This window comes from Pseudoalteromonas sp. Z1A8, from assembly GCF_011378855.1.
Taxonomy (GTDB): domain Bacteria; phylum Pseudomonadota; class Gammaproteobacteria; order Enterobacterales; family Alteromonadaceae; genus Pseudoalteromonas.
On sequence record NZ_WTLB01000001.1, the window covers coordinates 115344 to 173014 of the forward strand.

52 protein-coding genes, 1 tRNA gene and 1 pseudogene (2 of these 54 cut by a window edge) are annotated in these 57671 nt (G+C 38.9%); 11 read left to right on the forward strand and 43 right to left on the reverse strand.

Annotated features, from left to right (window positions below; genetic code table 11):
• From GQR55_RS00440 to GQR55_RS00455, 5 genes and pseudogenes are all read right to left on the reverse strand, one after another.
• Positions 1 to 103, reverse strand: partial view of a mandelate racemase/muconate lactonizing enzyme family protein gene (locus GQR55_RS00440; RefSeq protein ID WP_165727455.1) — the beginning only. It extends 1007 nt beyond the left edge of the window; only the first 103 of its 1110 coding nucleotides appear in the window; the start codon lies at positions 101 to 103; the stop codon falls past the left edge of the window.
• Between the two features lie 316 nt (positions 104 to 419).
• A pseudogene (locus GQR55_RS20130) lies at positions 420 to 635 on the reverse strand (SMP-30/gluconolactonase/LRE family protein); the annotation flags it as partial.
• Positions 636 to 715: 80 nt separating this feature from the next.
• On the reverse strand, positions 716 to 1990 hold the full coding sequence (locus tag GQR55_RS00445; RefSeq protein WP_346774244.1) for a transposase: 1275 nt from the start codon (positions 1988 to 1990) through the stop codon (positions 716 to 718).
• 44 nt (positions 1991 to 2034) lie between these two features.
• Positions 2035 to 2808, reverse strand: coding sequence for an SMP-30/gluconolactonase/LRE family protein (locus GQR55_RS00450; protein ID WP_240916817.1), 774 nt, complete (start codon positions 2806 to 2808; stop codon positions 2035 to 2037).
• Entirely contained in the window at positions 2795 to 5122 is a 2328-nt protein-coding gene (locus GQR55_RS00455; RefSeq protein ID WP_166419044.1) for a beta-galactosidase, read from the reverse strand. Before GQR55_RS00455 ends, GQR55_RS00450 begins: the two co-directional genes overlap by 14 nt.
• A 440-nt stretch (positions 5123 to 5562) precedes the next feature.
• Here GQR55_RS00455 and GQR55_RS00460 point away from each other — a divergent pair, with 440 nt between their 5' ends.
• Positions 5563 to 7932 (forward strand): TonB-dependent receptor, encoded by a 2370-nt coding sequence (locus GQR55_RS00460; RefSeq protein ID WP_166419045.1) that lies wholly within the window; start codon positions 5563 to 5565, stop codon positions 7930 to 7932.
• Between the two features lie 368 nt (positions 7933 to 8300).
• On the opposite strand, the gene GQR55_RS00465 is transcribed toward GQR55_RS00460, so the two are convergent.
• The 7 genes from GQR55_RS00465 to GQR55_RS00495 all read right to left on the reverse strand — a co-directional run bounded on the left by GQR55_RS00465 (position 8301) and on the right by GQR55_RS00495 (position 13676).
• Positions 8301 to 8921: an FKBP-type peptidyl-prolyl cis-trans isomerase gene (locus GQR55_RS00465; protein ID WP_165727452.1), complete on the reverse strand. Its 621-nt coding sequence runs from the start codon at positions 8919 to 8921 to the stop codon at positions 8301 to 8303.
• 69 nt (positions 8922 to 8990) lie between these two features.
• Positions 8991 to 9377 carry a hypothetical protein gene (locus GQR55_RS00470; protein ID WP_024590139.1) on the reverse strand — a complete coding sequence of 129 codons (387 nt, stop codon included), beginning with the start codon at positions 9375 to 9377 and terminating at the stop codon, positions 8991 to 8993.
• A gap of 53 nt (positions 9378 to 9430) precedes the next feature.
• A tRNA-Ser gene (locus GQR55_RS00475) sits at positions 9431 to 9521 on the reverse strand.
• Positions 9522 to 9679: 158 nt separating this feature from the next.
• Positions 9680 to 10057 (reverse strand): hypothetical protein, encoded by a 378-nt coding sequence (locus GQR55_RS00480; protein ID WP_007582705.1) that lies wholly within the window; start codon positions 10055 to 10057, stop codon positions 9680 to 9682.
• Positions 10058 to 10260: 203 nt separating this feature from the next.
• Entirely contained in the window at positions 10261 to 10809 is a 549-nt protein-coding gene (locus GQR55_RS00485; protein ID WP_166419046.1) for an NAD(P)H nitroreductase, read from the reverse strand.
• A 128-nt stretch (positions 10810 to 10937) separates the two neighbouring features.
• Entirely contained in the window at positions 10938 to 11621 is a 684-nt protein-coding gene (locus GQR55_RS00490) for a DoxX family protein (RefSeq protein ID WP_166419047.1), read from the reverse strand.
• A 93-nt stretch (positions 11622 to 11714) separates the two neighbouring features.
• On the reverse strand, positions 11715 to 13676 hold the full coding sequence (locus tag GQR55_RS00495) for an NADPH-dependent 2,4-dienoyl-CoA reductase (protein ID WP_166419048.1): 1962 nt from the start codon (positions 13674 to 13676) through the stop codon (positions 11715 to 11717).
• Between the two features lie 219 nt (positions 13677 to 13895).
• Between GQR55_RS00495 and sppA the strand changes: the two genes are divergently transcribed.
• Positions 13896 to 15761, forward strand: coding sequence for a signal peptide peptidase SppA (gene sppA / locus GQR55_RS00500; protein WP_166419049.1), 1866 nt, complete (start codon positions 13896 to 13898; stop codon positions 15759 to 15761).
• An 82-nt stretch (positions 15762 to 15843) separates the two neighbouring features.
• Positions 15844 to 16854, forward strand: coding sequence for an asparaginase (gene ansA / locus GQR55_RS00505; RefSeq protein ID WP_166419050.1), 1011 nt, complete (start codon positions 15844 to 15846; stop codon positions 16852 to 16854).
• Between the two features lie 69 nt (positions 16855 to 16923).
• On the opposite strand, the gene gndA is transcribed toward ansA, so the two are convergent.
• Positions 16924 to 18297 (reverse strand): NADP-dependent phosphogluconate dehydrogenase, encoded by a 1374-nt coding sequence (gene gndA / locus GQR55_RS00510; protein WP_166419051.1) that lies wholly within the window; start codon positions 18295 to 18297, stop codon positions 16924 to 16926.
• A gap of 379 nt (positions 18298 to 18676) precedes the next feature.
• On the opposite strand from gndA, the gene pyk reads away from it, so the two are divergent.
• Entirely contained in the window at positions 18677 to 20113 is a 1437-nt protein-coding gene (pyk, locus tag GQR55_RS00515; RefSeq protein WP_166419052.1) for a pyruvate kinase, read from the forward strand.
• Between the two features lie 68 nt (positions 20114 to 20181).
• Here the strand turns inward: pyk and GQR55_RS00520 are convergent, their stop codons facing one another.
• The 10 genes from GQR55_RS00520 to thrS form a co-directional block, all read right to left on the reverse strand.
• Positions 20182 to 21006 (reverse strand): LytTR family DNA-binding domain-containing protein, encoded by an 825-nt coding sequence (locus GQR55_RS00520; RefSeq protein ID WP_166419053.1) that lies wholly within the window; start codon positions 21004 to 21006, stop codon positions 20182 to 20184.
• Positions 21003 to 22076, reverse strand: coding sequence for a histidine kinase (locus tag GQR55_RS00525; RefSeq protein ID WP_166419054.1), 1074 nt, complete (start codon positions 22074 to 22076; stop codon positions 21003 to 21005). Before GQR55_RS00525 ends, GQR55_RS00520 begins: the two co-directional genes overlap by 4 nt.
• 252 nt (positions 22077 to 22328) lie before the next feature.
• Complete coding sequence (locus GQR55_RS00530; protein ID WP_166419055.1) at positions 22329 to 23885, reverse strand: SulP family inorganic anion transporter; 1557 nt, start codon at positions 23883 to 23885, stop codon at positions 22329 to 22331.
• A 127-nt stretch (positions 23886 to 24012) separates the two neighbouring features.
• Entirely contained in the window at positions 24013 to 24471 is a 459-nt protein-coding gene (locus GQR55_RS00535) for an Lrp/AsnC family transcriptional regulator (RefSeq protein WP_007375323.1), read from the reverse strand.
• Between the two features lie 106 nt (positions 24472 to 24577).
• On the reverse strand, positions 24578 to 25219 hold the full coding sequence (locus GQR55_RS00540; protein ID WP_166419056.1) for an MBL fold metallo-hydrolase: 642 nt from the start codon (positions 25217 to 25219) through the stop codon (positions 24578 to 24580).
• Between the two features lies 1 nt (position 25220).
• Positions 25221 to 27038, reverse strand: coding sequence for a M14 family metallopeptidase (locus tag GQR55_RS00545; protein WP_166419057.1), 1818 nt, complete (start codon positions 27036 to 27038; stop codon positions 25221 to 25223).
• A 301-nt stretch (positions 27039 to 27339) separates the two neighbouring features.
• Entirely contained in the window at positions 27340 to 27699 is a 360-nt protein-coding gene (rplT, locus tag GQR55_RS00550) for a 50S ribosomal protein L20 (RefSeq protein WP_002960711.1), read from the reverse strand.
• 15 nt (positions 27700 to 27714) lie between these two features.
• Entirely contained in the window at positions 27715 to 27915 is a 201-nt protein-coding gene (gene rpmI, locus GQR55_RS00555; protein WP_002960713.1) for a 50S ribosomal protein L35, read from the reverse strand.
• Positions 27916 to 28127: 212 nt separating this feature from the next.
• Complete coding sequence (gene infC / locus GQR55_RS00560; protein ID WP_002960714.1) at positions 28128 to 28688, reverse strand: translation initiation factor IF-3; 561 nt, start codon at positions 28686 to 28688, stop codon at positions 28128 to 28130.
• A gap of 59 nt (positions 28689 to 28747) precedes the next feature.
• On the reverse strand, positions 28748 to 30658 hold the full coding sequence (thrS, locus tag GQR55_RS00565; protein WP_166419058.1) for a threonine--tRNA ligase: 1911 nt from the start codon (positions 30656 to 30658) through the stop codon (positions 28748 to 28750).
• 355 nt (positions 30659 to 31013) lie between these two features.
• Between thrS and GQR55_RS00570 the strand changes: the two genes are divergently transcribed.
• Both GQR55_RS00570 and GQR55_RS00575 read left to right on the forward strand, forming a co-directional pair.
• Positions 31014 to 31460: a DUF3010 family protein gene (locus GQR55_RS00570; protein ID WP_007582681.1), complete on the forward strand. Its 447-nt coding sequence runs from the start codon at positions 31014 to 31016 to the stop codon at positions 31458 to 31460.
• Positions 31461 to 31645: 185 nt separating this feature from the next.
• Positions 31646 to 33379, forward strand: coding sequence for an AMP-binding protein (locus tag GQR55_RS00575; RefSeq protein WP_166419059.1), 1734 nt, complete (start codon positions 31646 to 31648; stop codon positions 33377 to 33379).
• Between the two features lie 99 nt (positions 33380 to 33478).
• Here GQR55_RS00575 and hflX read toward each other — a convergent pair whose 3' ends face one another.
• The 7 genes from hflX to GQR55_RS00610 form a co-directional block, all read right to left on the reverse strand.
• Entirely contained in the window at positions 33479 to 34831 is a 1353-nt protein-coding gene (gene hflX / locus GQR55_RS00580; protein ID WP_166419060.1) for a GTPase HflX, read from the reverse strand.
• Positions 34832 to 35064: 233 nt separating this feature from the next.
• The gene (gene gdhA / locus GQR55_RS00585; RefSeq protein WP_166419061.1) at positions 35065 to 36417 is read right to left on the reverse strand and encodes an NADP-specific glutamate dehydrogenase; all 1353 of its coding nucleotides are present in this window, start codon (positions 36415 to 36417) and stop codon (positions 35065 to 35067) included.
• Between the two features lie 374 nt (positions 36418 to 36791).
• A complete protein-coding gene (locus tag GQR55_RS00590) occupies positions 36792 to 37265 on the reverse strand; it encodes a DUF1456 family protein (protein WP_002960721.1) in 474 nt (157 codons plus the stop codon).
• A 117-nt stretch (positions 37266 to 37382) separates the two neighbouring features.
• Positions 37383 to 38627: a lipoprotein-releasing ABC transporter permease subunit gene (locus GQR55_RS00595; protein ID WP_166419062.1), complete on the reverse strand. Its 1245-nt coding sequence runs from the start codon at positions 38625 to 38627 to the stop codon at positions 37383 to 37385.
• Positions 38617 to 39315 carry a lipoprotein-releasing ABC transporter ATP-binding protein LolD gene (lolD, locus tag GQR55_RS00600; RefSeq protein WP_166419063.1) on the reverse strand — a complete coding sequence of 233 codons (699 nt, stop codon included), beginning with the start codon at positions 39313 to 39315 and terminating at the stop codon, positions 38617 to 38619. The genes GQR55_RS00595 and lolD overlap by 11 nt, the downstream gene beginning before the upstream one ends.
• On the reverse strand, positions 39308 to 40525 hold the full coding sequence (locus GQR55_RS00605) for a lipoprotein-releasing ABC transporter permease subunit (RefSeq protein WP_166419064.1): 1218 nt from the start codon (positions 40523 to 40525) through the stop codon (positions 39308 to 39310). The genes lolD and GQR55_RS00605 overlap by 8 nt, the downstream gene beginning before the upstream one ends.
• Before the next feature lie 147 nt (positions 40526 to 40672).
• Complete coding sequence (locus tag GQR55_RS00610) at positions 40673 to 41545, reverse strand: LysR family transcriptional regulator (RefSeq protein ID WP_197238219.1); 873 nt, start codon at positions 41543 to 41545, stop codon at positions 40673 to 40675.
• A 129-nt stretch (positions 41546 to 41674) separates the two neighbouring features.
• Here GQR55_RS00610 and GQR55_RS00615 point away from each other — a divergent pair, with 129 nt between their 5' ends.
• Positions 41675 to 42796 (forward strand): S-(hydroxymethyl)glutathione dehydrogenase/class III alcohol dehydrogenase, encoded by a 1122-nt coding sequence (locus tag GQR55_RS00615; protein ID WP_166419066.1) that lies wholly within the window; start codon positions 41675 to 41677, stop codon positions 42794 to 42796.
• Between the two features lie 81 nt (positions 42797 to 42877).
• Positions 42878 to 43720: an S-formylglutathione hydrolase gene (gene fghA / locus GQR55_RS00620; RefSeq protein WP_166419067.1), complete on the forward strand. Its 843-nt coding sequence runs from the start codon at positions 42878 to 42880 to the stop codon at positions 43718 to 43720.
• Here fghA and GQR55_RS00625 read toward each other — a convergent pair.
• Positions 43674 to 44054, reverse strand: a complete 381-nt coding sequence (locus GQR55_RS00625; RefSeq protein WP_166419068.1) for a hypothetical protein — start codon at positions 44052 to 44054, stop codon at positions 43674 to 43676. The genes fghA and GQR55_RS00625 overlap by 47 nt on opposite strands.
• A 76-nt stretch (positions 44055 to 44130) precedes the next feature.
• The gene (locus GQR55_RS00630) at positions 44131 to 45645 is read right to left on the reverse strand and encodes a BCCT family transporter (RefSeq protein ID WP_346774245.1); all 1515 of its coding nucleotides are present in this window, start codon (positions 45643 to 45645) and stop codon (positions 44131 to 44133) included.
• 213 nt (positions 45646 to 45858) lie between these two features.
• Between GQR55_RS00630 and GQR55_RS00635 the strand changes: the two genes are divergently transcribed.
• Positions 45859 to 46275: an MgtC/SapB family protein gene (locus GQR55_RS00635; RefSeq protein ID WP_024590122.1), complete on the forward strand. Its 417-nt coding sequence runs from the start codon at positions 45859 to 45861 to the stop codon at positions 46273 to 46275.
• 107 nt (positions 46276 to 46382) lie between these two features.
• On the opposite strand, the gene GQR55_RS00640 is transcribed toward GQR55_RS00635, so the two are convergent.
• Both GQR55_RS00640 and GQR55_RS00645 read right to left on the reverse strand, forming a co-directional pair.
• Positions 46383 to 47408 carry an energy transducer TonB gene (locus tag GQR55_RS00640; RefSeq protein ID WP_166419069.1) on the reverse strand — a complete coding sequence of 342 codons (1026 nt, stop codon included), beginning with the start codon at positions 47406 to 47408 and terminating at the stop codon, positions 46383 to 46385.
• A gap of 186 nt (positions 47409 to 47594) precedes the next feature.
• On the reverse strand, positions 47595 to 49502 hold the full coding sequence (locus GQR55_RS00645) for a beta-ketoacyl synthase (RefSeq protein ID WP_166419070.1): 1908 nt from the start codon (positions 49500 to 49502) through the stop codon (positions 47595 to 47597).
• 126 nt (positions 49503 to 49628) lie between these two features.
• On the opposite strand from GQR55_RS00645, the gene GQR55_RS00650 reads away from it, so the two are divergent.
• Positions 49629 to 50639, forward strand: a complete 1011-nt coding sequence (locus GQR55_RS00650) for a helix-turn-helix domain-containing protein (RefSeq protein ID WP_166419071.1) — start codon at positions 49629 to 49631, stop codon at positions 50637 to 50639.
• A 62-nt stretch (positions 50640 to 50701) separates the two neighbouring features.
• Here GQR55_RS00650 and GQR55_RS00655 read toward each other — a convergent pair whose 3' ends face one another.
• Genes GQR55_RS00655 through GQR55_RS00665 form a run of 3 tightly spaced genes read right to left on the reverse strand, consistent with a single transcriptional unit; the run spans position 50702 to position 53734 of the window.
• Entirely contained in the window at positions 50702 to 51214 is a 513-nt protein-coding gene (locus GQR55_RS00655; RefSeq protein WP_002960746.1) for an MgtC/SapB family protein, read from the reverse strand.
• A gap of 8 nt (positions 51215 to 51222) precedes the next feature.
• Positions 51223 to 52335, reverse strand: a complete 1113-nt coding sequence (locus GQR55_RS00660) for a GNAT family N-acetyltransferase/peptidase C39 family protein (protein ID WP_166419072.1) — start codon at positions 52333 to 52335, stop codon at positions 51223 to 51225.
• Between the two features lie 4 nt (positions 52336 to 52339).
• Entirely contained in the window at positions 52340 to 53734 is a 1395-nt protein-coding gene (locus GQR55_RS00665; RefSeq protein ID WP_166419073.1) for a RimK family protein, read from the reverse strand.
• A 295-nt stretch (positions 53735 to 54029) separates the two neighbouring features.
• On the opposite strand from GQR55_RS00665, the gene GQR55_RS00670 reads away from it, so the two are divergent.
• Positions 54030 to 54368 carry a zinc ribbon domain-containing protein YjdM gene (locus GQR55_RS00670; protein ID WP_166419074.1) on the forward strand — a complete coding sequence of 113 codons (339 nt, stop codon included), beginning with the start codon at positions 54030 to 54032 and terminating at the stop codon, positions 54366 to 54368.
• 262 nt (positions 54369 to 54630) lie between these two features.
• Here the strand turns inward: GQR55_RS00670 and GQR55_RS00675 are convergent, their stop codons facing one another.
• The 6 genes from GQR55_RS00675 to secD form a co-directional block, all read right to left on the reverse strand.
• Positions 54631 to 54840, reverse strand: coding sequence for a zinc ribbon domain-containing protein (locus tag GQR55_RS00675; protein WP_076916369.1), 210 nt, complete (start codon positions 54838 to 54840; stop codon positions 54631 to 54633).
• Between the two features lie 198 nt (positions 54841 to 55038).
• On the reverse strand, positions 55039 to 55356 hold the full coding sequence (locus GQR55_RS00680) for a type II toxin-antitoxin system RelE/ParE family toxin (protein ID WP_024592928.1): 318 nt from the start codon (positions 55354 to 55356) through the stop codon (positions 55039 to 55041).
• Positions 55344 to 55601 carry a type II toxin-antitoxin system Phd/YefM family antitoxin gene (locus GQR55_RS00685; RefSeq protein WP_010555056.1) on the reverse strand — a complete coding sequence of 86 codons (258 nt, stop codon included), beginning with the start codon at positions 55599 to 55601 and terminating at the stop codon, positions 55344 to 55346. Before GQR55_RS00685 ends, GQR55_RS00680 begins: the two co-directional genes overlap by 13 nt.
• A gap of 323 nt (positions 55602 to 55924) precedes the next feature.
• The gene (locus GQR55_RS00690) at positions 55925 to 56401 is read right to left on the reverse strand and encodes a GreA/GreB family elongation factor (protein WP_166419075.1); all 477 of its coding nucleotides are present in this window, start codon (positions 56399 to 56401) and stop codon (positions 55925 to 55927) included.
• Positions 56402 to 56587: 186 nt separating this feature from the next.
• Positions 56588 to 57523 carry a protein translocase subunit SecF gene (gene secF, locus GQR55_RS00695; RefSeq protein WP_166419076.1) on the reverse strand — a complete coding sequence of 312 codons (936 nt, stop codon included), beginning with the start codon at positions 57521 to 57523 and terminating at the stop codon, positions 56588 to 56590.
• Positions 57516 to 57671, reverse strand: partial view of a protein translocase subunit SecD gene (gene secD / locus GQR55_RS00700; RefSeq protein WP_166419077.1) — the 3' portion only. Its footprint extends 1683 nt past the window's final position; 156 of the gene's 1839 nt are visible here — the last part of the coding sequence; its start codon lies beyond the right edge, outside the window — the gene reads right to left on this strand; the stop codon is at positions 57516 to 57518. Before secD ends, secF begins: the two co-directional genes overlap by 8 nt.

The window sequence follows — 57671 nt, forward strand, 5'->3', positions numbered from 1 at the left end:
AGTGAGTGTGATCGCCATGCTTTGCATCACTTAACACTTCTGCTAGCGGAATTTGGTAATACTCAACTTTTACACTTTTGATTGTTTGTGATGATACTTTCATTAAGCCACCGAATTAGTTTACATGACACTGTTCATTGTTAACAATTTACAACAGGTGTTTGTTGTTGTAAAGGTTATCTGTTTAATTAAGCGAAATTATCCGAAGGTCTGTTGATCTTTGAGAATTAAAATTTGTTCAAACTCGAGGCTATTTAATCGCAGCGTGAGATTTGTAACCTAGTGGCCTAAGTGAAAACCGAGCAAAGCTTCCGCGTCCTGCTCACGCCCCTTACCTTCATTCATGTAGGCAACAAAGAGTAAATAACCCCTATCAAGCGTGCTTATAGGGGCTTTAATTTAACAATAGAATAACAAGACTATTTTAAATCAAGTGCCAATAGCTCTGTATGCGATGTTATATAAACGCGGTTTTGTGATTGGTTAAACGTTAGATTAGCACTAATATTTGGCATTTCAATTTGAGCTAGTAGCTCAGCATTTTTATTAAATAACCATAACCCATTGGGACCTGTAGCAAATATAATCCCACTTTTATGTACCTTTAAACCATCTGGTAAGCCTTGGTCATGCTTAATTGCTGGTGGTAATTCTTGACATCCTCCCCCACCTCGCTAAGCGCCTGAACAAGTTCAGGAAAGGAGGGGGATTCCGATTAGTTTAAAACCATCGGGGCTTTGTGATCACTCACAATGCAAGTTCCTGCTTCAACAAGCTGACTAATGTCAATCTCTCCACAGGCTAGAACGCGATGACCTCGCGCTAAAATATTTAATGCGCCAACATGATCCGCATTATTTTGATAACAGCACTTCACACACTCAAACTTAGACTGCGTTAATCGGTTATCTTTTGATTGATGATCACACGCCGGACACGTTTGACTGGTATGTTTCGGATCAACAAAAATAACCTGACCGCCGAGCCAATCCTGCTTATATTTCAGCATCTCTTTAAACATTCCCCATCCTTGATTGAGAATGACGCGGTTTAAGCCAGATTTTTGTTTTACCATTTTTCCATACTGCTCACTGTTGCCTTTGCTGTTTTTCGTCATATTTCTAATTTTAAGATCTTCTAGCACGATGATTGCGTGGCTTTTGCTCAACTGTGTTGAGATCTTATGTAATTTGTCATGACGAATATTGGCAACTTTCGTATGAAATGTTGTGATCTTTGCTTTTAATTTTTTCCAGTTACTTGAAAATTTCACTTTTCTAGCAAGTTTCTTCTGTAATCGTTTGATCCTGATTGTCTGTTTACTGGTATCTATCGGCTCCACAAAACTGCCATCAGAAAGGGTAATTAGGCGTTTCACGCCTAAATCTCCGCCAATCATGGCGTTTGATGGGTGCTTAGGTGGTGCGACTTCTTGTTCAACTTGGATTGAAACAAACCAGTGCTTACCTTTTTGTGAAACAGTGACGTTTTTAGCTTTACCTAAAATAGCTTGGCTTTTTCTAACATTAACCCAACCGATTTTAGGTAAAAAAATACGTTTCCCATTCTTGTCGATTTTAAAGCCTTGAGGAAAACTAAAGCTATTCACCTCTCCTTTTTTCTTAAAAGTAGGCATCCGTTTGAGTGGTTGGTTTTTATCGAATGCGTCTTTAAAGGCGCGTTCAAGCTGTTTTAATGTTTGTTGGATAGTTTGTGCGGGCGATAGTATTAAAAAGCCATACTCCTCGCTTTTCTTCCAAAGTTTGGAAAAGAAATCCAACTCTTGGTAGTAGCAAATCTTTTGCTTATTCTGTAACTTAAATAAGTTAATCGCTAAGGCTTTATTCCACAAGAATCGACAATTTCCCGCATATTGCGCCATTTTAGCGTTAATATCGGGTGTTGTTTTTAAGCGGAATTTATAAGCTTTGCGAATAATCACACTGTTATTATATACAGTCAATAAAAAAGGAACAACCCATTTAGTCACTTCGCGACTATCGCCTTATATCACCGACCTAAAGGAACGGTGTTTTACGGCAAAAGTTGTTGAAGTACTCCTAGATAAAATAAAGATTTACTTATCACTGCACCGCTGTCATTTAAATCATACTGATACCACGCAGGTTTATTAGCATTAGATGCCGCCACATATAAGGTTTTATTATCAGCTGATAATGCGACCCCATTAGGATAAATAAGATCACGATCTAGCAAGGTAAGTTCCCCTGTATTTTTAAGTGAATATACCCCCTGAAACTTAAGCTCTTTGCCTTCATCATCTAATTGATTAGGTAAACCATAGGGTGGATCACTAAAATAAAGCATGCCTTGGTCGTTAAAAACGCCATCGTTTGGGCTGTTAAACTTTTGTCCATTATAATGACTTACAATTTGTAGGTATTGTGGTTTAGGCGTGCTTAATGGCGTCTTCATTTTTGATATAACACGTGAGCGCGATTGCAAAAGCACAAGCTCATTTTGTTTATTTACAATTAAACCATTTGAATAGCCACTATGCGCTAAGTACAAACTTGCACCTTTACCTGGTGTATATTTATAAACCTGATGATTAGGTATATCAGAATATAATAAATATCCTCCTTGATTAACCCAAACCGGCCCCTCTAGCCAGTCATAACCCGAAGCGAGGGTTTTAACATGGCTATTTAAGTTAAGCACTTCAAGCGCTTGCTCATTAAATATTTTGTAGGGGCCTTGCTCGAATAAAAGTGTGTTACTTTGCTTAGCAGATACACCCAAACAGAAAACACACACAGCGCTTAGTATATATTTAATTTTTTGCATTATTATACCTGCGTTCATACAACGATTTATTCACGCTTTTAGCTGCATCTACAAGCGGTTTGTAAGGAATGTCCGTTACATTTACAAAGCCTACATTGTAGTTTTCACCATCGTATGCTCGCCCAGTTAGTGGAGAGTCTATGTATTGAAACCAATGCGCACCAACAAAATATGGGTTATCTATAACGCTATTCATATATTTTTTGTATTTAGTACCACGCTCTTGCTGAGATTGAGTGTGTATAAGGCCTGGGTTTAATAGCCCAGAATCAAGCGCACCATTATGAAATTCACCTATAATGCTTGGCATGTCTATATCAGATAAAAATGCCCAAAAATCTTCATTTAATCCCTCTCGGTAATAGTTGTAGCTCATCACATCTACATGCGCGGCAGCGGCGGCTCTTATTTCAGGCGTCATACCCCAGTCAGCAAAACGTGCTCCCATATTCAGCTGGTTGGGAAGATGTTTAGCTATAGCCGCGTCAACCACTGCAAAATACTGATTAGCATAATGAAATAACATCGCTGATAAATCGATATTAGTTTGCTCGTTAAACTGCGTGAGTGTCACGCCTGAAGCAAACTCATCCCATGAGGCAATACGTGTATTCCATGCTTTATTAAGTTTGCTAATTTGGCTGTACTTATTTTTCATTAAGGTAACAAATTGCGCTTTTGTCGGGCTATTTTGAGCATTATTTTTAAGTGTATTAATTGCAATGCCGTAACGTGCGGCGTCAGAATTCATCATCCCCCAGCTTTTTTCATTATCAATAAATACACCAACACACCAAGGGCTGTTTTTAACTTGCTGGGCTACTTTTGCAAGCGTTACATCTGCGCGCTCAACGAATAATGGATCAAATGGGTCAGGTAATGGGCTCCAGTAGTCGTTACCACTGCTTACCGTTTTGAAATTACCAATGATCCACGCATTAGCAAAGTAAGGTAATTGGTTAGTATGGTAATAGTCTTCTTCTATCCAATTGCCAAAAGAAGTAAAGCCCCATGAAAGCATGCGTTTCACTGTGGTGTTTTGCCACTGTTTCATTAAGTCATTGTTGTTATGGGTTTGATATTTTCGCTCTAAATTAGCGCGATAAAAGCTAAACGTTTCACCTTTTTTAATTGCACCACTGTGAACTTCGCGTCTGTAGCCGTAGTTATCAGCTAAAGGGTTATTTTGCTCGGGTAACCAATTAAACATATCAGCTCTAAGTGCTGAGCTTTTATAGCGTGTTGGCCACGCTGCCTCTGGGGCTGGGTTTAACCCTAGAGAATCCTCTGGTGTTAAATCATTAGCTTCGCGCTGTTTGATATAGCTTTGGTCAAAATCGTAACCGGTTATAGTTGAAGAATTTGCCATACGAACGTTATCAATGCCGGTTGAAAAAAACAGATAACCTTCTGGGTCGACTAAACTCCATTTCCCTTTGTATTTTTCGGTTCTAAAATATCCCGTTGCCTTTAATTGTGGGCCGTTTTTCCAGCCACTATATTTAGAACGTCCTTTCATTGGTGAGTTTTGTAAGTTAATTTGCTCTTTTTGAGAAATAACTTGTAGCTGCTCTGTTGAAGATACTTTATTGGTAAAGTCTAATTTTGCATTTTGCCCAAATTTATCAACTAACCCTTTAAGATAGTGAGTATCAAAATTAGTTGGCTTTATAAGGCGTAAGTTGTCTATTAAAATTCGTTTATCGTCAAGTAGCCCTTTTACTCCAAATGATATTTTTACAATGCTGCTAACGTCGATATTTTTTTGTCCGCCTCTATAGATTATTGGCGTATAACTGCTTTTCCAACTTGGTGGGTTTGAGCGAATACCTGAATTAACATTTAAATTTGCGCCTTTTAATTCTATGTAATACGTATTTTGAGACTTTGCTGGCACAACAACACTTCGAGATTGAAATTGTCCCGACTTGTCTATTGTCTTTATGTATAGGTGAGTAGAAGCCTCATCAGGGTTTTGTATATCAAGTGCAAGGGCAAAGTTTCCTGTTGCTTGCCAATCCCATCCTTTTGGATTAATGAATTCAAAGTCACTTTCTACATTAGATTTAGATTTTAATGTCACCGCTAATTTATGGTTTCCACCTTCCTTTATTAATGTACTAAAGCCATTAATTGTATTTATATATTGGCTGTAATTATCCTGTTCAAAATCAAAAATTATATGCTCTTTTTTTAATGGAGTGGCTCCTTTAGTTGAATCTTGATCTGAAGCTTTCGCATTGTGACACCCTGCAAGTACCGATAAACAAAAAAACGAGGATGCTAATTTTACACTATAAGGATTGAGAAACATGTTGGCCTACTATTGTGCGTGTTTAAATGTGTACTTTTGAGCAATAATTGATAGCTAAAAAGCGTTAAAACTACACAAGATAATTACACACACGGCGATATAAAACAATTAACTGTTAACAATGTAGTGTGTTTTAGAAGCGCTATATAATAGAGGGAGCTATTAAAAAAATATAAATTATAGGTAAAAAACATAAAATTCAATACCTTAAACACTACTCTCCATAATCATTAGCAGATATTCTTTGAGGGTACTACGAGTAGATTTGTTACAGTAAAGTAGAGTTAATGCCAGATTAACTTCTATACTAAAGCAAACAGTTTATCGGCACTTTTAGTGGTTTGAACGCAAAATACAAAGTTATACTATAACATTGTTGATTCGTTAATTTTACGGTGTTATATTATATCACAACATAATAACCGCGAACCAATATATCCATGACAAAGTTAACATTAATCTCCTCTGCTATTTTTTCTGTTTTATGTTCTCAATCAGCTTTGGCTGCAACCGTTACTGGTAAAGTAATGGATGATAAAAATCAACCAATTAAAAATGCCTCTATCCATGTCCATGGCAAAAACCAAAGCGTTAAAAGTAATGATTTAGGCGAGTTTGCTATCGATATAGATGCAAACAGCCAATTACATATTAGTAAAGACAACTACATAGACTCTCGTATTGCTGTTACCGAATCTTCAAATAATCTGTCTGTGTCACTTAAACCAACATCGGTTGAAACAGTGGTTGTTTATGCCTCTGCACTTCATAAGAACAGCCTAGAAATGATTTCACCTGTAAGTGTGCTTTCAGGTGATGAATTAAGAAATAAATCTAAACCAACACTTGGCGAAACTCTTAAAGGTTTACCAGGCGTAAATGCTAGTTACTTTGGCCCTGTATCATCAAGCCCAATTATTCGTGGTTTAGATGGCCCTCGCGTTAAAATTATGCAAAACGGTTTAGATGCCAGCGATGCATCACGCATTGGCCCTGATCATGCAACATCAAGCGATAGTTTAGCTGCAGAGCAAATTGAAGTATTACGTGGTCCAAGCACCCTACTTTATGGCTCTGGTGCAATTGGTGGCGTTGTAAACGTGGTTGATAACCGTATTCCTACTAGCAATATCGACGAGCTTACAGGCGCTGCTGAATACAGCCACGATACGGTGTCAAATTCAAACACCGTAGCTGCAAAACTTGAAACAGGTAATGAAGGCTTTAACTTTCATTTTGATGGTACTAAGCGCAGCGGCGATGATTACCAAACACCGACCTTTACTATTGCCGACGATGATGGCGATGTTGAAACCGAAAGCTCGGTAGAAAATACTTTTATTGATAGCGAAACACTCAACTTTGGTACCAGCTATGTTGGAGAGCACCTAACGGTTGGTTTTTCTTACGGTAGCATTGATACTGATTACGGTATTCCTGGGCATGAGCATCATCACGATCACGAAGGTGAAACTGAAGAAGAGCATGCAGAACATGAAGATGAAGCTGCTGAAGAGCCAGTTTACGCACATTTAGAGCAAGACCGCTGGCAAGGGCTTGTAAGTTACGCTCTTCATAATAACTGGATTGAAACCATCAACCTACGTGTTGGCTATACAGATTATTCACACAGCGAAATTGAAGATGGCGAAATTGGTACTACTTTTAAAAATAAAACGACTGAAGCACGTTTAAATGTAGAGCATAAGTTTGCTGATTGGCACGGAATGATGGGCTATCACTACAGCGATTCTGACTACGATGCAATTGGTGAAGAAGCATTTACACCCGCGAGTGTAACTACAACTAACGCATTATATTTACTAGAAGAGCGTGAATTTGGCGACGTGACAATAGAGCTTGGTGCACGTGTAGAAGATTACAAAATTGAAAGCCAAATCACGGCACACGAACATAGCCACGATGAAGTAGAAATAGATCATAGCGACGAAGAAGCTATTGGATACAATAAAAGCTTTACCAATTTAAGCGCCTCTGCCGGTGCCATTTGGCAGTACAAGCCGGGTCATAGTATTGCGACAAGTATTTCTCACTCAGAAAGAGCTCCGCTTTCTGCAGAGCTTTTATCAAATGGTTTACACATTGCAACAGGTACGTATGAGCTTGGCCTTGGTTATAACATTGAGGGTAATGAAGCACATTTTGAGCCAGAGAATATCAAGCAAGAAACCTCAACAAACCTAGATTTAAGCTTTAGACGTTTTAGCGGTGATTTTGGTTACACCGTTAACTTTTTCTATAACGATATTAAGAACTTTTATTTCCAAGAAAATACAGGTTTAGTTTACGATGAAGAAGATGGTTTAGAATCAGCTATTGGTGCACATGACGATGCTGTTGCGGTTTATCAGTTTACAAGTAAAGACGCAGAGCTTTATGGAATTGAGTTTGACGCACATTACCAAGTAACCCCAAGCGCTATGGTTAAAGTATTTGGTGACTCAACTCGTGCAAAACTAAAAGACGACGAAGGCAACTTACCGCGTATCCCTGCCAATAAATTAGGCTCTGAGTTACAGTACGATTTAGGTGACTTACAACTAACGCTTACAGGTACTCATTACTTTGATCAAAACGATGTAACTGCATTTGAAACAAAAACGGACGGCTATACGTTATTTGATGCACAAGCTAATTACCAATTAGGTTTAGGCAGTGTAGATGCACAGCTTTATATAAACGTGGATAACATTACTGATGAGTTAGGCTTTGTGCATAGCTCATTTATTAAAGATAAAGCCCCACTACCTGGCAGAAACTTCCGCTTTGGTATCCGTGGCTACTTTTAATAGCTGACAAGCTCTTTAGTTTATATATTTAAAAACCGCATTTTATTAAGGCGGTTTTTTATTTTTAGAATATATAATATCAACACGCAGTAATACTTAATCGATTTGAAGGATTAAACCTGACGCTAACTGCGTTAAGAATTTCTGATATACGACTGCATGGATGCAGGAGGTAGAGCAATGCAAAAGCAATTAGTGGTAACAACTAAACAACGAAATTTTTGCCTTGTTATCGACACAATTTTCTTAGCGAAAAATAGATCACTTAATTAAGCTAATTGGTATAAAACTCTTAAATTACAAACACAAAAAAGCCGTATTCAAATTGAATACGGCTTTTTACACTTTTAAATTAAAATGTATTTAATTTAAGAAATGATTTCGTGTAGCTCAACATCAAATACAAGCGTTGAGAAAGGTGCGATTGCAGCACCTGCGCCACGTTCACCATAAGCAAGCTCATGAGGAACGTAGATACGCCATTTAGTACCTACAGGCATCATTTGTAATGCTTCAGTCCAGCCTTTGATCACGCCACCAACTGGAAATTCAGCTGGTTGACCGCGCTCGTATGAGCTATCAAACACAGTACCGTTAATAAGTGTACCGTGGTAATCAACACGTACTGTAGACTCAGCTGTTGGCTTTTCGCCTTCGCCAGTTGCTAGTACTTCGTATTGAAGACCAGACTCAGTTACTGTGATTTCAGGACGTTTTGCGTTTTCTTCTAAGAATGAAATACCTTCTGCAGAAAGTACTTGTGACTCTTCTTCACGACGAGCTTGAATCTCTTCGTTTATTTTTTCAAATGCAGCTTGGATCTCAGGGATCTCAACTTGAAATGCGCTACCAGCGTACGCATCTTTCATGCCTTCAAATACTGAATTTAGGTTTAAGCCTTCAAAAGGATTAGACTTAAGTTGCTCACCCATTTGTAAGCCAATACCGTAACTTGCTTTTTCAGCATCTGTAGTAAAATTATCTGACATAATGTGTTTTTCACGTTTTGTTAGTTAAAAGACGCGACTATGCTATCACAAAATAAACCGCGTTTGGGGCTAGTTTTTGCTGAGTTTTAGCTTAATTAGGCCAACAATATAACTACAAAGCGGCAAACTGAATAAAATTCCAACAAGTAGAGGCATTGTTAGTAATCCTGATTCGCCAAACAGTAAAAATGGCACTACAAGCAGCCCTATACAACCAATAAAAACAGAGCCAATAACTGGCCAATGCTTATCGTATTTGGTAATAAGATGGGCAGCTAAAACATTAAAACCAACACCATAAATTAAACCGGTAATTAATGGATACTCTGGTTGAGCGTCTATAGCCATTTTTACTAATAAGCTAATAGCACTTTGATAGCAGTAACCAAATACCGTCCATAATAAAAGATGTTTTATTAATTTCTGCGAGGTTGGTAGGTTTGTTGCTTTAGTCATTTAGAAACTCCACAAAGCAAAAAACCGCCCATAAGGCGGTTTTTTTTAAATAATGGTGGAGAGATAGGGATTTGAACCCTAGATGGGCTATAAACCCATGCCGGTTTTCAAGACCGGTGCATTCGACCACTCTGCCATCTCTCCGCACGGCGCGAATAATATGGCTAAATACATAACTTGTAAAGAGCTAAATAGAAATTAATATAAAATATTAACATATTGGATAAAATAGACCCACTTTGTTCTTTTGTTAAGCTCTTCACTTTAATAAAAGTGTAGTTAATGGACTAAAGTTAAACACATTAATAATATTGTTTAGGTCTACGTGCAATCCAAGAGCAGATTAAACAAGCCAATATACTCAGTGCGGTAAAGGTAACGCCTTGAAAAATTAAATCGAATCGATTTAAATCATCACTTGGTACTACAACAAACATAAAAGCAGGTAGCACACTAAGCGATAAAACGTAGCAACATACTTTAAATGCACGCCCAAAGTCGAAACGTTTGGACTGGTGCATCCACCATGTTAACAACACAAGCATACCCATCGCTGAACCGGCTATAAAGTGTGATGCATTTGTGCTCATTGCAACATACAGTGTTACAAAAGCACCAATGATTCCCCAAATTGACCATGCTAGCCAATTCTCTTTTTCACGTAAAAATAAATTTCCCATAGTTTTCGTCTTCTTTATCGTTATTTTTATTAAGACTTTCCATAATGTATCAAAAAACAACCGATTAAAAAACAAACTGAAGAAGATTTAGTAAATTTAGTGCTTCCAAGCGCTTCTTACAGCCAAGCCATTAACTTTTGAATAATACTCTTTGTAACCTTAATGAATTATGACTATGTAAATTGCGCAAAGTTCATACTATTTCACAAATTACTAAAATAGTGTTCTGGCTTATGGCGAGGCGATTTTTTACAATCGACTTCTGGTGTACCTATATATAAATATCCTACTATTTCATCTTGCTCATGTAGATTAAGCGCTTTTTTAACTGCTGCACTTTGTGCAAAGTAGCCTGTGCGCCAAATGCCGCCTAAACCTTGGGCAAATGCAGCTTGTTGCATTGCAAGCACACTGCACCCTGCACTTTGTACTTGTTCAATACGAGGAACTTTTAGGTGTTCTTGATATTTAGCAATCGCTATTACAATCATAGGTGCACGAAGGGGAAGTTCTTTAGCACGGTTAATTACTTTTTCTGTTTGTTGCTCTGCAACTGCACTTTGATGATAAATGTCACCCAGTTTATTACGCGCTTCACCTTCGGCAATTATAAACTGCCATGGAGCAATACAACCATGATCGGGAACGCGTAATGCTGCTTGCTTAATTATGTCGAGCTGCTGAGGTGTTGGACCTGGCGAAGTTAGTTTAGAGTCTGATTGGCGGGTAAGTAAAAGCTCGATAGCGTTCATAACAGTTTCTCGAAATTCAAAATACTAGAATAACATTTAAAACCTTAATAAATAAATACTGGGAGCCTAAAACGAAAAATGACCGCACAAAATGAATTTATGCGGCCTTTCTTAAAGTTGGTTTAGTGCTATTGATTTGAAATATTTCGCTTTAACCAGTAGTCGATGCTAACAAAGCGCCCTCCCCCCATAAAAAACAAGCTAAGGAGCATCGCAAAGTATATTGCAGAAAACTCTATACCATTATTTAAAATAGATGGTTTGCCTTTTTCGTATAGATAATCAGGAAACCCGTGTTCTTCAACCAAATCACGAGTTTTACCTATTCGGTCTTGTACTTCTAGTGAGTTTTCAAGGCTTTCTTTAGCGCCCGGAATTGATAACCAATCGAGCACTAGCGCAGCACTTGTTTCTGGATTAGTTGGTGCTATTGCAAACCAACCATTATGCCAATGCACTGAGGTTGCAGCGACAACCATTGTGAACATAAGTGGGATACTGACCAATCGAGTTAAAAGGCCAAGTAATAAAAACCAACCTCCTAAAAATTCACTCCAGCCAGCTAAAAAAGCTAGTAAGTCAGGAAACGGTAATCCTAAACCCCATTCATTATTACCAAACCATTGAACTACATCTGGAGATGCTAAAAAGTTATCAAAGAAACCTTCTGTCTCACCGCTTATAGCAAGTTTGTTATAACCTGCAATGATCATAACAGGGGCTAAAATCAAGCGAAATAGCAATGCAGGTAAACCATCTAAAAATGATAGTTTACCCAATATTGCATCATAAAGATTGGTTAGTTTGTTCATGCGTATCCTGTGTGTTCACTGTTTATTAAGTTATAGACTATAAACAGCAAAGACCGCATGAATTGATAAACTATTTCAATTTATTTACAAAGGTTAAATACTTCTAGCGACCTGAAGTGCTTCAAAAATAGCGCGTTTAGCATCAATAGCTGCAGCTAGTTTAGCTCCGCCTATAACATGTACCTTTGCGTTATCTGTGTAATTTTCTAGCACTTCGTTATTAGAAACCTGGCCAATACAGGCAATAACCGTGTCTACTGGCAGTACTTGAGTTTCACCAGCAACATTAATAGTTAGTCCGCTTTTATCAAAGCTTTGGTATTGGCAATCAGCAATTTGCTTAACGCCATGCTGCTTAGCAACTTGACGATGTATCCAACCCGTTGTTTTACCAAGCTCGCTACCAAAACGACCCGCACTGCGTTTTAACATATACAATTGACGTTCGTCTTTATGCGGTTGGGCTTCACACTCAATCCCCCATTGCGTTTTAAACTCGCTAATAGTTTGTGATTTATGTTCGCTTAAAAACGCAACCATATCAAAACCTATACCACCGGCACCTAAAATAGCAATTGATTTACCTAGCTCTACTTCGCCGCGTATAACTTCATCATAAGCAAACACACGCTTATCATCGCTACACTTAATTGATGCTTCACGTGGGCGAACGCCAGTTGCAAATACGATATCGTCATAGTTTTTAAGCATTGAATCGTCATAAGCTTTACCAAGCTCTACAGTTACTTTTAATCGCTCAAGTTCATTAGTAAAGTAAGTAAGGGTATGGTTAAAGTCTTCTTTACCCGGTATTTGCATGGCTAAATTAAATTGACCACCCATTTGCGATTTTTGATCGATTAACGTGACCTTGTGCCCTTTTTGCGCTAAGTAACAACTTGCCGATAAACCCGCAGGACCCGCACCAACTACTAATACATTTTTAGCTTTGGTTGCTTGTTCTAACGGGTAATCTAGCTCAAATGCAGCTTGTGGATTAACTAAACACGTAGCACGTTTATTTTTAAATACATGGTCTAAACAACCTTGGTTACACCCTATACAAATATTAATTTGCTTAGATTGATTATTTGCGTATTTATTAAAAAACTCTGGATCGGCAAGTAATGGGCGAGCCATTGAAATTAAATCGGCCTCGCCTGCATTTAAAATATCGTTCGCAATTTCTGGCGTGTTAATTCGGTTAACAGCAATAACTGGCACGCTCACCACGTCTTTTAAACGTTTTGATGCTTCTTTAAATGCACCTGGCGGCACCATACTCGCAATAGTCGGTACACGTGCTTCGTGCCAACCAATACCTGTGTTAAATATATCAACACCCGCTTTTTCAAGCTCGGTAGCTTGTATGACAACTTCCTCTGGTGTTGAACCGTTTGGGATTAAATCAATAACCGACAATCTAAAAATGATTAAGAATTGCTCAGATACTTTTGCTCTTACAGCTTTAACTATTTCAAGCGCAAGTCGCATTCTATTTTCTAGGCTGCCACCAAATTCATCTTCACGTTTATTGGTGTGCGGCGCCATAAACTCATTAATCAAATACCCTTCAGAACCCATAACTTCAACGCCATCGTAGCCAGCTTTTTCAGCCATATAGGCAGAGTGCGCAAAGTCTTTAATCGTTTTTTTAATCGAGCCAAGCGACATCGCTTTAGGTTTATAAGGATTAATAGGTGCTTTTATTGCACTTGGTGCTTGATTGAATGGATGGTACGCATAACGTCCAGCGTGTAATAATTGCAAACAAATTTTTCCGCCGTGTTTATGCACAGCATCTGTGTAAGCGCGGTGCTTAAATACATCGTAATAACTATTAAATGAAGATGAAATAGGTGTTAATTTGCCACGTAAATTTGGGCTGTATCCGCCCGTAATTAACATAGCAGTGCCGCCTTTAGCACGCGCTTCATAAAAAGCACGCAAGCGCTTGCGGTTATGCCAGCCTTCTTCAAGGCCCGTATGCATTGAGCCCATGACTAAGCGGTTACGTAATTGTGTGTGTTTTAATTGTAATTGTTGTTCTAACATCCTGTGCCCCGTTAACTGGTCTAACCTGTATACATTAGCTAATTCTGCTTTAATGGCAAGCAATAAGCAATATGTGCCTTCATTTAATTAAAAATAGCAGTAAAAACATGTGCTAATACCATCCCATAAACACTTCGTTACGATTTAGCAGTTAAATTTATTTTTATTCTAGGCTAAGATGGAACTAATGTATTAACTGTACCAAATTAAGGAGCTATTTTGATAGCAAAGGTATTTAAAGGTATTTGGGCTGGAATCAACTTTTCACGCCGTTTAATACTCAACATTCTGTTTTTATTACTGGTCATCGTTTTTTTCGTTTCGCTTTCAAGTGACGACGATAAAATAATTGTAGAAAATGGCTCTGTGCTTAGGCTTAACCTTAATGGCCCTATTGTTGAGGAAAAAACTTATATAGATCCTGTCGAAGCTGCAATTAGCGATGCTACTTCTGGTTCTGAAGCGCCAAGCGAAATTTTACTCGACGATATTGTTGAAGTAATAAACGAAGCGACTAAAGACGACCGTATTACGGTGATGCTGCTTGATTTACAAGAAATGCCTAAAGCGCATTTAAATAAGCTCAAGCAAATTACTAATGCTATTGATTCATTCAAACAAGCAGGTAAAAAAGTAATTGCATCGGGTTATTACTATACTCAAGCACAATATTATATTGCATCACATGCTGATGAAATTGCTATGCACCCATACGGAAGCGTAAGTATTGAAGGTTATGGCATGTACCCACTTTACTTTAAAGATGCCCTTGAAAAGCTTGAAGTAACGCAGCACATTTTCCGTGTTGGTACATTTAAGTCAGCGGTAGAACCTTTTATTCGTAACGACATGTCTGATGCAGCTAAAGAAGCTAACCGCGTTTGGTTAGGTGCTCTTTGGAGTGAATACAAACAAGATGTTGCCGCTGTTCGCCCATTTGATGAGTCAAACTTTGACGAAACAATGGACGTATATCTTGAGAAAATGAAAGCTGCCGATGGCGATGCAGGTAAATATGCACTTGATCACCAGTGGGTTGACTCATTAAAAACTAATCAACAAGTTCGCAAACAGTTAATTGATTTAGTTGGCGCACAAGAAGACGGTAAAACGTTTAAGCAAGTTTCATTTCGTGAATACTTAAGCTTGGTTAAACCTCCTATTGAATTTGATAATCCTATTACTGAAAAAGTAGCTGTTGTTGTTGCTAAAGGTACGATTGTTGATGGTGAGCGTAAAGCCGGCGAAATTGGTGGCGACTCTACTGCAGCCCTTCTTCGTAAAGCGCGCCTTGATGACAAAGTTAAAGCGGTTGTACTACGCATTGATTCAGGTGGCGGTAGTATGTTTGCCTCTGAAGTTATTCGTGCAGAAGTATTGGCACTTAAAGCTGCTGGCAAGCCAGTTATTGCATCTATGAGCTCTGTGGCTGCATCGGGTGGTTATTGGATTGCTTCTGCTGCAAACGAAATTTGGGCAGCACCGAGTACTATTACAGGTTCAATTGGTGTGTTTGGTACGTTTATGACATTTGAAAAGACTTTATCTAAAATTGGTGTTTATTCAGATGGCGTTGCAACAACCGAAATGGCTGGTTTTTCTATCACTCGCCCACTTAACGAAAAAATGGGTGAAGTAATTCAAATGAGTGTTGAAGAAGCATACGGTCGCTTTTTAAATGTTGTCGCTGATGCGCGAAATATGACACCTGAGCAAGTTGATAAAATTGCCCAAGGTCGTGTTTGGATAGCATCTCAAGCGCAAGAACTTGGTTTAGTTGATAAGTTAGGCGACAAACAAGATGCAATTGAAGCCGCTGCGGCACTTGCTAAACTAAATCATTATGAAGTTAAAACTATTAAACAAGATTTAAGCCCGCAAGAAAAAATGATTCAAGACATTTTTGGTAACGCGTCTATTAAATCTATGCTTGGTTTGCAAACACAAAAAACATCAGTGTTAGCAACGCAAGCTAACTTGCAAAGCGTTATTAACCAATTAAGCACTGAAGTTGAAAACCTTAAAGATTACAACGATCCACAAGGTGTATATGCTCGCTGTTTAGTGTGTAACGTTGCACAATAAAAGTGCATCTACTACTCTAAGTAGCTGTATTTAAAGTTACTTAACGTTATACTAAGCCCAGTTTTTTTACTGGGCTTTTTTTATGAAACGTAAACGCATTTATATCGCTTATACTGGCGGTACTATAGGGATGAAAAAATCGAGCCGAGGCTATATTCCGGCTGAAGGTTTTTTAACAGAAACAGTGGTTAATAACGCAGAGTTTAACCGTGATGAAATGCCTTTATTTGATATTCACGAATATTGCCCGCTTATTGATTCATCAGATATGTCTCCTGAGCATTGGCAACTTATTGCTGATGACATTAAAAGCAAATATCAAGACTATGACGGCTTTGTAGTCCTCCATGGTACCGATACCATGGCCTATACAGCCTCAGCACTATCGTTTATGTTCGAAAATTTAACTAAACCTGTGATTGTAACAGGCTCGCAAATACCACTATCTCAATTGCGATCTGACGGGCAAGTTAACTTACTCAATGCCATGTATTTAGCAGCCAACTACCCTATTGCTGAAGTAAGCTTATTTTTTAATAACCAGCTATTTAGAGGTAATAGAGCAACTAAAGCACATGCTGATGGTTTTAATGCATTCGCCTCACCCAATCTCGATCCTTTAGCGCTATCAGGTATTAGCATTGAGCTTATTAAAGGCCAGCTTAGCCCTTATGTTGAAAACGAACTTCAAGTAACCCCTATTACACCTCAACCTATTGGTGTACTTTATTTATACCCTGGTATTAGTCAAGAAGTGGTTAAAAGTTTAGTTAATGGCAGTATTAAGGCGCTTGTGTTACTTAGCTTTGGTGTGGGTAATGCACCACAAGATCCTGATTTTTTATCAATACTTGAAGATGCTAGCAAGCGCGGTGTCGTCATTGTTAATTTAACCCAGTGCTTAAAAGGCCATGTAAACATGGGCGGTTATGCTACAGGTAATGCACTGTTAAATATTGGTGTAATTAGTGGGTACGATATGACCCTTGAGGCCTGTTTAACTAAATTGCATTATTTATTTAGCCAAAAGCTAGAGGTCGAGACGATTCGTCATTTAATGCAAGACAATTTACGTGGTGAGTTAAGCCGTTAAATCTCGCAAAGCTAAAAATACAAAAGGCACGCTAAATAGCGTGCCTTTATCGTTTTAAACAACTGTTTATTATCTAACTTTAGCGTCAATATCTACTAGGTCAGTTAAATGGCATGTTTCACCACTGTGGGTTTTTACGCCATGCTCACCAAAGTAATCACGCTGGGCTTGTACTAAATGCCCATTACTTGGTGTCGTTAATGTTGCTAAATACGTTTGTGTAGCACCCAATACTGGAAATGCTAACCCCGTCATTATTGCTTGGCCGGTAATTTTTCGTAAAGAGTTAGATTCTTTTTCAAGGGTATCAATAAACTCAACACCTTGTGCAACACTATCAAGGTAGTCAGCACGAATAATACAACCTGCACGCCAAGTTTGAAGCGTTTTAGATAAATCTACTTTCCACTGGTGAGTACGAGATGCACCTTTAATTAACGCTAAACCTTGACGGTATGCAAGTAAACTTGCAAGTAAGAAGGCTTCTTTTAGCTCTTCTAAATCAATTTCAACATTGTTAGTTGATTTAGACGCATATGACATTTCTTGTGCAGCTGTTGTATTACACGCATTAGTTAAATGACGAGCTTGTACAGCAGCAACGAGTGATGGCACAGCAATGCCAAGCTCTAATGCATTTTGGGCAGTCCAAAGGCCAGTACCTTTAGCGCCTACTTTATTATCAATTAAGTCTGCAAGCGGCACATTATTGTGATTTTCAAGTGACAATATATGGCTAGAAATAGAGAGTAAGTAGCTGTTCAATTGACCTTCTGACCAGTCATTAAATATCTCAGCAATTTCTTTAGGTGAACGGTCTGTGCCGATACGTAGTAATTGATATACTTCTGCAATAAGTTGCATAAGTGCATATTCAATACCGTTGTGAACCATTTTTACAAAGTGTCCACTGGCTGATTGACCAACACGTGCAAAACACGATTCGCCATTAAAGCTTGCTGCAGCTTTTTCGAACCAAGGTTCTATTCGACCCCAACCGCCCTCAGAACCACTTGCCATCATTGCAGGACCGTGGCGAGCGCCTTCTGCCCCACCTGAAATGCCCATAGTGGCAAATTCAAATTTATTTTGGTATTTAAGTTTGCGAGTTATACCATCTTTATAATTACTGTTACCGCAATCAACAATGATATCGTTACATTCTACGCCTGCTTCAACTAGTTCATTACAAACAGAATCAACTAATTCGCCAGCAGGAACAAGTAACAAAATAGAACGAGGTGCTTCTAAACGTCTAACCATGTCTCTTAAATCAGAAACAATGTGAAGCCTATCAGCCATGCCTTGAGATTTAGCACAACTTAGTAACTCTTCACCCGCATGTGGGTTTTTGTCATAAGCGACTAGCGTTATCCCTTTTTCAATCAAGTTTAGGGCAAGATTTTTCCCCATAACGCCTAACCCTACTAATGCAACTTGCATTTAGTGTCCTCCTCGGTAACAACTATTTGGGTAGAAAATTCAGTGTATAAATTAAATAATACCGCGTGCATTATACTCATGCAGTCATAAAATGCTAACCATGAGCAAGTAACAACATGCTTTTTTATTACAGATAAATAAGCTACGTAATTATATCAAACATCGATGCTCTCGGGTTGACTAAAAGCAAAGCTAATTGAAATTAAGATCATTGACGCACTCTGACACCGGTGTCATAATGATGACACAATAGTTTTGTATAAAATAGTGGCAAACATTTGAAGTTTGCTCATAACTAAAATATTTTGTTCTAATATAGTTACTTTAAGTCAACAAAATAATCGTCAACATGCTTTCACCAAGCACTCAGGAGAAATTGATGCTAAGACGCACAAAGATAGTCGCTACCCTTGGACCTGCTACCGATAGAGATAACAACCTAGAAAAAATTATTATCGCTGGGGCAAATGTAGTACGTTTAAACTTCTCACATGGTGTTGCCCAAGATCATAAAGACCGTGCACAAGCAGTGCGCGATATCGCAAAAAGATTAGGCAAGCATATTGCTATACTTGCTGACCTTCAAGGTCCTAAAATCCGTGTTTCTACTTTTAAAGAAGGTAAAGTAACACTTGCTGTAGGTGCAAAATTTACCCTTGATGCAAAAATGGAAAAAGGCGAAGGCGACGTAAACTCTGTAGGTATCGACTACAAAGAGTTACCTAACGATGTAACCACTGGCGATTTACTTTTACTAAACGATGGCCTTATCCAACTTAGTGTTGATGAAGTTGCTGGCCATTTAGTACATTGTACTGTAACTGTTGGTGGCGTTTTATCTAACAATAAAGGCATTAACCGTTTAGGTGGTGGCTTAACGGCTCCAGCATTTACTGAAAAAGATAAAGAAGATTTAATAACTGCCGCTGAAATTGACGTAGATTACATTGCCGTATCATTCCCACGTAGTGGCGACGATATGCGCTACGTACGTTCACTTGCTGAAGCTGCTGGTTCAAAAGCACAACTACTTGCAAAAATTGAACGTGCTGAAGCCGTTGAAACACAAGAAGCTGTTGATGACATTATTCTAGCGTCTGACGCAGTAATGGTTGCTCGTGGTGATTTAGGTGTTGAAATTGGTGATGCTGCACTTATGGGCAAGCAAAAACTAATTATTCGTCGTGCTCGTTCATTAAATCGTACTGTAGTAACAGCAACGCAAATGATGGAATCGATGATTGATAACCCTATGCCTACACGTGCAGAAGTTATGGATGTGGCAAATGCTGTTCTTGATGGTACTGATGCTGTAATGCTTTCAGCTGAAACAGCAGCGGGTGATTATCCTGAAGAAACAGTGGCAACTATGGCACGTGTTTGTTTAGGTGCTGAGTCGCAAAAAGAAACACACGTTTCTAAGCATCGTTTAGATAGTCGTTTTTCTAACAACGCTGAATCTATCGCGCTTTCTGCTATGTATGCAGCTAATCACTTAGATTCGGTTAAAGCAATTATCACACTCACTGAATCTGGTAGTACGGCTAAATTAATGTCGCGTATCAGCTCAGGCTTACCAATCTACTCGCTTTCTCGTCATGCAAGTACATTAGGTCAAACTGCACTTTATCGTGGTGTTTACCCGGTGTTTTTTGATTCTACAAAAACTGAAAAAGACGGCATGGTAAAAGCAGCACTTGATACACTTGTAGCTCAAGGCTCATTACAAGCTGGCGATACGGTAATTATTACTCACGGTGACTCAATGGAAACTGTGGGCGCAACTAACACAATGAAAATTGTAACCGTTGCATAATTAAAAGCTAAATATAAAAAATGCGAGCTTAGCTCGCATTTTTTGTATCTGTAGTAAAGGCGTTGGTTTTAACTTGCTAGTGCTGCTTTTACTTTATCACGGTAGCTACGGCTTACTTTAAGTTCTTGGCCATTTTCAAGTACTAATAAATACTCACCACTTACCTGCGTAACCAACTTACTAATTTGCTTTGTATTTACTATTGCACTGCGGTGTACGCGTACAAACAACTGAGGGTCGAGCTCTTGTTCTAGCTCTTTCATTGTTTTACGTAAAATATGTGTTTGACCATCTTCACAATGTAAACACATGTAGTCGCCAGCAGCATCAACCCATTGAATAGTAGCAACGGGGACTCTAACTATTTCCCCCTGCTCTTTTACAGCGAGTGACTCTGGGTAACGCCTGTCTGTTAAGGTGTCGCCAGTGGCTAATTTTTTTAGAATTTCTTCGCAATTATTACCAGTGATCCCGGCTACAAAACTCGCTAGTTTTTTCTTATGGGCGTTGTCTTGCTGCGTTTTTAAGTAGGTATGCACTTTTTCTACCGCCTGTTTTAGTCTGTTATCATCAACGGGTTTTAAAATGTAATCTAAAGCATGAATTTCAAACGCTTTAACTGCAAATTGATCAAAAGCAGTTACAAACACAATGGCAGGAAGCACTTTTGTGCTTTCACTAAGCGCTCGGGCAACTTCAAAGCCATTCATGCCTGGCATTTGAATATCTAGAAATACTAAGTCTATTTTCTCGTTTTTACATGTTTCAATAGCATCAGCACCTGAGCTGCATAGTTTGATTACTTCAATATCAGTAAACTCTGCAAGCCTTACATCTAAACCTTTACGTGCTAATGGTTCATCATCAACAATAAGTGTTTTTATTTTTATCATTTCTTCACAGCCTTCTCAAACGGGATTCGCAGATTAACTTTTAATCCACTTGGCGTATTATGTGATAATACAAACGAATAATTATTCTCGTAGAGCGTTTTTAATCTATCTTTTGTGTTTGCTACACCAACGCCCTGTGCATTGACTAACTGACCATCTTTTATGTCTGTACCTGGTCCGTTATCGCCAACTTCTAATAATAATTCGTTAGCAAACACCTGCGCTTTAATATCTATTACACCACCTTCTGTTAGATGAGCAATAGCGTACTTAATTGCGTTTTCAATAATCGGTTGCAAAATTAAGCTTGGCAATAATGCTTGTTTAGCTTCCTCGCTTACTTCAACGTTAACTTTTAGTCGTTCGTCAAAACGTACACGTTCAATTTCAAGGTACAACATAAGTGCATGCAGCTCTTGCTCCAACGGTACTTTTTTAATTGGATCGGTATTGAGTGTATAACGTAAAAAATCACTAAGCTTCGACACCATTAAATTAGCATCTTTGTTTTCTTTTACCAAAATTAATGTGGAAATAGCATTAAGTGTATTAAATAGAAAATGAGGATTAAGCTGGTATCTCAACATTTTTAATTGTGCTTCGTGTGCCATGGTTGTCGCTTTAAGCGCTTTTTGGCGTTCACCTTGTAACAATTGATAATACTTAACACCAAAATATAATCCGCTCCAACACAGTATAATATAAACTGAATCTAAGCCTTGTTGCAGGTAATAAAACCACTCCTCTGGCCTATAGCCATGGCGATATATCTCCCACAAATTAAATTTTTGAACAATAGCCCATAAAGTACCTGTTATATAAGAGGCACCAAATACTACAATTATTAATACCCAGGGCGAAGCATTCCAAATTTTACGGTAGATATACCTAAGTGGCACTGTCATTAAGCAACCGGCGTAAGCATTGAGTAAAATAACAAATACGTATATATCACGCATTTCAAATACTTTGGAGCCGATGTAATTTACTAGCGCGTAACCAATCCAGCCTGCAATTTGCAAAAGCCAAAAAAAGCGTTGTCTGTTATCGACTAAAGATTGCCAGTTCAAAATAGATATTTACTCCGTATAGTTAAAGACTAATTTTATAAAATAGGCGTTTGTTATTCTTTATTATTTTTACCTATGTAGGGATGATTTTTATAAAATTAGGTAGTCTTATTATATAGATTTATGAGTTTGCATAGCACTACAGCCTACCTTGCTTTTTAAGAGTCTTACCGCAAACAGATAGTCGAAGCACTAAAAAAGCGAAAGGTTAATTCACCTTTCGCTTTTTATACACAAACAGCTTGGTGTAAATTAAGCTAGTTTGTCAGAAGCCACTTTATAAGTAGGATCTTCAATTACATTTACTTCAACTAAATCGCGTGCTTTGTGTAGTAACTGCGTACAGTCTTTACTCAAATGACGTAAGTGAAGTTGCTTACCCGCTTTAGTGTACTTATCAGCGAGTGTATCTATCGCTTCTATTGCACTGTGATCTGATACACGGCTATGTTTAAACTCAACAATGACATTTTTAGGGTCGTTTTTAACATCAAACAACTCTGCAAAGTTTTTAACTGAACCAAAGAAAAGTGGACCATGTAGCTCATATACTTTAGCGCCGTCTTCATCAATGTAGTTCGTTGTGTATATGTGTTTAGCATGCTGCCAAGCAAATACCAGCGCAGATACAATAACACCTACACACACTGCAATCGCTAAATCAGTAACAACCGTCACACCCGATACAAGTACTATTACGAAGGCGTCAGATAGAGGAACACGCTTCATCATTTTAAAGCTAGCCCATTCAAACGTACCTAATACAACCATAAACATAACACCAACAAGTGCAGCTAGTGGGATCATCTCAATTAAGCTTGAAGCGAATATGATGAACGCAAGCAACATCAATGCAGCACTTATACCCGATAAGCGAGAACGACCACCTGAGTTAATGTTGATCATTGATTGACCAATCATTGCACAACCACCCATAGCACCAAACATACCACAAGTAATATTTGCAGCGCCTTGGCCTATACACTCTTTATTACTATGACCGCGAGTTTCTGTAATCTCGTCAATTAAGCTAAGCGTTAATAATGATTCAATTAAACCAATAGCCGCTAAAATAAGTGCATAAGGAAAAATAATTTGTAGCGTTTCGAAAGTAAACGGCACCATAGGAATATGAAACTGAGGTAAACCGCCTGCAATTGTTGCAGCTTCGTCGCCTGTCATTCCTTTTAAGAAATCAACTACAGTATGCGCTTCTAAATCCAAACCAATGACTAAAGCGGTCACTGTAATAATAGCGACTAATGTAGAGGGTACAGCCGTTGTTAGTTTAGGTAAAAACTGAATAATAGCCATGGTTAAAGCCACTAAACCAAGCATAATATATAACGGGTTACCCGTCATCCATTCTTGTCCGCCCATACCATCAGGCACTTTAAATTGTCCTAATTGGGCTAAAAATATAACAATGGCTAAGCCATTTACAAAACCAAGCATTACCGGATGAGGAACCATACGGATAAACTTACCGAGTTTAAATACACCCGCGAGTATCTGCAGTATGCCCATGAGCAATACGGTCGCAAATAGGTACTCAACACCATGATCAAGTACTAAACTTACCATAACAACAGCTAGTGCACCGGTTGCACCTGAAATCATACCAGGGCGGCCACCAAATATAGCCGTAATTAAACCAACGATAAACGCGGCATATAGACCAACTAAAGGTTCTACATTTGCAACAAAGGCAAACGCAACAGCTTCTGGAACTAAGGCAAGCGCCACAGTTAATCCAGATAGAATATCGTTTTTAGCAGAGCTAGGCGCCCTACTGAGTAAGTTAAACATTGAGTTCCTCAAATGGTATTATGGGTAAAAAAAAAGCGCTAAATTCTATCAAAATAGCGCTCAGTTAACAATTGTCATTGTGCGGTAAAGCTAAACTAAAAGGGGTTTAGCTTTACAAAGAAGTGCTTTATAAAGGAAGAGAAGTACTGCGTTTTACACATGTCATTGTTACGTTAGAATGTACTTCCTGTACATATTCTAAGCTTAACAAGTTATCGCGTACAAAGTGCTCATATCCTTCAATGCCTTGTGAAATTATGCGCAGCATAAAGTCCATTGTTCCGGCCATTGTGTAACACTCTGTGACTTGATCGTAACTCATTATAAGTTTTTCAAATTCAGCAAGGTTCTTTTTACCGTGGTTTGATAAACGCACATGTGCGTATACCAGCATATCAAAGCCAAGCTTTTTCTCATCTAAAAGAGCCACTTTGCTTTTTATATAACCATCTTGCTCTAGCTTGGCAATTCGACGCCAGCATGGAGATTGAGACAAGCCTACTTTATCTGCAATTTCTGCGGTTGATAAACTAGCATCTTGTTGTAAAAGTGCCAATATTTGGCGATCTACGTGATTTAGAGACATTTTATTTCTTATTTATCAAATAAACTGGTTAAATTATACAGCCATTTTAAAACACAGTCTGCTTATTTTTAATTTTTATACAGTTAACTAACCTTCAATAAGTTATTTAACCAAACTTACCTCTGACAAAGGGATTTGTTTGTTTTTCAAAACAGACTGTCGTGTCGCTTCCGTGTCCAGCTAAAATTTTAGTGCTATCCGGCAGTGTAAGAATTTGCGTTTTAATTGATTCAATAAGTTGCTCACTATTCCCCTTAGGAAAATCAGTGCGCCCTACTGAACCCTTAAAAATAACATCACCTACAATAACGCACTCGTGCTCTTGTTGATAAAACACAATGTGACCGGGTGTATGCCCCGGGCAGTGTTTCACTACAAAGCTAAGTTTACCTACGCTTACGGTGTCGTTATGGTTTAACCAAATATCTGGATAAAACGGCTCAATAGCTTTAAACCCGAACATTTGTGCTTGCATAGGCAAGTTTTCAAACCAAAAGTACTCATCTTTTTGTGGACCAATAATTTGTACGTTAAATTGATTTCGCAAAATATCTGCCGCACCCACATGATCTAAATGCCCGTGCGTTAACCAAATAGTATTTAGTTTTAATTTATGCTCATTTAGGGCCGCGATTATTTTTTCTGCATCGCCACCAGGATCCACAACTACCGCTTGTTTAGTTTCGCTACACGCAATGATACGGCTATTCTGTGCAAATGCAGTGACGGGTATAGTTATTATTTGCATATTAGATTTCTTTACTTTTTTGATCCGGGATAACCACTTCTTCTTCGAATGACATAAGTATCGGATACTTTAAGTACGCTTGATCATAAAATGGACTTTGCTCATATAACCAATTTAATCTCGCATCTGCGTCATTCGCGAATGATTTATCTTTAAGCTTCTCGTCAAACTTAAGCGCTAACTTTGGATTGTCTTTTAGCATTTGGCGTGCGAATGGAATTAGCGCATAATTTTCCATGTACTCAGTACGCTGAAAAATTGTATTAAATTCTCCCCAAGCAAAGAATGAATCAGGTGCTTCAGGGTGCAACAAATGCACAGCAAGCTCACCTGCTTTTTGTTGGGTATTGACTTGATACCAGCCATCTAAATCGACATTAATAGCAGGCACATAATCAAAAGTTGCTGATACTCTAAAACGTCCTTCAAAAGGTGCTTTATCAAACGTATAGTCTTTTACTTTAGCCACTTTTAAAGGCTGTGTATTCGCCCCTTCAAGTTTATTAATAGACACACCGTGTAGCTTTAACTTTTCAACAATATTGCCATATACAGGCGGGATAAAAAACGCTTTAGGGACCTCAACTGTGTGCTGTACATCTTTTTGCCAATAAATAGGTAAGTCGGTATAGGTGCGTGCTTTACCTAAATACTTAACTTCATTTTGGCCAGAAAGTGCATTCATGCTTGTTGAGTACTCAATGCCTTTAAACTGTGCAATTGTATCAGCTTGCTTTGCATAACCACGTTTTACTATTAACTGTTTAGGAACAAACGCTTGTTCTTTTTTTACCGCATTAGCTAATTCATGGCTGTGCTTTGATAGCGCATTAATGGCGCCATCTAAAAAGACGTAAGTCCCTAATACACGTTGCTTGTAAGGTTTTAATGAGTGGTTTTCTACTAAAATTGTAGGTAATGATTTTAAATCGCCCCAACCATTTGAAAAACGTGGTGTAGCAACCCACCCCGCTAACCCTTTTTTAAAGTCGCGCTTGTCCATAACAAAAACAAGTGGCCCTGGGGTGTGGCCTTGTTCAGCCAGTGTATCGTCAATCAGAGGTTTAAAAAACTGGTTTAAAGCGTCAGATACCGCAGGCGATTCGCTTGAAAATACCGGATTGTAGCCATAGGTCACATCGTATTGGTAATCTGCCCCATCGGTAACATGTACATCAATGTATAAATTTGGGCTGTAGTCGTTAATAACCTTTAAAACACTTCTGACTTCTGGCGTATCAAGTTTAGTAAAATCGCGATTTAAATTAAGGTTGTTTGCATTTGTTCTAAAGCCCATTTTAGCAGGGCCTCGTTGGTTTATACGATTAAATACACTGCTACGTTCGTGCCCATCTACATTTAAAATAGGAATAAATAATATGTTTACCTTTTTTAAAATATCACGACGCTTACCCGTCGCTATGTCTCTAAGTAGCATAAACATGGCATCTTTACCGTCTATTTCACCAGAATGAATACCTGCCTGAATAAAAATAGTCGGCTTTGTACTATTAGCCATTTGTCTTGCTTCAAAAAAGCCTTGCTCACTGGCAATTAGCATTTTTATTGCACGCTTGCTATTACTATAGCCAATGATTTGAGATTGAAACTGAGTCGGATTTGCAGCAACTAACCTATCTACAAATGCCATTGTATTTGCATAATTTGGTGACGCTTCACCTGAAGATAATTCAAAGTCGGTAGTTAACGGACCTTCTTTTTGTAAAAGCTCTACACTTTTTCCCTGCCACTCTATGAGTGGAGGTAAGTGCGCGTCATACGCCACACTTGCAGATAAAACTAGTAAACTTGCAAACATAAAATTCTCTAACAAACGCCTCAATTATATAAATTATATCAACTAAATTTTTTATAATGAGGAAACTGCGGTGATTCAACAAAAAAATACAGCCAATTACATGTCACTCATTCACCCATGTCTTTTAAGGCTTTATAACACGATTAAGTACAGTAATTCATTACATTACTATTTATAAACCCAATTTAAAAAACACATAAAACAACTCCGCTAAATTATTAAAACAAAAGTGTAAGTTACTAAATTACAGGCACAAAAAAAGGAGCCATAGGCTCCTTTTTTAATACTTATATGAAAAAGCTTAAGCGGCTAGGCCTTCTTTTGCTTTTTCTACAAGCGCTGCGAATGCAACTTGGTCATAAACAGCGATATCTGCAAGGATCTTACGATCGATTTCTACAGATGTCTTTTTAAGACCATTGATAAAACGGCTGTAAGACAGACCATTTTGACGTGAAGCAGCATTGATACGTGCAATCCATAATTGACGGAAAGTACGTTTCTTCGCACGACGGTCACGGTAAGCGTATTGACCCGCTTTAGTAACAGCCTGGAAAGCTACGCGGTAAACACGTGAACGTGCTCCGTAGTAACCTTTTGCTTGTTTTAAAACTTTTTTGTGACGTGCACGTGCGACAACGCCGCGTTTAACTCTTGCCATTTCTAAAAACCCCTATTAAGCGAACGGTAACATACGTGAAACTAGACCATGGTCATTTTTATGAACCATCATCTTAGGACGTAGGTGTAACTTACGCTTAGAAGTTTTCTTAGTCAGAATATGACGAAGATGCGCTTGTTTACGCTTGAAACCGCCAGAAGCAGTCTTTTTGAAACGCTTAGCAGCGCCACTGTGACTTTTTAGCTTATAAGCCATTGCAATAACTCCAAATTGTATTGCTTTTAAATTAGTAAGCAGGCGTGAGATATATTTCTATAGCTCCACTTTTAGGCCTAACTTACTGCCATGTTCCGGTGAAGACCCAGCATAAATGCCGCAATCTTACTTTAAAACCGGTTAACTCAGGTGAATATTCGCATATTACTTGCAGACCTGAGCTAATTTCGGTGCGTATTATCGCTTAAAAATTATTTTTTAGCAACAGGCGCCATCATCATAACCATTTGGCGACCTTCAACACGATTTGGGAAAGACTCGACTACTGCAAGTTCTTCTAAATCGGCTTTGATACGGTTTAATAATTCTATACCAATTTCTTGGTGAGCCATTTCACGACCACGGAAGCGGATAGTAATCTTAGCTTTATCGCCAGCTTCTAAGAACTTACGTAAGTTGCGAAGCTTAACCTGATAATCACCTTCATCCGTACCAGGACGGAATTTGATTTCTTTTATCTGGATTTGCTTTTGCTTCTTCTTCTGTTCTTTTAGTTCTTTGCTTTTTTCAAAGATGAACTTACCGTAATCCATGATTCTACAAACAGGCGGCTCAGCGTTTGGACTGATCTCAACAAGATCAACACCCGCTGCATCGGCCATAGTTTGCGCGTCTTGTAATGACTGAATTCCAGCTTGTTCGCCTTCAATGTCAATTAAACGAACTTCTTGCGCTGTAATTTCTTCGTTAATACGATTTTTTTGAGCTGTTTGTTGCCCTTTCTTGCCGCCTCTAATAGTACGTTCCTCCAAGAATATCAATAATATAAGCGTGTAATTGGCTGTTTGTTAATGCCTTACACGCTCGATTTTTACTGTCGATTTTTAATTTCTTCGCTAATTTTAGCTACAAAATCATCGACATTAAATTTGCCTAGGTCTTCACCTGTGCGAGTACGCACTGCTACTTCTTGTTGTTCGACTTCTTTATCGCCAACAACAAGCAAGTATGGAATACGCTTAAGTGTATGCTCACGGATTTTAAAGCCAATCTTCTCATTTCTCAAGTCAGCAGCGGCTCTAATTCCAAGTTTATTTAATTTTTGTACAACTTCTTTAACATAAGGAGCCTGTTTATCGGTAATATTCATGATTACCGCTTGCTTTGGCGCAAGCCACGTCGGGAATAAACCAGCGTACTCTTCTGTTAAAATACCAATAAAGCGTTCAATAGAACCTAAAATGGCACGATGTATCATTACAGGTGTACGACGTTCGTTATTTTCTGCTACATAAGTAGCGCCTAAACGACCCGGTAATGCAAAGTCTAATTGCACTGTACCACACTGCCACGCTCTGTCTAAACAATCGTACAAAGTAAATTCAATTTTCGGACCGTAAAAAGCACCTTCGCCTGGAAGATAATCAAATTCAATATCGTTTAGCTTAAGTGCTTCGGCTAAAGCAAGCTCTGCTTTATCCCACATATGGTCTTCACCAATGCGTTGTTCTGGGCGAGTTGAAAGCTTAACTACAATCTTCTCAAACCCGAATGTCTCATATGTATCATAAACCATCTTAATACACGCTGAAACTTCGTCCATTATCTGCTCTTCGGTACAGAAAATATGAGCGTCATCTTGTGTGAAGCCACGTACACGCATTAAGCCGTGTAATGCGCCTGATGGCTCATTACGGTGACAACAACCAAATTCAGCCATACGAAGTGGTAAATCACGGTACGATTTTAAACCTTGGTTAAAGATTTGCACGTGACCTGGGCAGTTCATTGGTTTGATTGCGTATTCACGCTTTTCAGACTCAGTGGTAAACATTGCTTCTGAATACTTTTCCCAGTGACCTGATTTTTCCCAAAGTGAACGGTCCATCATCATTGGACCTTTTACTTCTTCGTACTCATATTCACGTAATTTTTCACGTACAAATTCTTCAAGCTCGCGGTAAATGCTCCAACCATCGTTGTGCCAAAATACCATGCCTGGCGCTTCTTCTTGCCAATGCCATAAATCAAGCGCTTTACCAATACGACGGTGATCGCGTTTTTCAGCTTCTTCAAGGCGTTTTAAATACGCTTTAAGTTGCTTTTTATCGCCCCACGCTGTGCCGTAAATACGTTGTAGCATTTTGTTGTCTGAATCACCACGCCAATATGCACCTGCCACTTTCATTATTTTGAAGTTTTGGCAAAATTTCATGTTAGGAACGTGAGGCCCACGACACATGTCTACATATTCTTCGTGATGATATAACCCTGGACGGTCATCTTTAGCAATGTTTTCGTCCAATATTTCTATTTTGTATGTTTCGCCACGCGCTTCAAATGTATCGCGTGCTTCTTGCCAGCTTACTGTTTTTTTCACTACGTCGTAGTTTGTTTTAGCTAGTTGCAACATACGCTTTTCAATTGCTTCAAGATCATCTTGTGATAATGAATGTTCCATATCGATATCGTAGTAAAAACCGTTATCAATAGTAGGACCAATTGCCATTTTTGCGTCTGGGAAAAGTTGCTTAACTGCATGACCAATTAAGTGAGCACAAGAGTGACGAATAATTTCAAGGCCGTCATCGTCTTTTGCGGTGATGATCTCAAGGCGAGAATCTTCACAAATTTTATCACATGCATCAACACGGTCGCCATTAACACGACCGGCAATGGTCGCTTTAGCTAAACCAGGACCAATATCGTTTGCAACATCAAGCGTGCTTACAGGGTTTTCAAAACTACGTTGACTTCCGTCTGGAAGAGTAATAACTGGCATTATAAATCCTTACTACAGTGGTGACACCTACAATGTATCACGTGTATTTTTATTAAATTAAATGAGAATGGCTCGACAACGCTTTTACGAATAAGCATTGACTAATTAATGTAGATGACGAGTCTATTCAACTACAAGCATATATTGTCGCGTGCTGTGCATTTAATTACAAGTTTAAAGGGGTGAAATCCACCCATTTTGAGCACAAAATATAGCTTTTAGTGCAAAAAAAATCATTTAATTAAAATATAAAAGCATCAACGCGCTAATTAAGCACCTACAACTATACCTGTACTCGCATTTTAATGTACGTTGCGTATAATACTGCGTAATTAAGTTATTTTAGAGAATAGACATGAGAACATGTGGTGTAGAAATTACCGGTAGTGATGTACTACTTTGTATTTTAAGTAAAGATAATGACGTATTTGATATTCGCGATGTGCGCCAAACACGCTTTACCTTAGGTAACGGTAACGACACTGAAGTAATGCGTAAATTTCAATTTGATTTTGCAAAACTAATGCAAGACTACCAAATTGATTCTGTTGCAATTCGTGAGCGTCAGCCAAAAGGTAAATTTGCTGGCAGCGCAAAAGGATTCAAAATGGAAACTGCAATTCAATTAATCGACAATTTAGATGTACGTTTATTTACCACGACCGAAATTAAAGAACAGGTTAAGCGTAATCCTATTCCTATTGATTTTGAAGAAACGGGTCTTAAAAAGTACCAAGAAAATGCATTTGTAAATGCCTACGTTTATATAATGAAAAAAACATACCGCAGCGACGAAATGTAAACTCATTGCTCGTTTAAAAACGCGTACTTACTTTGTAAGACGCGTTTTTTTGTGTCTAAAAAACATGATTAGATTTTATAAAGGTACTAAGACATTAGTCTAACCACCCTTCTCTTTGTCGACAATATGTGTTTATTTTAACTTTGTAGTTTACATAACTCACACACATTTTCATGGAGAGAGCAATGCACACACACACTATTGCGGTAAAAGAAGTAGAACAAATAAATCACTTACCGTTATCGCAAAGCTATTTTAAAGGCATACAAAGCACACCTTTAACAAATTCAACCATTGGCGAGTACCTTGACCTTATTGTCGACAAAAACCCAGAGGCTTTAGCCGTTGTCGTTCATCATCAAGATATTCGTTTAACATATAAAGAGTTTCAAAAAGAAGTTAATCAACTTGCTATGGGCTTACTGGCCCTTGGTGTAAAACCAGGAGAGCGCGTTGGTATTTGGTCTCCCAATAATATTGAATGGTGCTTAACCCAGTTTGCAACAGCTAAAATTGGCGCAATAATGGTGTGTATTAACCCTGCATATCGCCCTAACGAATTACAATACGCCTTAAATAGTGTTGAATGTTCAACCTTAATCACAGCATCAAACTTCAAAGGCAGTGATTATTTAGAAATGCTTAATAGTTTGGCTCCAGAACTTGCAAGTTGCGATAAAAACAAACTTAATTTAAAAGCACTGCCCACTCTTAAAAATATAATTCGTATCGGTGATGAAGAATCTCCTGGTATGCATGCGTTTAATGATGTTATTAACTTGCCAACATCGGCACATGAGCTTGAACTAAAAGCAATAGGTGCAAACTTAAATGCAGAGCAAGATATCAATATCCAATTTACATCGGGTACAACAGGCAACCCAAAAGGCGCAACGCTTACACATAAAAACATTTTAAATAATGCGTTATTTGTTGCTGAGTCTATGCACTTTACAAGCGATGACAAATTATGCATTCCGATCCCGTTGTATCATTGCTTTGCTATGGTACTAGGTAGCTTATTATGTGTTAGCAAAGGTGCTGCAGCCATTTACCCAGGTGATTCGTTCGATGCAAAAACTACCCTTGATGTAGTGCAACAAGAAGGCTGTACAGCGCTGCATGGTGTACCCACTATGTTTATTAGTGAGCTTGAACTAAGTAACTTTAACGATTACGACCTAAGTACTTTGCGCACGGGTGTAATGGCCGGTTCAACATGCCCTGAGCAAGTAATGCGAAAAGTGCAAACACAAATGAACATGCATCAAGTGCTCATTGCTTACGGGCAAACTGAGTGCAGCCCCATAAACAACATTACCGAAACAGATTCATCAATAGAACGCCAAGTAACGACTGTTGGCCGTGCGCTTGCGCATACCGAGGTTAAAATTATTGACGAATTGGGTAACATTCAACAAATTGGTCAACCTGGAGAGGTGTGTAGTAAAGGTGCAGGTATAATGCGCTGCTATTGGAATGACGAATCGAAAACAAAAGCCACAATAGATGACAGCGGTTGGTTACACTCTGGCGATTTAGGTGTAATGGATACAGAAGGGTTTGTCACCATAGTCGGCCGTATCAAGGATATGATTATTCGCGGCGGCGAAAACATTTACCCTCGCGAAATAGAAGAAGTACTTTACACCTACCCGGGCATTCAAGATGCTGCCATATTTGGTATAACAGATGAAAAGTATGGCGAGGAAGTGTGCGCTTGGATCCAACCAAAAGAAGATGCAGTGCTTGATGAGCAAGCAATTCGTGAGTTTTTAAAAGACAAACTAGCCTACTTTAAAATGCCACGACATATCCGCTTTGTAGAAAACTACCCAATGACAGTAACAGGTAAACTGCAAAAATTTAAAATGCGAGAGCAAATGCAAGAAGAGCTAAGCGACAAAGCCTTCTCCTAATTTTTCTCTACAAAAAATCTGAACTCTGAATAATCAATCTACCTCAGCAACGATTAAAAAGCACAGTCAATTGGCTGTGCTTTTTGTGTGCTGGATTTATTATAAATCTAACATTCTCTTTTTTAAACGTTCTAAATCAATCGCACTTGAGCGTACTGTTAATTTAATATGGCTATATTCATACTCTTCTTTAACCACACTCATACTTGATCGAATTTCGCCTACTATACCTTTCGCGGTGTACGGTATAATAACGTCTTCTTCAATCATGTCCTCTTGAGCAATATCAACAATATATTTATGCAGTTTACTAATGTCGTCAGGGTTACGAGTAGAGGTCATCATCGCATCAGGAAACTCTTCCATCAGCGATTGCTGTTGCTCAGTACTTAATTGGTCTGATTTATTCAGCACTAATAATTTTTTGCTGCCTTCAACACCGACCTCTGCCAGTACTTTATGTACTACTTCAAGTTGTGAGCGAAAAGAAGGGTCTGACGCATCAACAACATACAAAAGTAGCGACGCATCATGTGCTTCAGCGAGCGTTGAGTGAAACGAAGCAACCAAATCGTGAGGTAATTTTTTAATAAAACCAACAGTATCTGATACGAGTATACGAGGCTGTGTAATGGGATATAACGCACGAACTGTAGTATCTAGCGTAGCAAAAAGCTTATTTTCGCCCTCTACATCACTGCCTGTAATAGCACGCATCATTGATGACTTACCCGCATTGGTATAACCAATTAAAGCCACTGAAAATAGCTCAGAGCGCTGCGTTCGTCTGTCCATCATTACATCTTGAACACTAACAAGTTCGCGCTTTAATTCTGCTAGCTGGTCACGTACCTTACGGCGATTTAGCTCAAGTGTGGTTTCACCCGCACCTTTACCCATTTGGCGTTCTTTATCACCGGTTGATGTTTCACGAAGTCGAGGCGCTACATAATTAAGACGAGCAATTTCAACTTGTAATTTTGCTGTTTTAGTTCGCGCATGGCGGCTAAATATTTCAATAATTATGCCGGTACGGTCAAATACCTCCACACCTAACTGGTTCTCAACATTACGTAGTTGAGAAGGCGTTAAATCGCAGTCAAAAACCACTACATCGGCACAAGCAAAATCTAAATCGTCTGATGGGATTTCTGACGGCATGTCGGATAATGGATCGTCATCAAGAACATTTTCATCCTCTTGCTCTTCTGCAGCAGACCCTTTATTACCAGTAAGGTGCGCTATTTCTGCTAGTTTGCCTGAGCCAAGTACATTAACCTTTTGGGTAGAACTTTGCTTTTGCGATTGAGTACCTACTACTTTAAACCCTAAAGTAGTCACCAAGCGCGCAAGTTCTGCAAGCGACTCTGTAGCTTCGTCACCTTTAAACTGTGGTGTGCTAATAGAAATAAGTAAGGCGTTTGGAAGTGATGCTTTTGCAGTTGTTTGCATAAATTTTTGTGTTAATGCACTAAGGTGCAAACCTATTTTTCATTCGAAAGTAAGTTGATCCTACGCTGTTATAGCTCAGCTTTATAGAGTTATAATTAACTAATCACATTTATAACTAAATCTAGCCACAATTAGGTATAAACTTATGGCTAGATTTGGCATTTAATCGTGTTTTTTATCGAATCTTTCCGAGAAAACCCATTGATCGACGCGAAGCGGCGTCGATGGGTAGTTCACACTACGCCTTGCTCAATCATTGCATCTGCAACGCGCCTAAAGCCTGCAATGTTAGCGCCTAATAAAAGGTTTCCAGGCTCACCAAATTCTGTAGCGGTGTCGTTAGCGGTAACAAATATATTTTTCATAATTTGCTTTAGCTTTTCGTCAACCTCTTCAAAGGTCCAGCTTTGCATACTCGCATTTTGTGCCATTTCTAATTGGCTTGTTGCAACGCCGCCAGCATTTGCGGCTTTACCTGGCCCATACGCAATTTTTGCAGCAATAAAGCTCTCAATAGCCTCTTTTGTAGAGGGCATATTTGCGCCTTCACTTACTAATAAGCAGCCGCCGGTTAATAATGCGTTTGCATCGCCCTGTGTTAATTCATTTTGTGTGGCGCATGGAAAAGCAGCGTCTGCGTTAAATCGCCAAACAGCATGCCCATCTTTAGGGTAGTCATTTACAGCAATATAAATAGCATCGGGGTGAGTTTGTTTGTATGTACTTAAACAATCACGCGATTGCTCTTTTAAACACTTAATAAGGTCTAAATCTATACCCGACTCATGATACACAGTGCCACGAGAGTCGCTGCAACTTACTGGTGTTGCCCCCATTTGATAAAGTTTTTCCATAGCATAAATAGCAACATTACCTGCGCCCGAGACTAAACAGCGCTTACCTTGTAGGCTACCGCCGCGTGCTTGTAGCATGTAGTCAGCAAAATAAACGGCGCCGTAACCCGTTGCTTCTTTGCGTACTAGCGATCCGCCCCATAACAGGCTTTTGCCTGTTAATACGCCTTCATAGCGACCAGTTAAACGTTTATATTGACCAAACATGTAACCTATTTCTCTTGCTCCTACACCTATATCTCCAGCGGGTACATCAGTTGTAGGGCCAATATGGCGATAGAGCTCGCTCATAAATGATTGGCAAAAGCGCATTATTTCAGCGTCAGAACGCCCTTTTGGATCAAAGTTAGCCCCGCCCTTACCACCACCAATTGGTAAACCCGTTAAAGCATTTTTAAATATTTGCTCGAAGCCTAAAAACTTAATGATGCTGGCGTTTACACTGGGGTGAAAACGTAAACCACCTTTATAGGGGCCAAGTGCAGAATTAAACTCAATTCTGTAGCCTTTGTTCACCTGAATATTACCTTCGTCATCAACCCAAGGAACTCTAAACATAATTTGACGTTCAGGTTCAACTAAGCGTTGAATAATGGCATTTTTTTTGTATTTTTCTGAGTTTTCTAAGATAGGTTCGAGTGATTCAAGTACTTCTTCAACAGCTTGATAAAACTCGCATTGTGCAGGACTACTACTTTTTAATTGTGCGATTGTACTATGGATATAATTCATAATTATTCTTCCGTGTTAATAATAAAAGTATGTATCAGATGTTAAAGTAAACGTGATCAAGTTTATGATTCATGCTTTAAAGTCTTAATTTAATATGATTAACTGCTACCTTAGCATGGAAAGTTAAGATATTTAACGTTCAGTACTTGAATTATTTTTGATTGGAAGTTTGATTTTTATTTATTAAAGATGAATTTAAATTCACAACTGCACGTGAAAATTCATGCAAGGCTAAATTGTAATTTTTTTAAAAGGGAATTTTAGAAGTATTAGGTTAGGTGTGGGTTTGTTTAAAAATATAACAATTAATGGGCTTTATACTGCATTGCGATCGCAAAAAACCCATTAACTAAAAGCTGATTAGTTAAAACCAGTTACTCAGCAGATTCTTCTGGACGGTGCTGCTTTTGAACACCAGTTAAAAACAAGCGTAGTATTTGATCGTTACAAACACGGTAATGTTTGTTGTCTACTTTACGAGAAAATGCGCTTAACTCATGTTTACTTAAATCAAAATCAACAAGTGCCAGTGTTGCAATAACATCTTCTGCTTTCATGTTTAAAGCAATACGCAGCTTCATGAAGATAATATTGTTATTTAGCTTTTTCTCAGGCTCTGGTTGCTCACCTTCGCGTTTGCCACGTTGGGTGTTAATAAACCCATTTAAAAAGCTAGCAAACTCAGTATCACTTATTGGGGTAAAAGCCTCTTCACCTTCTTTAGTTAACCATGCAATTACTTGCTCTTTGGTAACAGTATGCTCTGCTGATGCAAAAACATTGACCATAGCAGTATCAGTTAAGTTAAAAGTGTAGCGAATGCGGCGTAAAATATCGTTATTAGTCAAAGTAAATCCCAAAGTGAGGTATAGCAACCAAGCAGTTATTGCTTAATTTTAAATAAGCACCTAGTTTAACAGGTTTACTAATACCACCCTATTAATTTTTATTTAAGCTTCTTATACCTAATTACCTAGCACCTTGGCAGGATCTACGCGCGTTGCTTGCCATGCAGGATAAATAGTGGCAAGTATCGCAAGCACAAACGTAACAATCACTGTAATACCAATGTCTTCAAGTGCTAATTTACTTGGTAAAAACTCTATAAAATAAACACCTTCAAGCGGGTTAGCACCAAATAATTGGCTTATCCAGGTAAATAGCTCGCTTATGTTAAGCGCCAATACCACTCCAATTAATGTCCCGAGCGCGACACCTACAAATGCTTGCATTAAGCCCTGCATTACAAAGGTGGCTAAAATAGTGCTGTCTTTTGCGCCCATGGTTTTTAAAATAGCAATATTGCCTTGTTTTTCGCGCACTTCCATCACCAAAGACGACACAATATTAAAACTAGCTACCGCAATAATTAAAAACACCACAATATAAACAATAGTACGTACCATTTGAATATCTTGATAAAGGCTGCCTTGCGTTCTAAACCAGCTAGAAATATACACATAGTCATCAATAGTTTGGCCCACTTTTAGCGCTATTTGATGCGCCGAAAATACATCATCAACACTTAATCGTAGCCCTGTTACTTGGGTTTCGTCGTAACCTAATGCTTGCTGCGCTTTATTAAGATGAATAAACGCAGCGGTACTATCAATTGGGCCGCCCATTTCTATGATACCCGCAAGGTTAAGTGTTACGCGTTTAGGTGCTAATAATGACTTACCTTTTTGGCTTATTTGGGGAATAAGCAACGTAATATTATCGCCGACTTTGGCATCTAACTGTTTTACTATTTGCTTGCCTAAAATGACGTCATCAAGGCCTAACTGGCTCACTAATTTACCGCTAGTAAACTGGTTTACTGCCGATACATTACTCTCGAGCGATGGCTCTACACCACGAATTTCAACCGCTTTTAACTGGCTTTTATATTGCGCCATACCATTGACAGCAATAAATGGCGCAGCCCCTGTTACATGCGGTTGTGTTTGTAAGTCCTCAACTTTTTGCGACCAATTTGCAATAGGCCTACTTGGTGCTACATATTCAACCTGCGGCACAACGCTTAGTAAACGGTGTACTAACTGCTGCTCAAAGCCATTAATTACCGACAGCGCCACTATTAAAACCGCGACCCCTAATAAAATACCAATGGTTGACGCTTTAGCGATAAAACTAACAAAGCCGTTTTTTTCGTCTTTATGGCCTGAGTAAGCTCTAAAGCGTTTACTTAAAAATGCACTAAGCAACATGCTGCGACTCTTTAATAGCTAGTTTTCCATCATCTAAATACGCTATTTTACCCAGCTTATCGGCAAGCTCTAAATCGTGTGTAACCACTACAAAACTCGTGTTTAAACTTTGGTTTAGCTCGTTAATTAAATCGTAAATTTTAATCGCATTTTGTTTATCTAAATTACCGGTTGGCTCATCAGCAAGCACAAGCGCAGGTTTAGTAACCAGTGCGCGGGCAATTGCCACGCGTTGGCGTTCTCCACCAGAAAGTGCAGACGGTTTATGCGAGCTGCGATGTGCAAGGCCTACTTTTTCGAGTATATCGAGCGCTTGTACTTTGGCCTCTTTTGCACTTAAACCTTTAATTAATAATGGCATAGCTACGTTTTCTACCGCGCTAAACTCCATTAATAAATGATGAAATTGATAGATAAACCCTAAGTTTTGGTTTCTAAATGCGGCTTGCTCTGTTCGCGAAAGCTTGGCAACTTCTTGGTTTTTGATTTTAGCGCTACCCGAACTTGCGGTATCTAATGTACCAAGTATATGTAAAAGCGTACTTTTACCAGAGCCTGAGCTACCCACAATCGCGAGCATTTCGCCTTGCTGCAAAGCTAAATCAACGCCTTTTAATACTTCAACTTGGTTGTTGCCGTCTTGATAAATTTTACTTAAATTTTCACAACTAATAACTAAATCATTCATAACGTAATACCTCTGCTGGTTTTACTTTTGCGGCTTTACGCGCAGGATATAAGGTAGCTAAAAAGCTCATAGCAATACTGGCAAACGCTATTATTACTAAACTCAAAATATCAAATTTTACCGGAAGCTCTATACCTGCAAGTAAGTTTAAACCTACTAATGCCAGTAACTCATTTATATACAAACTAAATATAACACCTAAAAACGCACCTATTGCAGTACCAATTACACCGTTATATAAGCCTTGTACCATAAATACTTTTTGTACTTGGGAAGGCGTTAAACCTAACGTTTGTAGTATGGCTACCTCACCTTGTTTTTCACTCACCATCATGGTTAAAGCCGATACAATATTAAACACAGCCACCAATACAATAAGCGCAAGCAACATCGACATAATGCGCTTTTCCATAGCAACGGCTGCAAATAAAGTCCCTTGGGTACTGCGCCAATCACTATAATTATGATCATTTAAAATAAGCTGGCTGGCTTCAATAAATTCATCTAGCTCGAACGGTTCGTGCAACGAGATACTTAAATTAGGGGCGGTGTTTTTATCAAGCTTAAGCACGCGTTGCAGCGAAGCGCCGCTGGTAAACGCAAGTGCCATATCGATTTCAGAGCCGGTTTCGTATATTGCGGCAACTTTAAATAAACGCTGGCTAGGTACTCGCCCAAGTGGCGTATAAGTTGAAGCGTTAGGCATAATAACGCGCAGCTTATCACCCACGCTAACGCCTAATTTACGGCTCAAATAACGGCTTATTGCAATGCTGTAGTTTTTGTTAAGTACGGTTTTCCAATCGCCTTGCACTATTTTGTCGGTTATTTTATATAAAGAGCCGTTATCGTCGTAAAGGCCTTGCAGTAAAACGCCATGTAAATCTTTATTAGTTTGTAAAATAGCTTCGCCGTGGCGGTATAAGCTTACATGGTCAACATAGGGAGATTGTTCGAGGTCGGTTTTTAGGGTATTCATTTGTGTAGCGGTATGTGCTTCCGCTTTTATTTCAACATGAGGAATAAGCCCTAGCATGTTCGTTTTTAAGCTATTTTCAAAGCCATTCATTACACTGCTGACCGTAAATAAAGCCATTAAACCAATAGCGATACCGGCAATAGAAAAAAACGATATAAACGATATAAACGCATTTCCCTTAGAGGAGCGACTATATCTAAGCCCTATAAATAAGCTAACCGGTTGAAACATATTATTTTTAACACTTATCCTAAAAGTATTGAGCAATAGTAGCACGAAAAAAGTGCCTTTGGGTATGACGTAAAATGTAAGAAATAATTTAAAAATCTGATACTTGGCTATATTTAAAGCAATATGTATTTAACCATTAACTCGCGGTTAAGCTTTAAGTCCTGCGACTAAATAATCGAGTAATACGCGTACATTAGTGGCCACAAACTGCCTTGGTGGATACACGCCCCATACACCCTCTTGCTGTGGTTGATAAGCAGTTAGAATAGGGACTAATTCTCCAGAGGAAATTTCGTTGCCAATGTAGTAGTCGGGTAACTGTACAATACCGAGCCCCTTTTTTGCGCCATCTACCAGTGCCCAACCGCTGTTACACTGCAAACGGCCCGCAATTTTAATGTGTTTATCGCGCCCATTTTCGTTTACGCGCCAATAACTACTATTACCAACCAAACATTGATGATTATTTAATTCACCTAAAGTATGTGGCTCGCCAAAACGCCTTAAATATTCAGGCGCAGCACACATAATAAAGCGCCTTGCACTTAACCTGCGTGCTTTTAAGCTTGAATCTTTTAAATGCCCTAACCTTATTGCTAAATCAAAGCCGCCTTCTAGCAAGTTTTCTTGCTCGTTGCTTAATGTGGCAACAACTTCTACCTCAGGATGGTCATACATAAAGTTATTCACTAAAGGCATTATGAACGTTTCCCCGTACATAACCGGAGCCGTGAGTTTAATTTTACCTTTTGGTGTAGTTTGGTGCGTGGCAAGACCTTGCGTTGCTTCATCCATTGCATACTGTAAGTGCTTTATTTGATGTAAATACGCTTCACCCTCTTTAGTCAAAACGACTTTACGAGTTGTACGGGTTAAAAGTTGAGTATTTAAACGTTGCTCAAGCGCTGTTACATGTCGGCTAATATGCGCAACCGACAGCCCAAGCGTTTTAGCCGCTGCGGTAAAACTGCCCTCTTCACCTACCGCTATAAACTCATCTATCCCATCCCAACGCGCCATTATTACCATACTGTAAAAGTGTTTTAATAAATCAGAGATTATCATTGTTTGAGAAACAAATACAATAGCTACATTACCCAAGCAAATTGGGTCTACAATTATTATCTAACCACTACAAAGGATAAACACATGTCAGAATTTATTAAATCAAAAGCAGCTATTGCTTGGGGTCCTAATCAACCACTTAGCGTTGAAGAAGTTGATGTGATGATGCCTAAAAAAGGCGAAGTAATGGTAAAAATTACCGCTACTGGTGTATGTCATACCGATGCATTTACATTATCGGGTCAAGATCCTGAGGGCATATTCCCTGCTATTTTAGGCCATGAAGGCGCAGGCGTTGTATACGCAATTGGCGAAGGCGTAACCAGTGTTGAAGTTGGGGATCATGTTATTCCTCTATACACTGCTGAATGTGGCGTGTGTAAAATGTGTACTTCAGGTAAAACTAACCTATGTTCAGCCGTGCGCGAAACTCAAGGTAAAGGCCTTATGCCAGATGGCACAACACGCTTTTTTAAAGACGGTCAGCCAATTTATCACTACATGGGGACATCAACGTTCTCTGAGTACACAGTACTTCCAGAAATCTCACTTGCTAAAGTAAACAAAGAAGCCTCTTTAGAAGAGATTTGTTTACTAGGTTGTGGTGTTACAACAGGCATGGGTGCAGTAACAAACACAGCAAAAGTAAAAGCTGGCGACACCGTGGCTATATTTGGCTTAGGCGGCATTGGTTTATCTGCCATTATTGGCGCAAAAATGGCAGGCGCTGGACGTATTATTGGTGTTGATATAAACACCACTAAATTCGATTTAGCGACAAAACTTGGTGCAACTGATTTAATTAATCCAAAAGATTTTGATAGGCCAATTCAAGAAGTTATTGTTGAAATGACTGACGGTGGCGTTGACTACTCGTTTGAATGTATTGGTAATGTTGATGTAATGCGCTCTGCGCTTGAGTGTTGTCATAAAGGTTGGGGTGAGTCGGTAATTATTGGTGTAGCCGGTGCTGGCCAAGAAATATCAACCCGTCCGTTCCAACTGGTAACTGGGCGTGTATGGCGTGGTAGTGCATTTGGTGGCGTTAAAGGTCGCTCACAACTACCTGAAATAGTAGAACGTTATATGGCTGGCGAATTTGCTCTTAACGACTTTATTACCCATACAATGGGCCTTGAAGATATTAACGAAGCATTTGATTTAATGCACGAAGGTAAAAGTATTCGTACAGTCATTCATTACTAATAACTGCTAAGCACGTTTAATAATAAGCCGTAATACTTTTAAGTAGACGGCTTTTAAGTTTACGGCTTTTAAGGATTAAGTATGTTAGAAAATATCTCAAGTGTAAAAGTGTCTGGCGGTTGGCATAAACAATATACTCACGCTGCAACAAGTACACATTGCACTATGCGCTTTGCCGTATTTTTACCGCCTGGTGCAAGTGAGGCAAACAAAGTACCGGTGCTTTATTGGTTATCAGGTTTAACCTGTACAGACGAAAATTTTATGCAAAAAGCCGGTGCATTTAAAAAAGCAGCTGAGCTGGGTATTGCTATTGTAGCGCCTGACACTAGCCCGCGCGGCGAAAACGTCCCCAATGAAGACAGCTACGATTTTGCACAAGGTGCTGGCTTTTACGTGAATGCAACGCAAGCTCCTTACAACACCCATTTTAATATGTACGATTATGTTGTTAGTGAGTTACCGGCTCTTATTGAACAACACTTTCCCGTCACAAGCACAAAGGCAATTAGTGGACATTCAATGGGCGGGCACGGTGCATTAATGGTCGCGCTTAAAAATCCTAAAGCATACGTTAGTGCATCTGCGTTTAGCCCTATCGTTAACCCAATAAACTGTCCGTGGGGCGAAAAAGCATTTACGGGATATTTGGGCAGTGATAAATCGCTTTGGGCACAGTACGACACGTGCGAGCTTATGAAAAAAGCCAAACAAACTGATTACTTACCGATGCTGACTACTCAAGGCGATGCTGATGGGTTTTTAGAGGAGCAACTTAAACCACAAAACTTAGTGGCTGTTGCTAACGAAAAGAGCTACCCGCTAACACTAGAGATGCAAGAAGGTTACGATCATAGTTACTTTTTTATAAGTAGTTTTATTGACCAACACTTATTATTTCATCATCAGTTTTTAACTGCTTAGTGTGAGATTCGTTAGTGTGTAGAGATGACTTTTCTACCTCTACACACTCTTTTAGACTTTTAGTGACCTGCCTACATACTTGCGTTGTAGTGCTTTCCCCCTTCACTAGGCTAACAAGAGCCGAATCTATTTTTAATCCCATATCAGTAAAGTTAAATCCGTTTTTATCTGTAGGTACTGGATCTAGTGGGTTTTTATAAGGCTCTGAACGAGCAAGACTATTATTATATTTATTATCACGCGCATTTGACTGTGCTTGGCCGTCAATAATAGCGCCGGCAACTGTGCAGCCACTTAGGTAAATAACACATAAAAATAAAGTTAGCGTTTTCATGATTCATCCTGTTCAAAAACATTACCTATATTATATACAACTTTAAAAGTAGCATTGTAAAAATATGTAAGCATGATTACTTAAACTCATTTATAAACTCTTTTGTAAAACCCACCAGCTGAAAAATAAAAATAACTAAAAATGGCAAAGCGCCAATAATCGCAACACTTCTGTTTAACGGTTCGTTATTTTGCACTAACAAAACAAACGCACATAAACCTAACGCAAACGACCAAGCATATAAGCTCCATGTTTGATCTTCACTTGCACCACTTAATTGGCGAATTACCAAAACAGCAGAGTCTGCTGAAGTTGCTACAAAAATAAGTAACAGTAATAAGCTTGACCAAATTAATAAACCACCTTGCCACCCTAGCTGCTCAAAAAATACAAATAGCCCTTGTGTATAATCGGCTTTAATAGCCGCTAAAATACCTGCATTATGCGTTTGATCCCACGCAATCGCAGAGCCCGAAAACACACTAAACCAAATAATGGTCACAAGGGTTGGTACAAATACAACACCAACAATATATTGCCAAACTGGGCGCCCTTGGCTTATTTTAGCTAAAAACACACCAACAAACGGACCCCAAGCTAACCACCAAAAATAGTAATTGTATGTCCAACCTGTTGCCCATGCGGGGTCATTAAGTACACTTTCAAACTGCCATGTACCTGTGGTTATGAGCTGAATATAATCCCATGTACCGCCTATTGCTATGTCTATAATTGGCTTTATAGGCACAAAAATTAATAGCCATACTATAAGTGCAAATGCTAAAAACACATTAAATTTACTAAGAGTTTGAATTCCTTTTTTAAGCCCCAACTTTGCAGAAATAGTATAAAGCAGCGCAATTAAACAAATTATAATAAGCCCCGAACATAAAGCCGATTCAACCCCTAGCTCAAGCTCGAGCCCTTTACGCAGTAATAAAGTTGAATTAGCAATTGTGCCCACGACACCAAAAAATATTGCAAGTATGGCAATTAATTTAATGTTAAAGCTCAGCTGTAACTGCCAAGCCCGATTAATAACGCTTTTAGTTGCACTGATCACAGGAGCGCTAATATCGCCCGCTGTACCACTATTGCGAGTAAGCCCACCTAATACCAAGCCAAATACTGCATAGAGCGCCCATGCATGCGCGCCCCAATTAACTAGTGTAAGTGCCAAACCACTTGTTTGATTGTTAGGATACAAGCTTTGCTTTAAAGGCGAGTTAACCGTGTGTAGTGCAGGCTCTGCTACTCCCCAAAATATAAGTCCTGAGCCCATTCCTGCTGCAAACAACATAGAAAGCCAACCAAAGGTACTAAACTCAACAAGTGCTTGCGCTCCTCCTATTTTTCGTTGCCCTAATGGGCTTATAGCAATAGCTATCACAGAAAAAAGTAACAAGTTTACCAATATAAAAAATGGCGACCCTAAATAACCTAAAATTTTATTAATAGCGGGTTGTAAGTGCTCTGTGAGTAATTCAGGAAATAAAAAAGCAATAACAGATAACCCAACGCAAAATAGTAAGGCTGTTTTTTCAAGCTTAGTGGGTGTGCTTAATGTTTGATTTAAAGGCAAGAGATTCACATAGGTGTCTTTTAGTCTGGATAAAAGAATACGGGGCTTTAAAACTCAGATCAAATTAACTATTGCGTAAAATAGTAATAAAAACATGTAAAAGTTTCCTCAATAATTCTTGTTAAATATAGGTATTAACAATAAACCATTGATTACTAGTCATTTATTCCATGGCTTGCTGTTTGCTTATTATTAACAAAGTTAACCAGCACAGGCTCAATAATGGAAATTGATTTACAGTGGAATGAAATCATTGATAACTTAATACACTTAGGTATTGCATACCTACTTGCACTACCCATGGCATACGACAGAGAGCGTAGTAATGATGGCGCAGGCCTTCGTACCTTTCCTCTTGTTGCTGTTGCATCGTGTGGGTATGCATTAATTGCTATGTCGGTTTTAGATGGCGCAGAAGCTCAATCAAAAATGTTGCAAGGCATCATTACTGGTATTGGTTTTATTGGCGGTGGCGCAATTTTGAAAAATAATAAATCAACCTCCGGCACAGCAACCGCAGCAAGTATTTGGAATATGGGTTTAATTGGTATAGCCGTAGCGTACAGCCGCTACGAAATAGCCATTTTACTTGCCATTATTAACTTTATAACGCTTAGGTATGTAAAAAAGTTTAAGTAACAGTTTTTTTAATAAGTATTGCAGCAAAATTCCAATGCATTGTTTGTATAGCCAAGACTTATTAATGCAATAACTCCCCATAATTTATATGTGGGGAGTTACAATTTTTATAAAAAGCTTTCACCGCTTTGCTTAAGTGTAATTGTTTGTGCTTGAGCGCTTTTTATTAATAATCCACAACGCAAATCATTTTTCGAAATAACAATTTTATCAATTGTATTAATGTCATAGTCAACGACTTTGTTTTCGCATCTAAGTTGCACTTTGCTCAGTGGTAATTCTGATTCTAATTTAACCTCAGACTTCGACATCATAGGCATTACAGCTTGTTCTGAAGCTAAACTAAATTGTTGTTTTATATCGCCAGAACTTTTATAAATGTCATTAACTTGAGCTAATAACTGTTCCTTATTTTGCTGTGTAAAAGTGATGGATTCAATATTGCCTAACGCATCTATTGCGTCATAGGCACGTAAAAAATCTTGTTTTGATATAAACCATTGTAATGCATTTTTTATCACACGCTTTTGAATTTGATCTGGTAGGTTACCTCTAAATAAAAACGCTTCATTGATGTGCTGATCAAAGCTCTTCCAATCTTGTACAAAATAACTGTGCTGGCTTTTAAGCCACGCAAGCAAAACAATCTCAACCGTATTTTTTGTATGTTCGTTTTCTAATTCATCGATAAGGGTTTTAGCTTCATCGAATTGTTTGTCATCTATGAGTTTACTTGCTTGCTCGTAATCATTAAAAAAACCACGCGATGCCTTATCATTTGAAAAAACTGTATGTAAATTTTGCGAGCTCACAGTAATCGTTTTTGCTACAGGTATAGTCTCACCATTTAATTTTGCACTTTTATAATTGAGCTTGGACACGTAATCCATTACTTCTCTTTGGTATTTTTTTTGCCCAACCGTAGCTACAATTTCTATATCGCTAACCTGTCCATTTTTATCAACCACATAACTGCTTAAGTTAATTCCCTCTAGTCTTGAGGCACGTGAAGAGGTATTAGTGAGCTGATCGTAGTTTTTATTAATTACTTCTGCAGGAACAAAGTCATCAGCAAAAACAGAGTATTGAGTAAAAGCAGACGTTAAAGAAAGCGCTAATATGAGTTTTTTCATCGGTTTATCCATCCTAGACAGTGTTTATATAATAGAAACAAATGATCAACATAAAAGCAAGTTCAAACATAAAACTGCTTATTTTATGAGCTTTATTTTAGCTAAACAATAACAAGCTCATCGTTTTATATATTTTAGACATTAAAAAAGGCGCTTAAAAAGCGCCTTGCTAACAAGTATGAGTGCTTAAAACATATCTTGATAGGAATTTGTTGTACTAAACGTAATTGCTTTTTCAAAGCCTGGCAACTGAATGCTTTGCTCGTCAATTACAATGTCGTTGTCGTCAATGAGTCCGTCGCCAAAGCGGTAAATAAGCTCGTACTGGCCTAAATCGGCTTGCGTTTTATACGTTTTCTGCGCAGCTTTAATTGCTACATTTTTCTGCGCGTAACGAGTCATAACGTCATTGCCATGGCGCTTAGCGAGCATTTGCATTGTCACTTTTGGCGAAAGCGCAACAGCGGTTGCATTGTTACCGCCAAAGCCTTTTGAATTTATAAAAGCTATATCCATTTCACCGCATTCGTAATGGCTATTACGAATATCAAGGTGGTCGGTATAAACATCGTCAGCCACTTTATCAATTGTGGTAATACCCGGCATAATATTGTGACTAAATACACCTAGAGCTATCGCTAATTGGTCGCCACTTGCTGGGGCTATAGTATGTCCAACATAAGCTTTTGGCGCTGTCACTTTCCAATTATCAATAGCAAATGTTTGTGCTACTTTGTGGTATATCAGCGATTCTGTTACGCGGTTTAGCGGTGTACTTGAGCCATGCGCTAAAATAAAGCTACGTTCTTGTAAAGCTTCTTTACCTAAAAGGCTCGTTGCCAAAGCAGCCGATTTAGCCATGGTAATATAGTTACCAGGCCCGGGTGATGTAATTGATTTTTTTATGCCATCTGCATTAACAAATACATCAGGTACAGAGCCCATAATGTCAGCGCCTAACTCAAGAGCTAAGGCATCATCCATCAAAATCGCAACTTGTGCACCTTCACCTAATGTAAAGCCACAGTTATCCCCAAACGGACGGCTGCTTTTACGGTAATCAGGTTCTTCATCATGTGATAAGTTATCTAAACGGCGCAAACCTTCAACATTGGCAAGTGCGCTCATGTTACCAAAGCCTTCAATCACTTCTGGTGTAATAGCACACTCAACACTTGCTACAACTGCAACACGCGTACGCCCTGCCTGTATATCGTTAACCGCTGCACGTAAGTTATACAAAAACGTAGCACAGGCTCCTGAGGTCGAAAATGTAGTCCCCACATTGCCAGTAACATACGCGTTAATAAAATCAGTCGACATGGTATTTAAACCCAGTGCCAACTGTTTAGTACTAACACGGTCGCCCTGTTGGCGTGCCTTTACTAAACCGCCAAGGCCTTTGTCGTCCATTTGGCCAATTACCGATGCTGAATAGGTACCAATTTTATCTGGCTCTACGCTATTCATAATGTGTTGCCAATCAAGCCCTGTTGATTTAATCGCATCGGTAGCTGCAAAAATTGTCGCTTGCAGGCCACGTGGCTGATAGCGGCTGTTATACATAACAGACGGATCAAAACCAGTTGGAAATTGCCCTGCAGATTTAATTGGGTTATCACGCGTTGAGTTGTGTTTTACATCTATTTCGGAAGCAATAGTAACTTTAACTTTTTTGCCTTCAAGTTCTTCAACCTGCCAACTAGCCGGAACCGGCGTTGGTAAGTCGCGAGCACGCGTTTCAAACACAATAGCGTTTTCGCTTGATGCGCTTAGTGTCATTTTTTGCTGCCACGGTGTGGCATCTGCATCAAAGTGTTCTTTTTCAATTTTACGAATAAGTGTACCAGCAATAATTTGCTCACCAAAACGTGCTTCTATGTCGCTTTGCTCAACATTATTACCTTGTGTATCTTGTAATTGGCCGTTTACAACGCTTACTAGATTCATCAGTGTGGCGAGGCCTAAAAATGTTTCACTGCGATCTTCAGCGTTTAAACTATCTAACACGATACGGCGATAACCTTGATGAAAAGAAGTACGGCCAGCGGCGTTAATACCACCCATGCCTACTATAACGGGTAATGCAGTCATAATTTACCTTTAAAAAACGTGTTATAAGAAGAACAGGCAGTTTAAATGGATTATGCACTATACATTGTGCTTTAATAGCCAAATATTCAGCACAAAAGGCCAAAAGACACTGGTCGGAGCATTTATATGACTGATAAACACACTAATCCACCACTAAACATTGCTATAGCGGTTTATCCGCATTTATTAGTGACTAGTTTAACGCTGCCAATTGAGATGTTAAGAGCCGGCGAGGCCTTCGCTAAAGGCCATATTGATAAGCAAAGTTTTAGACCGCTTGCTATAAATTTAGTGGCTAAAAATGCAGAATCTATAGCTACTCGCGCTGGCCTTGCGATAATTCCTGATTGCATAACAACTAATGCGCCCTATAGTGATTTAATTATAGTGCCTGGTATTTGGCGCAATCCGCGCCCAGTAGTGCGTACAAATCAAGACGTAGTTGACTGGCTAAACGAGAGCTTTAGCGCAGGCAGCCATATAATTGGTGTAGGCACTGGCAACTGCTTATTAGCTGAGGCTGGCTTACTTGATGGGCGCCCTGCTACCACCCATTGGCACTACGCCAATCAATTTAGCCACGACTACCCGTTAGTGCGTTTAAAACCCGACTTTTTTATAACTCAGTCAGAACGCATGTATACCGTAGCAAGCCTTAATGCCCTTGCAGATGTGATCGTACATATTATTAGTCAGTACTATGGAAAAGCCGCCGCTCAACATGTAGAGCGAAACTTTTCGCACGAAATACGTAAACCCTACGAAGATCAACGCTACCGCGAGGGCGCAGTTGACCGCCACCCCGACGAGCTAATTGCGCAAATTCAGTTTTGGCTAAAAACAAATTTAGCCACCGAGTTAAACCTGCAAGAAGTCGCTGCCCAATTTAGCTTGAGCTACCGTACTTTTACCCGCCGTTTTAGAGCCGCAACCAATCAAAGCCCTATTGAGTATTGGCAACAATTACGCGTAGAAGGTGCAAAGGAGTTACTAGCGTCATCAAATCTATCAATTCAAGAAGTAGCTTTAGAAGTGGGATATAACGACCAAGGGCATTTAACGCGTGTGTTTAAAAAGGTATTAAGCCAAACACCCAGTGGTTACAGAAAAGTAGTTAGACGAAAGTTATTTGGTTAGTCGTAATTTAATAGCACTTGTTCAAAATGTAATTATTTAAATGGCACTAAAAAACGCCACTTTTAGTGGCGTTCTGACTCGTTAAATTCCTTTCGATAATAGCGCTTTTGATAGTTTTTTACTTTAGTGTGTACGCCTTTACTTAAGCTTTTAAATTTAGCTTCGAGTACGTCTACACCATATAAAATACCGACCACCAGCACCGAAAGTTTTATTGCAGCGCCAAGGTTTTCGGTCGCTATCATAACGCCTATTGATGCAAGCACCCAAATAGTCGCGGCTGAGGTTACACCAACCACCGCACCATCTTTTGCAAGCATAACGCCTGCCCCTAAAAAGCCAATGCCTGTAATTATTTGCCCCACTACACGAGAATGATCTATTACATCCCCTTGTAAATTAAACGCAGTGGATAAAAACAAATACGTACCCAGCGTTATTAGGGCTGATGTACGAATGCCTACAGGTTTACCACGCAATTGGCGCTCTATTCCAATAATGGCACCGCAAAAAGCCGCAGTACCAATAGCCGCCCACGAATACGGGGCTACATCAATTAAATCTAAAAAAGTCACGGTTAACCTTATATTTTATTAGCTATAGCCACCGCCGTTCTTAAACGTTGGCTACCAAACGCTGACATTTTACTAAAATCACTTCGTGCAATAGGCACATATTGGCAATCTATTGCGAGTTGCTTGTCGTTATCAGTTTCGCAAAACGGATCATGAACATACACGCAATGCTCATCAAGGTGCGTAACACACACCCAATGTGGCGATTTTTTACCATCAAAGCTGTATGTACTAATTAATAACAGCACACTAAAGCCTTTACTTAACCACTGCTCAATATGTTCAAGCTCTACATCTTTATACGTAACCGGTATATTTGCTTGCGCTATACCATCTACAAATTGCTGGTGCACGGTAGCTAACACCACTTTTTTGTTCTCGTTACGTACGCCATCTAAAAACAAAGGCTCTGTGGTATTAACCATTACCTCGCTTTTAAAACCCCGCTTATTAGCGGCAAGTGCCAAACCAAACGGATGGCAACCACCATGACCCGATGTCATAAAAATAGTGGTACCTTCACGCCAAAGTGCTAACTCATGTGATTGAGTAAGCTCTGTAGTTGGCTCAAGTGCACCCATTGCCATTAATAGCGCAGCAGGTCCGCACGTAAACTCGGTAGTTTGCTGATACCACGGCGTTAAACGTGCTACGTTTGTCTCACTCGTTTGTCGAATGTTTTTTTGCATTCGTAGTGCGTCACTGTGGTCGTCGTAATAATCGCTGTATTGACCAAACACTCTGTAGCCTAAGCTTTTATAAAGCCCTATCGCACTGTCGTTATTTACAGCCACTTCTAAGCGAAGATAAATACGAGCCCGCTCACACGTTTCTTTTTCAAGGTTAGTAAGCAGTGCTTTTGCAATCCCCTTACCTTGCATTGTGGGTTTTACAGCAAGCGAATATAAACGCGCTAAACGCGTGCCTTTATGGCACCACACTAACCCATAGCCGCATATTTTCTCGCCATTTTCTGCAACGAGCAAAATACCATGTTTTGCACTAAGCCAGCGCTTTAAACTACGCGGGCTTAATTTATCGTTATTAAAGCAAGCGTTTTCAACGTCAATCAGTGCAGTTAAATCACTGCTAAGCGCCTTTCGAATAACAAGGTTGCTCATGTTATTATCCACGGCCTCGTGCTTCTAAGCGTTGTTTAAACTCATCCATAATGATCATGTATAGCTCATCGCCTAAATAGCCGTCTTCTACTTTGTGATCAATACTTGGGTTGTCGTTTACTTCAAGCACGTATGCTTTGCCTTGATGCTCTTTAACATCTACGCCATATAAACCCCTACCCACTGTTTTACATGCTTTTAATGCTGCATCTAACACCGCTTTTGGTAACTCAAAGGTTGGTAATGTTTCAAAGCCACCAGAGAAAAACCGTTTAGCGTCGTGGTTATAAATTTGCCAATGGTTACGCGCCATTAAATAGCGGCATGCATAAATTGCACGGCCATTTAACACACCCACTCGCCAATCGTATTCGGTATACATGTACTCTTGTGCAAGCACTAATGCGCTAAATTCAAACAGCTCTGTAAGCTTAGCGGCAAGCTCATCACGGTTTGAAACTTTAAACACACCTTTTGAGAAAGACCCTTCAGGCATTTTTAAAACAAGCGGATATGTAAACGCTTCTTCTAATTGCTCAAGCGTTTCATTTGCTTGATCAGCCACTACAACCGTTTTTAAACTTGGCACTTTTTGATAATTAAACGCATCGTGTAAATACACTTTATTACAACAACGTAAAATAGACTCAGCATCGTCAATAACCACTAAACCAAGGCTTTGCGCTTTGCTCGCAAGGCGATACGTTGGGTGGTCAATCGCTGTAGTTTGGCGAATAAATAACGCATCAAACTGAGCAATATTATCAATTTCGTCAAAGCTTAATGCTTGTGCATTAATGCCGTGTTTAGCAGCTGCTTTAATAAAGCGTGCAATGGCGTCTTTATCGCTCGGCGGTACTTTTTCGTTATGATCAACAAGTATTGCCATGTCCCATCTAAAACGACGTTGCACTGAGCCAATGCGCCATTGTGTTTTAGTAAAGTTATCTAGCTTGGCAACAAAGTCGCTGTACTGCTGCTCATTTAAAGACGACAACGAACCTTGTTGTAATAAGCCTTGCTCATCAACAAATAAAATAGGCGCTGGGTATTGTTTAAATACCGACTTTGCCGCTTTTGATTGTAAATCGTTTAGTGCATTACCAAAGTAAAGTGTGCCGTCTATTTGGCCCACATTTAACATAGGGGCTTGGCCACTACGAAGTGCGTTTATTGTTTTTACACTTGGCAAAACTTGGTGCTTGCGCGCCTCAGCAAGTAACGAGCAGTAGTAACCTTTGCTCAAGTATTGGCTTGAGTCGCACAGATTAATAATGCGTGTTTTTGGTTCATTTTGTTTTGGGTAATCACGTAAGTAGGTATTAAACGTAATTACATTTTCGAACGATTGAGCAAGCGTTTGCTCGTTGTTATCAACCACAATTAAGGTTTTAAACACGACTTTTCCTAGTTAAGTCAAAATATAAAAAGCATGCTTAAGTAACATTACTAAGCATTATAAATAGAAACACCCATCGTACTAAGTGGGCATTGCGCGAATCACTTAATACGATGGGTGCTTTAACAGGTACCTACTGTACGAGTTAGCGCTTAAATTGCTTAAGCGACATGTGCTTTATATGCCCTTTTTTAAAAACGCACAAACGAGATATTTTTAGCGTGAAGATAAAAAATATTGATTAACTAATAACGCAGATTAAAATACGCGAAACAATACTTTATGAGAGTTAAAAATGTCGCTGCCAGCTTGCCCAAAGTGCCAATGTGAATATATTTACGAAGACCAACAGCTGCTTGTTTGCCCTGAGTGCGCTCATGAGTGGAACCCAAATAATACAAACGATGAAGACGCTATTTTAGTTAAAGATGCCAACGGCACATTACTTAATGATGGCGACAAAGTGACAGTAGCCAAAGATTTAAAAATTAAAGGCAGCTCGCAAGTAATTAAAATTGGCACCAAAGCGGTAGTTAGAAGAGTGCTTGATAAAAAAGATCACGAACTTGATTGTAAAGTAGAAGGCATTGGCGAAATGATGGTAACAGCAAAGTTTGTGAAAAAAGCTACCTAAAATTGGATATTTAAAATATAGGATGTTAGATGAAAAATCATAAAAATAAATTCATCCAAGCCTTATTGTCTGTTATTGAGGCTTATTATTAGTGCGTGTAATAGATTTTGTTTAACTGCTATTAGTTGGTGTATATCTAAAGGTCCACCTACATTTAATAAGGCGAATTATCGCTTAGGTATATTTAAGCATTTAACCTCCTCACCTTAATGAGGAGGTATGATCAGTTTACATTTCAGTTAAAGTGCTTTTTAAGCTTTGATTACCCAGTAAAGAAATCAAATACGTTACCAAGTGTTGATGATGAACTTTTATAAAATTCAGTAAAACTACATCGACTGCATGTCACAGCGGTGTACTTTTTATTTTGAACATCAAAAATTCTTGACCAAAAGCCACCCGAAACTCTTATTTCACCGGTATCAAATTCGTTATTATTACACTTAGAGCAAGACCAATTGTTATGTCTCATATTTCAACCTCCATATTATTTATGTACGGTATATTAAACACTTAAGGAACGTGTGTAGCAATTTTTTTAATAAACAAACCATAATTTAGCTCTTATATTGGTTAAGTTGGAATTTTGATAGATGTTTGGATGGCTTTTTAATAATTGCTTTTTATAATAATTAGTATGGGGGTCATACTAATTTCACTCAGGGATTACCTACTTGTTAGCTGTATATTGCGTTAACAACAAAAATTTTCGTAAGTCTCGCTCTTGTCTCATTACGTGCAAAATATATACTTTATCGTTATCTTTTTTGTAAAATATACGACAAGGATTCACGACCAGTTCAAGATAATTTAGGTTAGCTAACTCAATTGGTTTTTTACCTGATTCAGGAAAGAGTTCGAGACGTTCAACTTTTTCAAATATTTTGGAAACCAATTTTTTCGCTGACTGCAAATTGCTTAATGCGATATATTCAGCGATATCGTTAAGATCATCCAAAGCTGGATTAGTCCAAATTATTTCAGCCATTTATTCATTTTATCTTTAGCTTCAACATTCGACATGGTTTCACCACGACTTATTGCCTGCTCTCCTTTTGCAAGAGACTCAAGAATTTGCATACGCTTTTGCATAAATTCATAATCATCAACATCTACTAAGTATGCAGATGGTTGTCCATGTTCAGTTATCAACACAGGTTCTTTAGAGGAATGAAGTTCAGATAATATCTTCGTTGCTTGACGCTTCAATGTTGTTACTAGTTCTACTCTCATAATAATCCCCAAACAAATGTATCACTATAGTAGCACCGAGTAGCCAACTTGGGAAATACAACTAACGAGGCTGTATAACCAACAAAATCAATTAAAACGGGAGCACCTAAAGTCAACCCTGCTCATTTTTAAACTATTAGGTACTTCTCATTATATGCCTTTGTACAAATTGAAATACACACCACGTTACACTCTAAAAGCATAGCTATAGGTTGGATAAATGGCGGAGCCATGCCATCCGACAATTAATTTATGAATATAAATAAGCGATTATTACGTTGGCATAGCTTTGTCAGATGGTGTTCTCTTAAAAAACCAAAGCTTTATAAGATCTCTACCACCACGTATTCGTGAACTTTACCTGCAATTGTTAACGTAATTTCATCATCAATCTGTTTATTTAATAACTGCTTACCCATTGGTGCGCCGGGTGTTACAACGGCAATGGAATGCTGTTTAACGTTTACGGTTAAACCACCAGCGGCTGGGCCTAAATAAAACCATTTTTGCGCTGCGTTATCATCTTCTAAACACACCAGCGAGCCGATAGCTATTTTGTCGGTTGGTTTTTCGTTAAAAGCAGGCTCAAACAATTCTATGCTTTTATAGCAATCGTTTACGCGCTGGGCTTGGCCTTGTGCTAAATAAGCGGCTTCGAGCCCTAGGGTATCGTATTTATTTTCTGCTATGTTTTCTTCATGTGTGGCGGTGTCGTGCGCAGTTTTTGCCGCTACTTTTGCTGTTGTAAGCTGCGCTTCTAGTGCAAAACGAAGATGTTCGATAACGTGGGCTTTATTCATGGGGATTAATACAATACAGGCTGTAAAAAATAAGGCAGTTAGTTTAACATTTTTGCGGGACTTAAAACCATTGTTTTAAACCCCGCAAGGTTGGTTGGAGTATTAGCGGGGTTTTAATAAGCATTAAACAAGCAAAGAGTCGTTTATTGGTTGGTGCAGCTCTTTGCTTGTGCTTTATTTAAAACCTTATGGCATATCTAATAATGTTTGCGTGTGGGCATCTACTTTAACTTCGTAGTTTTTAGCGCTTAAACCCAATAGTTCTGGCAAGGTTGCCGCTATACAAATAGACGAAAACGTACCCACTACAATGCCGGTAAATAATGCAATAGCAAAGCCTTGCAGTGGTGCGCCTGCAAGTAGCCAAACGCTGGCAACCGTTGCAAGTGTGGTACCCGACGTTATTAAAGTGCGTGTTAACGTACTTTTAATCGCATTATTAATAATAGTCGCAGGGCTAAGTACATTATTTGATTGAACACGTAAAAGCTCGCGCACTCTATCTCCCACTATTATTGAGTCGTTAAGTGAGTAACCAATAATAGCCAGTAAGCTGGCCAGTACAGTTAGGTTAAACTCAATTTGTAATAGTGAAAATAACCCAAGTACGAGTATCAAATCGTGCACTAGCGCAACCACAGAGCCAACAGCTAAGCGCCATTCAAAGCGAACTGCAAGGTAAAGCATTACCGCAATCATTGCAGTAAACATGGCTAAACAGCCTTGATCAAATAACTCATCGCCTACTTGTGATCCAATATAAGCCGATGATAATACCTGTGCGTTTATATCATCGTTTTGTGTAACGGCGCTTTGCCAATCAAGGCTATTAGCTGTTGTTGATGTAGTTGGCGCTTCTCTTAATTGAAAATGGCTATTACCTTGCGCGGTTAGCTCAAACTCACCGTTGTGATTTTTAGCAATAAACGATTGAAGCTCTTTTAGCTCAACACTTTGGCTGGTTGTAAACTCAGTTAAATAACCGCCGGTAAAATCCAGGCCGAAATTTAGCCCTTTTTGCGTAAGCGTAAATACCGATAGCAGCACTAAAATAGCACTTAAAAGCATACCCATAAAACGTAAACGTGTACCCTTTTCACCTTTCAAAAAAGTGTTAAGCATGTGCTTTTACTCCTGCTTTTTTACCCATTTTTAAATACAACGTTTGGCTTAATATTTTTGATACGTACACACCTGTAAATACAGACGTTAAAAGCCCCAGTGCGAGTGTAATGGCAAAACCTTTAACGGGCCCATAGCCTATGCCGTA

Excerpts from the sequence above, each read along its gene's own strand:
- GQR55_RS00625 (WP_166419068.1), bottom strand. The coding sequence starts at position 44,054 with ATGAAAACGCTAACTTTATTTTTATGTGTTATTTACCTAAGTGGCTGC.
- GQR55_RS00495 (WP_166419048.1), bottom strand. The coding sequence starts at position 13,676 with ATGTTAGAACAACAATTACAATTAAAACACACACAATTACGTAACCGC.
- GQR55_RS00680 (WP_024592928.1), bottom strand. The coding sequence starts at position 55,356 with ATGGCTGAAATAATTTGGACTAATCCAGCTTTGGATGATCTTAACGAT.
- GQR55_RS00690 (WP_166419075.1), bottom strand. The coding sequence starts at position 56,401 with ATGAATAAAGCCCACGTTATCGAACATCTTCGTTTTGCACTAGAAGCG.
- gdhA (WP_166419061.1), bottom strand. The coding sequence starts at position 36,417 with ATGAATTATATCCATAGTACAATCGCACAATTAAAAAGTAGTAGTCCT.
- GQR55_RS00635 (WP_024590122.1), top strand. The coding sequence starts at position 45,859 with ATGGAAATTGATTTACAGTGGAATGAAATCATTGATAACTTAATACAC.
- GQR55_RS00570 (WP_007582681.1), top strand. The coding sequence starts at position 31,014 with ATGAGAACATGTGGTGTAGAAATTACCGGTAGTGATGTACTACTTTGT.
- GQR55_RS00465 (WP_165727452.1), bottom strand. The coding sequence starts at position 8,921 with ATGTCAGATAATTTTACTACAGATGCTGAAAAAGCAAGTTACGGTATT.
- GQR55_RS00650 (WP_166419071.1), top strand. The coding sequence starts at position 49,629 with ATGACTGATAAACACACTAATCCACCACTAAACATTGCTATAGCGGTT.
- GQR55_RS00675 (WP_076916369.1), bottom strand. The coding sequence starts at position 54,840 with ATGAGACATAACAATTGGTCTTGCTCTAAGTGTAATAATAACGAATTT.
- lolD (WP_166419063.1), bottom strand. The coding sequence starts at position 39,315 with ATGAATGATTTAGTTATTAGTTGTGAAAATTTAAGTAAAATTTATCAA.
- GQR55_RS00615 (WP_166419066.1), top strand. The coding sequence starts at position 41,675 with ATGTCAGAATTTATTAAATCAAAAGCAGCTATTGCTTGGGGTCCTAAT.
- GQR55_RS00595 (WP_166419062.1), bottom strand. The coding sequence starts at position 38,627 with ATGTTGCTTAGTGCATTTTTAAGTAAACGCTTTAGAGCTTACTCAGGC.
- GQR55_RS00640 (WP_166419069.1), bottom strand. The coding sequence starts at position 47,408 with ATGAAAAAACTCATATTAGCGCTTTCTTTAACGTCTGCTTTTACTCAA.
- GQR55_RS00685 (WP_010555056.1), bottom strand. The coding sequence starts at position 55,601 with ATGAGAGTAGAACTAGTAACAACATTGAAGCGTCAAGCAACGAAGATA.
- GQR55_RS00645 (WP_166419070.1), bottom strand. The coding sequence starts at position 49,502 with ATGACTGCATTACCCGTTATAGTAGGCATGGGTGGTATTAACGCCGCT.
- GQR55_RS00470 (WP_024590139.1), bottom strand. The coding sequence starts at position 9,377 with ATGACTAAAGCAACAAACCTACCAACCTCGCAGAAATTAATAAAACAT.
- GQR55_RS00485 (WP_166419046.1), bottom strand. The coding sequence starts at position 10,809 with ATGAACGCTATCGAGCTTTTACTTACCCGCCAATCAGACTCTAAACTA.
- thrS (WP_166419058.1), bottom strand. The coding sequence starts at position 30,658 with ATGCCAGTTATTACTCTTCCAGACGGAAGTCAACGTAGTTTTGAAAAC.
- pyk (WP_166419052.1), top strand. The coding sequence starts at position 18,677 with ATGCTAAGACGCACAAAGATAGTCGCTACCCTTGGACCTGCTACCGAT.
- hflX (WP_166419060.1), bottom strand. The coding sequence starts at position 34,831 with ATGCAAACAACTGCAAAAGCATCACTTCCAAACGCCTTACTTATTTCT.
- GQR55_RS00610 (WP_197238219.1), bottom strand. The coding sequence starts at position 41,545 with ATGGCGCGTTGGGATGGGATAGATGAGTTTATAGCGGTAGGTGAAGAG.
- GQR55_RS00575 (WP_166419059.1), top strand. The coding sequence starts at position 31,646 with ATGCACACACACACTATTGCGGTAAAAGAAGTAGAACAAATAAATCAC.
- GQR55_RS00450 (WP_240916817.1), bottom strand. The coding sequence starts at position 2,808 with ATGCAAAAAATTAAATATATACTAAGCGCTGTGTGTGTTTTCTGTTTG.
- GQR55_RS00530 (WP_166419055.1), bottom strand. The coding sequence starts at position 23,885 with ATGTTTAACTTACTCAGTAGGGCGCCTAGCTCTGCTAAAAACGATATT.
- secF (WP_166419076.1), bottom strand. The coding sequence starts at position 57,523 with ATGCTTAACACTTTTTTGAAAGGTGAAAAGGGTACACGTTTACGTTTT.
- GQR55_RS00460 (WP_166419045.1), top strand. The coding sequence starts at position 5,563 with ATGACAAAGTTAACATTAATCTCCTCTGCTATTTTTTCTGTTTTATGT.
- rplT (WP_002960711.1), bottom strand. The coding sequence starts at position 27,699 with ATGGCAAGAGTTAAACGCGGCGTTGTCGCACGTGCACGTCACAAAAAA.
- GQR55_RS00545 (WP_166419057.1), bottom strand. The coding sequence starts at position 27,038 with ATGTTTGCAAGTTTACTAGTTTTATCTGCAAGTGTGGCGTATGACGCG.
- GQR55_RS00670 (WP_166419074.1), top strand. The coding sequence starts at position 54,030 with ATGTCGCTGCCAGCTTGCCCAAAGTGCCAATGTGAATATATTTACGAA.
- GQR55_RS00520 (WP_166419053.1), bottom strand. The coding sequence starts at position 21,006 with ATGATAAAAATAAAAACACTTATTGTTGATGATGAACCATTAGCACGT.
- GQR55_RS00660 (WP_166419072.1), bottom strand. The coding sequence starts at position 52,335 with ATGAGCAACCTTGTTATTCGAAAGGCGCTTAGCAGTGATTTAACTGCA.
- GQR55_RS00540 (WP_166419056.1), bottom strand. The coding sequence starts at position 25,219 with ATGCAAATAATAACTATACCCGTCACTGCATTTGCACAGAATAGCCGT.
- GQR55_RS00605 (WP_166419064.1), bottom strand. The coding sequence starts at position 40,525 with ATGTTTCAACCGGTTAGCTTATTTATAGGGCTTAGATATAGTCGCTCC.
- GQR55_RS00490 (WP_166419047.1), bottom strand. The coding sequence starts at position 11,621 with ATGAACAAACTAACCAATCTTTATGATGCAATATTGGGTAAACTATCA.
- GQR55_RS00535 (WP_007375323.1), bottom strand. The coding sequence starts at position 24,471 with ATGTCTCTAAATCACGTAGATCGCCAAATATTGGCACTTTTACAACAA.
- fghA (WP_166419067.1), top strand. The coding sequence starts at position 42,878 with ATGTTAGAAAATATCTCAAGTGTAAAAGTGTCTGGCGGTTGGCATAAA.
- GQR55_RS00455 (WP_166419044.1), bottom strand. The coding sequence starts at position 5,122 with ATGTTTCTCAATCCTTATAGTGTAAAATTAGCATCCTCGTTTTTTTGT.
- rpmI (WP_002960713.1), bottom strand. The coding sequence starts at position 27,915 with ATGGCTTATAAGCTAAAAAGTCACAGTGGCGCTGCTAAGCGTTTCAAA.
- GQR55_RS00480 (WP_007582705.1), bottom strand. The coding sequence starts at position 10,057 with ATGGGAAATTTATTTTTACGTGAAAAAGAGAATTGGCTAGCATGGTCA.
- ansA (WP_166419050.1), top strand. The coding sequence starts at position 15,844 with ATGAAACGTAAACGCATTTATATCGCTTATACTGGCGGTACTATAGGG.
- gndA (WP_166419051.1), bottom strand. The coding sequence starts at position 18,297 with ATGCAAGTTGCATTAGTAGGGTTAGGCGTTATGGGGAAAAATCTTGCC.